Source organism: Sulfitobacter sp. DSM 110093, assembly GCF_022788715.1.
Classification (GTDB): domain Bacteria; phylum Pseudomonadota; class Alphaproteobacteria; order Rhodobacterales; family Rhodobacteraceae; genus Sulfitobacter.
In genome coordinates this window covers 555001-609441 of sequence record NZ_CP085167.1, presented here as the reverse complement: position 1 = coordinate 609441, position 54441 = coordinate 555001, and the positions used below count along the sequence as shown (strand labels likewise).

The following is a 54441-nucleotide window of genomic DNA, read 5'->3' as shown; positions in this document are numbered from 1 at the left end:
GGTTTGACGGCGCTGCCCCGTGGGATGAATTCGAATGGGTCGGGCGCGATATGAAAATCGGTGGCGCACGGTTGCATGTGTCAAAACGCATCACTCGCTGCCTTGCCACCACCGTAAACACCGACACCGGCGCACGCGACGTGGACACACTCGCGGCACTTGACCAATTGGGTCACCGCGATTTCGGTGTTACCCTGACCGTCACCAAGGGCGGAGAGATCGCCGTGGGCGACGAACTGGAGCTGATTTGATGCAAGTGAACTACACCATCGCCGAGGAGCCGGACGCGCCGAGCGCAGAAAGAGGCCGCATGCTGTTCGCCGGTGAGACGACATTCGTTAAAGGTGTCGTGGCGATGAACGGGCTGCCACCCCCAGACCGGATGGAGGTCTGCTTTGCGGGTCGCTCGAACGTCGGCAAATCGACGTTGATCAATGCGCTGACGGGGATGAAGGCGCTTGCACGGGCTTCCAATACGCCGGGCCGCACGCAGGAGATCAACTTCTTCACGGCGGGCGAAGAGCATTACCTCGTCGACCTTCCGGGCTATGGCTATGCCAATGCCCCCCTGCCCGTGGTAGAGAAGTGGCAGCGCCTGCTGAAACAATACCTCTCGGGCCGCCAGACTTTGCGCCGCGCCTTCGTACTGATCGACGCGCGCCATGGTGTCAAAAAGGTCGACAATGAAATCATGTCCCTGCTCGACAGCTCTGCCGTGACCTTTCAGGTGGTGCTGACCAAAGCCGATAAGGTCAAAGAAGCCGAGCGTGAGAAGATCCTAACGCAGGTGAAAGACGCGCTGAGCAAACACCCCGCCGCCTACCCGGAGATTGTCGTGACATCCTCGGAAAAGGGCTGGGGCATCCCGACCTTGCGTGCCATCATCGCCACGCTGGTATAACACCTCCGCCGCTATCGGCTTCCCATGGGTCAACAGATGAGAACGCAAGACATGAACCGCGACTGGATCGCCACAGCCCGCACACTCAGCCAAGCCCTGCCTTATTTGCAACGCTATGCCGATGCCACCGTGGTCATCAAGCTAGGCGGTCATGCGATGGGCAGCGATGAGGCGATGGATGAATTCGCCCGTGATGTCGCACTGATGCGCCAAGTGGGTGTGAATCCGGTGATCGTTCATGGTGGCGGACCGATGATCAACGACATGTTGGCGCGGCTGAACATCAAATCCGAATTCGTGAACGGCAAGCGCGTTACAGATGCCGCGACCATGGAAGTGGTTGAAATGGTACTGTCAGGCCTCGTCAATGCGCGGATCGTGCAGGCCATTTCCGAACAGGGCGGCCGTGCTGTGGGCGTTTCTGGCAAAGACAGCGGGCTAATCGTTTGCGATCCCGAAGACCCGGCGCTTGGTCTGGTCGGTAACCCGACGCAAGTGAACCCGCGCATCCTGCGCGATTTCGCCGACAAGGGGATCATCCCCGTCATCGCACCGCTTGGCATGGGCCATGGCGGTGAGACCTATAATATCAACGGCGACACTGCCGCCGGGGCTATTGCCGGCGCATTGAAGGCTGATCGCCTGCTGCTGCTTACTGATGTGGCAGGCGTTAAGGATGGCTCGGGCGAGGTGGTCACCGACCTTACGGCAAGCCAGATCAATGAAATGATCGCTGATGGCACCATTGCAGGCGGAATGATCCCCAAAGTGCAGACCGCGCTTGATGCACTAGAAGGCGGCGTACGTGCGGCTGTGGTTCTCGATGGGCGCGCACCCAATGCCTGCTTGCTGGAACTCTTCACCGAACATGGCGCAGGCAGCATTATTCGCAAGGGGTAAAACCCTTGCCCCCTGCCCCTGCTTCACGCCTATGATGGGCCAAGCAGTGAAAGGAATGACATGCGCCGCCTGATCCTAATGCGACATGCGAAATCTGACTGGTCCCATGGCACCAGCGACCACGGCCGCCCGCTGAACAAGCGCGGGCGCGGGGCTGCTACGGCGTTAGGAGATTGGCTGCGGGCCGAAAGCTTGGTGCTTGACACCGTGCTCTGCTCCACCGCTGGCCGCACGCGGGAAACCTGCGCGCTGTTAAACCTGCCGCAAGACAGCGCCGTGGTACACCTGCGCCAACTCTACCTCGCTGACCCTGAGCAGATCATCGCAACGCTGCGTCAAAAGGCGGAGGGTGCGGCTGTCTTGCTCGTCGCTCACAACCCCGGCATCGCCGCTGCGGCTGCTGAGTTGCTGCAAGAGTTACCCGACGAGGATGCCTTTCACCGCTACCCATCGGGTGCGACGACCGTAATGGACTTCGACATTGACAGTTGGGCGGACCTCGCCCCCGGCACAGGTGCGCTCCATGCCTTCACCGTGCCCAAGCAACTGGCCTGAAACGTAAAACGCCCCGACCGTTAGGCCGGGACGTTTGGTTCGCTATAATGCCGTAGCGCGGCTTAGTGGCCCAAAATCTGGCTCAGGAACAACTGTGTGCGCGGGCTTTGTGGGTTGTTGAAGAAGGCTTCCGGCTCGTTCTGCTCAACGATCTGGCCCTCGTCCATAAAGATCACCCGGTTCGCCACCTGACGGGCAAAGCCCATCTCGTGGGTCACGCAGAGCATGGTCATGCCCTCTTCGGCAAGCTCGATCATTGTGTCGAGCACTTCCTTGATCATCTCAGGGTCAAGTGCCGATGTCGGCTCATCGAACAGCATGATACGCGGGCGCATGCACAGCGAACGGGCAATCGCCACACGCTGCTGCTGACCGCCTGAAAGCTGGCCGGGGTACTTGTTGGCTTGATCGGGGATCTTCACCTTTTCAAGGAAATGCATCGCCGTTTCTTCGGCTTCTTTCTTCGGGGTTTTACGCACCCAGATCGGCGCCAGCGTGCAATTCTCAAGGATTGTCAGATGCGGAAAGAGGTTGAAGTGCTGAAAGCACATGCCGACCTCTGAGCGGATCTTGTCGATGTTCTTGAGGTCAGAACTCAGCAACGTGCCGTCGACTTCGATGCTGCCCTTCTGATGCTCTTCTAGCGCGTTGATACAACGGATCAGCGTCGATTTACCCGAACCTGACGGCCCGCAAATGACGATACGCTCACCGCGGTGCACCGTCAGGTCGATGTCGCGCAGCACGTGAAACGCGCCATACCATTTGTTCATGTTGTCGATACGGATCGCGACTTCGTCGGATACTTTCATTTGTGCGGTCTCAGCCATGCGAGAACCCTCCCTTAACGATGGTCAGTCGCAAGACGGCGTTCCAGCCACTGCGAATATTGTGAAATGCCGTAGCAAACGATGAAGAACAGCAACGAGGCGAACATGAAGAGTTCCCAGTAAACGCCGTTCCAATCGGTCGAAGCGAGGATCGGTCCGCGGATCATGCCGATGATATCAAACAACGAGATGACCGAGACCAGCGTGGTATCCTTGAACAGGCCCACGGCAATGTTGACGATGCCCGGAATGGAGATCTTCATCGCCTGCGGCAGGATGATCAGACGCATCGCCTGCGCATAGTCGAGGCCAAGGCTGTCAGCAGCCTCATACTGGCCCTTCGGCAGTGCGGCGAGCCCCCCCCGGATCACCTCGGCGATATAGGCCGAAGAGAACATGGTGATCATAATGACCACGCGGATGAAGAGATCGACCCCCGAACCCGGCGGGAAGAAATAGGCCAGCATCACGTTCGCCACGAAGAGCAAGGTAATCAGCGGCACGCCCCGCACGAATTCGATAAAGACCACGCAGATGCCTTTAACGATCGGCAAGTGGGACTGACGTCCCAGAGCCAGCGCGATGCCAATGGGCAGCGAGAGGGACACACAGGTGATACCCAGCATCATATTGAGCATGAAGCCACCGAGGTCACGGCTTGGGATCGCCTCAAGCAGGGGCGACGCGGGGCGTAATACATCCCCGATGAAGCCGCCGATGTACCAAACGACCACAGCAGCAGCGAGCCCTCCAGCCAGGGCCAAAGCGAAGCTTTTGTGCACCAGACGGCTATAGACGACATAGCCCGCAATCACGCCCAACAGGGCAAAGATCGGCCCCCAGATCGGGCCACCCCAGATCAGCCAGAAGGCAAGGAATGGATAAAGACCCGTAAAGAGCAGCATCTTGCGCGGCAGGTCGATGAACAGGACAGGCGCAGCAGCAAGGAACAGCAGCACCAGCGCAAGGGTCGGACGCCAGTATTGATCGCTGGGGTATTTGAACCCAAAGAGCAACTGGTGCCAACGCTCGCTGAGCACCGAAAAACAGGCCCCTGAAGCACCGTCAAGTATCTCACGGCACTCCGACAGGCTGCTGGCAGACCAGACCCCGTTCAGCAACCACGGTAGAGAGCCCGCAAGCAGCAGATACAGGAAGTAAAGCGCCACAAGGGTCAGAATCGCATTGGCCCATGTCGGGAAAAGGTTGTCTTTCACCCATTTCAGCGGCCCGCCGACTTTGTCAGGCGGAGCGGCTGGCGGCAGGGAAGACTCGCGCACGAAGGCGATGGATTCAGCATGTGTATCTGACATGGCTTAACGCTCCTTCAGCTTCGTTGCGTTGTTATAAACATTCATCACCATGGAGATGCCCAGCGAAATCACGAGGTAGAACAGCATGAGCAGAACGACGCATTCAATCGCCCGCCCGGTCTGGTTCAGGGTGATCCCGCCCAGCGTCGCGGTGATGTCGGCATAGCCCACAAGGATTGCCAGCGACGAGTTCTTGGTGATGTTGAGATAGTTGGAGATCAGCGGCGGAATAATCACGCGCAGCGCCTGCGGCAGCACGACGAGGTTCATCACTCGCCCCGGACGCAGGCCCAAAGCGGCTGCGGCCTCTGACTGGCCGCGGCTTACCGCTTGAATGCCTGCGCGGACGTTCTCGGCGATGAAAGCCCCAGTATAGATCGACAAAGCGAACCACAGCGCGATCAGCGGCGCACCGATCTGGATTCCCCCCCGGAAGTTAAAGCCCGCGAGTGCCGGAAAATCCAAGCCAATGGGCATACCCATGATGAAGAACACAACAATTGCGGGCACAAACAGGATCGCGACCGATGGCCAGAGCATCGGCAACAGACGGCCCGTGTCATAAAGCAGTTTGGTCGCGTAGCGCCGATAGGCGAAGACGCCGATGATCGACGCCACAAATGTCGCCACCACGATCATGGACCCCGGTCCCCAGACCGGTCCCGGAATATAGACACCCCGGTTGGTAAAAGCGAAAGAGCCAAGCATCATGGTTGAAGCCGGATCATCGCCGCGGAAGGCCGAAGGCGCGGGCATCGCGGCGGTCATGATGGTGTAGATGATCAGGATCCAGATCAGCACAGGGATATTGCGGAAAATCTCAACGTAGCCTGCCATCAACTTGCGGATGAGCCAGTTGTTCGACAGGCGCAGAACCCCCGCGATAACGCCAAAGATGGTCGCGGTGACACAGGCAAGGAAGGACACCAGCAGCGTGTTGATGATACCCACCCAAGCGGCCTGAAGGTTGGACGACTGGCTGGTATAGGGAATCAGCGTTTGGTTGATGTCATAACCGGCTGGATTGCCGAGAAACTGGAAGGAAATGTTCAGACCAGCGGCGCGCAGGTTGGCAGCAAGGTTAGAGCCTAGGTACCAGATCGCCGTGACCAGCAGCGCCAGCGCAATCACCTGGAAGGTGATCGACCGATAGCGGGTGTCGCTCAACAGCATAGATGGCCGGAACGACGCCTTGGGAGGGTCGGAGAATGTCGTCATGTATGTATCCCTGTGTTCCGGCTTGTTTTTTATTGGTGCATTTAGCGCACCTTGGCCGAATCATTTTTGGTCGTTGATCGTTTTAGCCGATCGTGGGTTTTTATTGTCTTCTTAGCGCGTTGTTGTTCGCTTTGGAGTAGCTTGCGTTAGTTAGGCCCAAGTTACCCGGATCCGAGGCACAAGGGGCGCAGGAATTCCCGCGCCCCTTGGCAACTAATTTAGCGTACTGGCGGTGCGTAAAGCAGGCCACCGTCTGTCCACTGAGCGTTCAGCCCACGTGCCAGACCGATGGGTGTCTCTTCGCCGATGTTCTTGGCAAAGATTTCACCGTAGTTGCCTTCGGCCATGATGGCGCGCTTGGCCCATTCATTGTCGAGGCCGATCATCTCACCCAGCGTACCCTCGGTGCCCAAAAGGCGAGCAATCTCAGGGTTGTTGGTGTTGCCGGTCATCTCTTCGATGTTGGCAGAGGTGATGCCCAGCTCTTCGGCTGCGATCAGCGCGTTCAGCACCCAGCGGGTAATGTCGCCCCACTCGTTGTCACCGTGACGGACCAGCGGGCCGAGCGGCTCTTTCGAGATGATTTCGGGCAGCAGAACGTGGTCGCCAGGGGTTTCAAAGGTCGCACGTGTGGCGGCCAGACCGGAGGCGTCAGTTGTGTAGGTGTCGCAGGCACCGGCAAGGTACTGCTGCTGGCCTTCGGCGTTGGTTTCAACAGGCACGGGCTCGTAGCTGATGTTGTTCTTGCGGAAGAAGTCCGCGAGGTTCAGCTCGGTTGTGGTGCCGGTTTGGATGCAGACGGTCGCGCCGTCCAGATCCTTGGCCGAGGAAACGCCAAGCGCTTTCGGAACCATGAAGCCCTGACCGTCGTAGTAGTTCACGCCGATGAAATCGAATTTCAGGTCGGTGTCACGGCTGAAGGTCCATGTGGTGTTCCGTGCGAGGAAGTCGATCTCGCCCGAAGCCAGCGCGGTGAAGCGGGTCTTGCCGGTTGTCGGCACGAATTCCACGGCGTTCTTGTCGCTCAGTACGGCGGCGGCAACGGCACGGCACACGGCCACGTCGAAACCTTCCCATTCGCCGTTGGCGTTAGGCGCGGCAAAGCCTGCAAGGCCTGTGGTCACGCCACAGTTCAGCTTGCCACGGGCTTTGACGTCATCGAGCGTGGCGGCGCCAGCAGCACCGGCCGCAAGGCCAGCAACGGTCAGCGCGCCAAAAATTACGGTTTTTTTCATTTTTACCTCTTCCTGATAGTCCGCCACGTTCACTGGCGGTTAATCCGACGCCAAGTGACGCCGAAAGCGATCATGTGCAGGGTCTCCCCTGCTCAATGGAAAGCAGTGTGGGCGGATTCAGGTTTGAAGGTCAAGGGCGCGATGGGCAAATTTAGAACGCGATTTGCCCATCCGCACGCAAAGCTTTTAGCAAGTTAAGCAGCCTTGGAAAGCACAATCATTGCACATGCATGCAAAAATGCCTGCCGCTTAATTTCGGCCTCTTGCTCGGCCACGTCATCGCGGCCCCATTGCTCAGCCTGCCAAACCTCATCCAAGCGCGAAAGCGCCCATATTTCCTGGGGGTCAAAAGCCTGTTCATAGGCGGCAAAGCCCAGCACCAGTGATCCGGTCAAGCTTACGAGATCATGAAATGCTGCCAGTTCAAAAGCGTCCAACGCAGCCGTCCGGCGGTGCATTTCAGCCAAAGCGTCAGGCGATTGCGGCTGATGCATAATGCCCTGCCGCGTCTCTAACTTGACGCCAAGGAACGCAGCTGCCCAATTAAGCATCGGATCCCATTCAGCCGCCTGCCGTGCCACCAATTCTGCAGGATTGTCGGCGCGGTAGCACAGAAGATCACTGTCGCCATAAGCGGCCAGCATCTCCACGACCTCCTGCTTTTGCACCGCGACCTTATCAATCGCCGCATTGGCGGTCTTGGTCACCGGCATGGTGCGCGGGTCAATCTGTTTCTCTTGCGCTTGCCATTCGGCGGCCACGGCTTCTGCCATGGCACGGGTCGGCAAGGTCAACGGGCGTTTGGCCGGTGTTTTCACCCGGCGGCCATCCAGTTCGACGGTAAAGCCGCCATCGACCTCGACCACGGCAGCATCTTTCCAAAAACGTTTGGCTTTCCAGTCACTCATGCGGGAATGCTCCAGATCTGTTCCAGCAAGGCCCGCAGCGCCGCGAAGTCCTCGACAAGATGCGCGGCAGCGGCCAGCCGTTCCGGGCCGTGATAGCCCCATTTCACGCCGATCCCAGTCACCCCGGCAGCGGCGGCCATATCCATATCAAAAGAAGTGTCGCCGATCATTACCGTCGCCTCTGGCCCGACCCCAGCATCGGCCATCGCCTGATGGATCATCGAAGGATGCGGTTTTGAAGGATGAAAATCCGCAACTTGCTGGGTGATGAACAGCCCTTCCAGCCCATGACCCGCGATCAGCTTGTCCAACCCGCGCTTTGATTTGCCCGTGGCAACACCCAAAAGCACCTCTGGTTCAGCGTGAAGGCAGCGCAGTGTTTCTGCCGCGCCGGGATAGAGCGGCGAAGATTGCGCCACACCGGCCTCTGCCCGAAGGGTCATATAAGACGTCTTATAGGCCCCAACCATCACAAGGTGATCCCCAGCAGAGCGCGTAGGGGCAAGTGTCGGCAGCGCCACATCAAGTGACAAACCAACGATCGATAGGATTTCATCGCGCGATGGAACAGGCGCGTCCACGGCTGCAAACGCCGCCGTCATCGCGGCAATGATATCAGCCTGACTGTCGACGAGCGTGCCGTCGACGTCAAAGATCACTAAGCGCAGCGGCTTGCTCATTGCAGCGACTCAAACGGGTCTTCATCAGCCAAGTCTTCGGTCCAGCCGAAGGTGTCCCAGCTATGCGCCATATGATCCGGCAGCTCAGCCGTGATCGTGACCGATTTGCGGGTATGAGGATGCTCAAACCGCATCATCCGCGCGTGCAGGTGCAGTTTCTTGGAGATGATCCCACCCAGTTGTGCGCCCCAACCATCGCCAAGGTTCTCTTGACCAGAGCCGCCGTATTTCCCGTCACCGACGATCGGATGCCCGATCTCGGCCATATGCGCGCGTAACTGGTGGGTACGACCCGTGACCGGCTCCATCGCCACCCAAGACGCCCGCGAACCAACGCGGAACAGTGTGGCGTAGAGCGTGTGCGCGCGTTTCGCACCCGGCGTCGCATCCATATCGCGCGGATGCACGGCGATCATCTTCTCGCCCTCCCCGCTGCGGCCATGACCGCCTGCTTTGACGAGCCCATATTTGATCTCGCCCAGATAGGGCGTCGGCACACCGGCCACGATGGCCCAGTAAATCTTGCGGGTCTCACGGTGGCGCATCGCCGCCGTCAGCGCCTTGGCCGCCAGACGCGTCCGCGCCAGCAACAGCACGCCGGAGGTGTCCCGGTCAAGCCGGTGCACCAGACGCGGCTTTTCCTCGGCGTCAAAGATCAACGCCTCAGACAGCGCATCGACATGGCGGTCCGCTTGGCCAGAGCCGCCCTGCACCGCCAAGCCAGGCGGCTTGTTCAGCGCAATCACATGATCGTCGCGGTAGATCACGCAGTTGCGGATCATCTTGGCGTCGGCATCAGTGATCCGCGTCCGCTTGGGCGGCGGCGGCGGCGCGCTGTCGGGCAGCGGCGGCACGCGCACCTCTTGACCCGCTTCCAGCCGCGTGTTGGCCTTGACCCGCCCCCCATCGACACGGATTTCGCCCTTGCGGCACATCTTTTCGATGAGCCCTTGGTTGATCTGCGGAAACATCCGCTTGAACCAACGGTCCAGCCGCTGGTCGCCATCGCCCACGGCGACGGTAATGGTTTGTACGCGGCTCATGCCAACACCTCTCGGGCCAACCAGAGGCCCAGCAAACAGGCGGCCAGCGACAAGATCACCGAGGCCCCCACATATGAAAATGCGACCCCTGCACGGCCCGCTTCAAGCAGCCGCAGGGTATCGAGTGAAAACGCCGAAAAGGTCGTGAAACCGCCCAGCAGCCCAGTCATCAAGAAGGGCAGCAGCAGCGACGTCTTGTCGGCCAGCACCCAGACCACGCCAATCGCCAGCGAGCCAGTGACATTGACGGCCAAGGTGCCCAGCGGAAAGCCCACCGCGACCCCGACAAGGAACCGCAAGCTGGCGCCCAAAGCGCCGCCGAGGGCCACCATGATCAGTGTTTTCATCATCGACACCCCATCGCGCGGGCACGGCCCGGAGTCAAGTTTTCCGCTTAGCCCTAAGCCCTGCAAAGTAATCCTGCCGCTTTTTCAACTCACGTTCAAAGCCGCGTTCGACCGGTTCGTACAGGCTGGGCCGCGCCATCGTATCGGGAAAGTAGTTCTGCCCCGAAAATCCGTCTTCGGCATCATGGTCATAGGCATAGCCGCTGCCGTAGCCCTGTTCCTTCATCAGCTTGGTCGGCGCGTTGAGGATATGTTTGGGCGGCGGCTCTGACCCGGTGCTCCGCGCCAGTTTGCGCGCGCCTTTATAGGCCTTGTAAACAGCGTTCGATTTTGGCGCGAGGCAGATGTAGGTCAACGCTTGCGCGATGGCCAACTCCCCCTCAGGACTGCCGAGCCTCTCGTATGTCTCCCAAGCCTGAAGGCAAAAGGCCTGCGCCTGTGGATCGGCAAGGCCCACGTCCTCGACCGCCATCCGGGTAATACGGCGCATCAGATAACGGGGGTCTTCGCCTCCCTCGAGCATCCGCCCCAGCCAATAAAGCGCCGCATCGGGGTCTGACCCACGCATGGACTTGTGCAGCGCCGATATCAGGTTGTAGTGCGAATCGCCTGACTTGTCGTACTGTGCCGCGCGGCGCATCAAGCGTTTGGAGAGCCCGGTCTTATCGAGCAATTCATCGCCCTTCCACGCAGTCACCTGTTCGATCAGGTTCAGCAAAGCGCGCCCGTCCCCATCGGCCATTTCCAATAGCGCCTCGCGGGCGTCAGGTTGTAACGGCAACGGCTTGCCTAACTCGTGCTCTGCCCGTTGCGCCAATCGTTCAAGATCGTCATGCGGCAGGCGCTCTAACACCAGCACTTGCGCCCGAGAAAGCACCGCGGCGTTTAGTTCAAAGCTGGGGTTTTCCGTTGTCGCACCAACCAAAAGGATCGTTCCATCCTCCATATGCGGCAGAAACCCGTCTTGCTGCGCTTTGTTGAAGCGGTGGATTTCATCGACAAATAGCAGCGTCCCCTGCCCCTGTCGCCGCCGCAGCTTGGCCGCGTCAAAAACCTTGCGCAGTTCCGGCACGCCAGAGAAAATTGCGCTGATTTGTACGAAATGTAGATCTGTTTCATCCGCCAAAAGACGCGCGATGGTCGTCTTTCCCACCCCCGGAGGACCCCAAAAGACCAGCGACGACAATGCACCCGACGCAAGCATTACCGTCAGCGGCGCATCGGGGCCAAGCACTTGTTCCTGCCCGATAACCTCCGCCAATGCGCGCGGGCGCAAGCGGTCTGCCAATGGCCGGTGGCCGCTGTCTGCTGCCGCTACGTCGCTGTCGCCGAATAAATCCGCCATACTACCCCCTAGGCCGCTGCGCCGATCACGGCGGCTGTGTCATGATGCGGGCGCAGATGGCCAACCGTGTCTGATGCAGCCAGCGGTATCAAGAACGCCAAAAAGTATTTCATACTCCCTGATATGCGCAGCCGCCTTCACTGGTGCAACTGCCTTTCCCCGCGCTCAAAAGAAAAAGCCCCGCCAGATGGCAGGGCTTTCCAATCCGCAATCTGCGAAATCTTATTCTGCGGCGTCTTCTTCAGCCAGACGCGCTTTGTCTGCGGCGCCTTTGGCGTCGCGGTCGCGGTCGACGAATTCGATGATCGCCATCGGCGCCATGTCACCATAGCGGAAGCCAGCTTTCAGAACGCGAACGTAACCACCTTGGCGGTCTTTGTAGCGCGGGCCGAGGATGTCGAACAGTTTCGCGACATACTGGTCTTCTTTCAGCTTGCTTGCGGCCTGACGGCGTGCGTGCAGGTCGCCGCGTTTGGCCAACGTGATCATCTTTTCGATGATCGGCTTCAGTTCCTTGGCTTTCGGCAAGGTTGTTTTGATTTGCTCATGCTCGATGAGCGAGCCTGCCATGTTCGAGAACAGCGCCTTGCGGTGTTCATGTGTACGGTTCAGGCGGCGGTATCCACGTGCGTGACGCATTGTCTTACTCCAATCGTGATGCCCTCTACGGGCGGTTTTGCTTTGTCTGGCCCGCGATGCGTGTCACGGGCTCTCCTTGGGGCTTGTACCCGGTCGTAACGGTGCCCGATTTCTTTTGAAGAAATCGGCCCGGAAACTTTAAAAGTTTCCGGGTCCGTGTCTCTTAGAACGAATCCTCGAACTTCTTGGCGAGGTCTTCGATGTTTTCTGGCGGCCAGTCTTCGACATCCATGCCAAGGTGCAGGCCCATGCCCGACAGCACTTCCTTGATCTCGTTCAAGGACTTGCGGCCAAAGTTCGGCGTCCGCAGCATTTCGGCTTCGGTCTTCTGGATCAGATCGCCGATGTAGACGATGTTGTCGTTCTTCAAGCAGTTTGCCGAACGCACCGACAGTTCTAACTCGTCGACCTTCTTGAGCAACAGCGGGTTGAACTCAAGACCATCGTCGTCGTCCTGACGGGACGCCGATTCCGGCTCGTCGAAGTTGACGAAGATGCCCAGCTGGTCCTGCAGAATGCGCGCGGCGAAGGCCACGGCGTCATCCGGCGTGATGGAACCGTCTGTTTCGACTTTCATGGTCAACTTATCATAGTCCAGCACCTGGCCCTCACGGGTGGGCTGCACGTCATAGGAGACCTTCTTGACCGGCGAATAGATCGCGTCGATCGGGATCAGACCGATGGGCGCATCTTCCGGCTTGTTCTTGTCGGCAGAGACATAGCCCTTGCCGGTGTTGACGGTCAGTTCCATGTAGACATCTGCACCATCGTCGAGGTGGCAGATCACATGCTCGCGGTTCAGAATCTCGATACCAGCGGATTCGGAGATGTCACCGGCAGTGACAACGCCCGGACCTTTGGCAGAGATCGACAGGCGCTTGGGCCCTTCGACTTCCATGCGCAGGCTAACGCCTTTAAGGTTCAGGATGATGTCGGTTACGTCTTCGCGCACACCGGCCACGGAGGAAAACTCGTGCAGCACGTTGTCGATCTGCACGGATGTGATTGCCGCACCCTGCAGCGAAGACATCAGCACGCGGCGCAGCGCGTTGCCGAGCGTCAGGCCAAAGCCCCGCTCCAGCGGTTCTGCCATAACAGTTGCCTGACGGGCTGGGTCATTGCCCGGCTTGACGTCCAGCTGTTGCGGCTTGATCAATTCAGCCCAATTTTTGTGGATCATGCGTCCCTCCATCCTTGTTTGTGCCTCATGTCCAAATGACACAAACGCTCGAGGTTTCTGAAAAGCGGTATGGGGCCGCACGTAAGGCGCGACCCCATGTCAAACAGTCCCGGCTTAAACGCGGCGGCGTTTGGGCGGGCGGCAACCGTTGTGGGCCATCGGGGTTACATCACGGATCGAAGTGATGTTGAAACCGGCAGCAGCCAGAGCGCGCAGTGCGGATTCACGGCCGGAACCGGGGCCTTGCACTTCGACTTCCAGCGTCTTGACGCCGTGATCCTGAGCTTTGCGGCCAGCATCTTCTGCGGCCATCTGAGCTGCGTAAGGTGTCGATTTACGCGACCCTTTAAAGCCCATGGTGCCAGCGGAGGACCAGGAGATTGCGTTGCCTTGAACATCCGAGATCAGGATCTTGGTGTTGTTAAAGCTTGAGTTCACATGCGCCACACCTGCGGCGATGTTCTTGGAGACCTTACGCTTGGTCTTTGTCTTATCGCGTGCCATTGATCAGACCCTCCCTTATTTCTTCTTGCCAGCAATGGCCTTTGCGGGGCCTTTGCGGGTGCGAGCATTGGTGTGGGTACGCTGACCACGGACGGGCAGGTTACGACGGTGGCGCAGGCCACGGTAGCAACCAAGGTCCATCAGGCGCTTGATGTTCATCTGCGTGTCACGACGCAGGTCGCCTTCGACGGTGTAGTTGGCGTCGATGTGCTCACGCACGGCCAGAACTTCGGCGTCGGACAGTTCGTTAACGCGACGGGTCGCGTCAATGCCAACGGCTTCGCAAATGGCTTTGGCGGAGGAAGTGCCAATACCGGTGATATAGGTGAGGGCGATTGGAACCCGCTTTGCAGTCGGGATGTTTACGCCGGCAATACGTGCCACGTTAGCTATTCCTTTTCGTTGCGGGTCCGTCGTTCCAGACCCTTTTTTCACAACACAAGCCCGAGGCTATAAGGCCATCGGGCTGAGGCTGATCAGGTGATCTTGCGGGGTTGGGCTGAACCCTTGCCGCAATTTGATTCTCTCGCGAGATAGGGGTGACTATGAGGTTTTGCGCAGGGCGTCAAGCCACTGCGCAAAACTGTGCTGCCGATGCGTCATCTAGGGAAAGAGAGCGTCGCCGCCTGCCCTTCCCTGCGACCCGATCAAGCGTCGAGGATTGCTGCGATCTCGGCGCGAACTTCGTCGATCTTACCCAAACCATTAACGCTCTGAAGCATGTCTTTGGCATAGTAATAGCCGAGCAACGGAGAGGTCTGTTTGTAATAGGCCATCAGACGGGTCTTGAGGCTTTCCTCATTGTCGTCCGCCCGGCGTTTGAACTCGGTGCCGCCGCAGTTGCTGCATTTGCCATCTTCCGGGATCGGCTTGGTCAGGTCGTTGTAAACCTCACCGCAGCTTGCGCAGGTGGAGCGGGCGGTGATGCGGGCGACCAGCGCCTCATCGTCGACCTTCATCTCAATCACGGCATCAAGGTTTTGACCTTCATCCGCCATCAATTCAGCCAATGCGTCGGCTTGGGCGAGCGTGCGCGGAAACCCGTCAAAGATGAAACCGCCATGCTCGGCCTTGTCGGTCAGCTTTTCACGGATCAGGCCAATGACGATCTCATCGGTGACCAGCGCGCCACGGTCCATAACGTCCGCGACGATCTTGCCCATCTCTGTACCGCTGTCTTTCGCTTCACGCAGCATGTCGCCGGTGGAGAGTTGGACCATATTGCGGGTCTCGACGAGATGACGTGCTTGGGTGCCTTTGCCTGCGCCCGGAGGCCCGAGTAGAATAATGTTCATCGACGTACGGGGCTCCGTTTCTTGCGTGTACCTTTGCCTTTGCCTGCACCTTTGCCGCGCAATTGCGAGCGTTCAAGCAAACCTTCGTATTGATGCGCGAGCAGATGGCTCTGCACCTGTTGGATAGTGTCCATGGTCACCGACACGACGATCAGCACCGATGTACCGCCGAAGTAGAAGGGAATAGCGAACTGACCGCGCAGAATTTCCGGCAGAACACAGACCGCAGCGAGGTAGAACGAACCCAACACCAGAATGCGGTTCACGACATACTCAAGATACTCAGCGGTGCGCTTGCCCGGACGGATGCCCGGCACGAAACCGTTCTGGTTCTTGAGGTTGTCAGCGACGTCATCGGGTTTGAAGCTGACGTTGAACGTATAGAAATAAGCGAAGAATACGATCATACCCACGAAGAACAGCAGATAAAGCGGCTGGCCGGGGCCGAAGTTCGCCAAGAGCCAAGACATCACAGGGCTGGTGGAGTTGCCCGAGAATGTGCTGACCGTCACTGGCAGAAGCAGCAGTGAGGAGGCAAAGATTGCCGGGATCACGCCTGCGGGGTTCACTTTGATCGGCAGGTGCGACGTGCCGCCATCATACATCTTCATGCCGACTTGGCGACGGGGGTACTGGATATGGATCTTGCGCAACGCGCGCTCCATGAAGACCACGAACATGATCGTCGCAATCACCATGACCAGCACGCCCACGATCACCGCTGGGCTGATCGCGCCAGAGCGGCCCGAAGCAAAGAACTGGGCAATGGCGGCGGGAACTTCGGCGATGATGCCGACGAAGATGATCAGTGAAATACCGTTGCCGATGCCGCGTGCGGTGATCTGCTCACCCAGCCACATTAGGAACATTGTACCGCCCACAAGGGTAATCATACAGGCCGCGATAAAGCCAAAGCCCATCTGCCCGTCAGCAACAATGTCACCCGCCTGAAGGCTGACCGCGAGGCCATAGGACTGCAAAGTCGCCAGCGCCACGGTGCCGTAGCGTGTGTACTGGTTGATCTTCTTACGGCCCTGCTCGCCCTCTTTCTTCAACTGCTCAAGCGCCGGAACCATGGAGGTCAGCAGCTGAACGATGATCGAGGCCGAAATATAAGGCATGATGCCCAAAGCAAAGATACCCATCCGGCCTAGCGCGCCGCCGGTGAACATCGACACCATGCCGCCGATGCCTTGGCCCGCGCTTTCCATGAAGTCACGCAGCGCCCCACCATCGATGCCGGGCACCGGGATAAAGGTGCCAAGGCGGTAAACGATAAGCAGCCCGAGCGTGAACAGGATCCGGTTGCGCAGGTCAGTTGCCTTGCCCAATGCGGCCCAGCTCGTGTTCGCGGCCATGTTTTCGACGGCAGATACCATGAGGGGTCTCTTCTTTTGTTGCAAAAACGCCGCCCGGGCCGTTTTCCGGCGGGCGGCGTTCGGGAAAACTTGAGGATATGTAAGCGGCTGGCGCGCCGCTCACAAGCCTTAAGGCCGCATTACTCGGATGCTTCGACCGCCTTGGGGGCAGTCACAGTCACCTTGCCGCCCGCCTTCTCGACCGCCTCGATGGCAGACTTAGAAGCGCCGGCAACGTTCAGGTCGATCTTGGAGGTGATGTCACCTTTGGCCAGAACGCGGATACCGTCCAGCTCACGACGGACCAGACCGGACGCAACCAGAGCAGCACCGTCGATGGTGTTGCCAGCGTCGATCTTCTTGGCGTCGATGAATTTCTGGATCAGGCCTAGGTTCACAACAGCGAAAGACTTGCGGTTGGGCTTGTTAAAGCCACGCTTGGGCAGACGCTGATAGATCGGCATCTGGCCGCCTTCAAAGCCCTTGATCGCCACGCCGGAACGGGACTTTTGACCTTTGATACCACGGCCACCCATTTTACCCTTGCCGGAGCCAGGGCCACGGCCAACGCGCATACGTTTCTTGGTTGCGCCTTCGTTGTCGGAAAGTTCGTGCAGTTTCATGTCGCTTCTCCTTTTGCCGGAAATGGCCCCCAGCGACGGGAGCGGCCAAACGCGGCGTTTCGATTCCATTGCAACCCAACACGGGCCACCGGGGGCGTATAGGGGATGCCGGAAGGCGTGACAAGGGGTTGGCGGAACGCATGAGCTCTTACGAGGCAACACAGGCCATCGCCTGCCCGTGAGGTGGCGACTTCAACAGTGATCCATGACACTTTAGCTTGCAGCAATAGTGTGACTGCGCAGAAGAGCGCCAAACCTCACTCGCCAGCCCGCCCGGCGCCTAAGGCTTGATCCCGGGCCGGTGGCACAATCAGCCCAAAAAACAAAACGCCCCGCAGTTTCCTGCGAGGCGTTTTTGTAAAGCGGTTGCCCACTCTACCGCTGAACCTAAAGTTCAGCCTTTCTCTTCGACGATCTCGACCATGTGCGAGACCTTGTTGATCATGCCGCGGACGGAAGGTGTATCTTCCAGTTCACGGGTGCGGCCCATTTTGTTCAGACCCAGGCCAACCAGAGTTGCCTTTTGCTTAGCGGGGCGGCGGATCGGCGAACCGACCTGCTTGATTACGAGTGTCTTGGCCATGCTTATGCCTCCTCAGCCACTTGTGCGGAGGACTCAACGTTGTCATCACGCTTGGGCAGAATGTCAGCCACTTTCTTGCCGCGACGCTGCGCGACGGAACGGGGCGATTGCTCTTTTCTCAGACCGTCCAAAGTGGCGCGGATCATGTTGTATGGGTTCTGCGAACCGACCGACTTGGACACAACGTCCTTTACGCCCAGCATCTCGAATACGGCACGCATCGGACCACCGGCGATGATACCGGTACCTTCAGGTGCTGTACGCATGATGACTTTGCCGGCGCCGTGGCGGCCGTGCATGTCATGGTGCAGCGTACGACCTTCGCGCAGTTGCACGCGGATCATCTGACGCTTGGCTTGCTCAGTTGCCTTGCGGATGGCCTCGGGTACTTCTTTCGCTTTACCCTTACCAAAGCCGACGCGGCCTTTCTGATCGCCCACGACTACAAGTGCGGCAAAGCCAAAACGCTTACCACCCTTAACGGTCTTGGACACGCGGTTGATCGCGACCAGACGGTCAGCGAATTCCGGGGTCTCGTCGCGCTGGTTGCGGCGGTTGCCCCCACGGTTGTCATCTCTTGCCATCTGGCATCTTCCTTTTTCTGTGGCCCATTGGCCCCTTTGGTCAATCCTGGTGGGCCAGCGGCCCCCGGATCATCGAGAGGGCCAGCGTGGCCCTCTTCGTAGGAAAGCTGCACACGCGGCGCAGCCTCCATATGAAAGCAGGTGCGTGGTCGCCCACGCACCGCACAATCAGATCTTCAGACCGCCTTCGCGGGCCGCTTCGGCCAAGGCTTTCACTTTGCCGTGGAACAAGAAACCGCCACGGTCGAAGTATGCTTCTTCCACGCCAGCTTTCTTGGCACGCTCGGCGATCAATGCGCCGACCTTGGTTGCCGCTTCGACATTGTTTTTGCCAACGACGCCCAGATCCTTCTCCATGGTGGAGGCGGATGCAAGTGTAACGCCGTTCACATCGTCGATCAGCTGAGCCGAGATGTTCTTGGACGAACGGTGTACCGACAGGCGCATGCGCCCGGCGTTCACTTTGCGGAGTTTGTTCCGAACGCGCATGCGGCGTTTCAGGAACAGCTGTCTTTTGGTGTTTGCCATCTTTCCGTTCCTTACTTCTTCTTGCCTTCTTTGCGGAACACGAACTCACCCTTATAGCGGATGCCTTTGCCCTTATAGGGCTCGGGCTTGCGCCAAGCGCGGATGTTCGCAGCGACCTGACCAACAAGCTGTTCGTCAATGCCTTCCACAACGATTTCGGTCTGCTTCGGTGCTGTTACGGTGACGCCCTCGGGCGCAACATAGTCGACATCGTGGCTGAGGCCGAGGTTCAGGCGCAGCGTGTTGCCGTTGATGGCAGCACGATAACCAACACCTTGGATCTCAAGCTCCTTTTTGAAGCCCGTGGTGACACCGGTTACCAGGTTTTCGATCATAGTCCGGGACATGCCCCACTGCTGACGTGCGCGCTTGGACTTGCCGCGCGGTGTCACAGTGATTGCGCTGTCTTCGACCGTCAGCGTTACGTCGTCAGTCGCGCGGAAGCTGCGGGTCCCCTTAGGGCCCTTCACTTCAATCGTCTGACCGCTGACCTCTGCCGAGACGCCCGAAGGCATGGCGACAGGTTTCTTACCAATTCGAGACATTGTCTTCTCCTTAGAATACGGTGCAGAGCACTTCGCCGCCAACATTGGCAGAGCGTGCTGATGCGTCCGACATCACACCTTTGGAGGTGGAGACAATCGACACACCGAGGCCCTGACGGACAACAGGAATGTCATTGACGGCCATGTAGACGCGACGACCGGGTTTGGAAACCCGCTTCAATTCACGAATAACAGGTTCGCCTTCGTAGTACTTGAGGCTGATCTCGATGGCGGGGTGGCCATCGGCGCCCGTGACTTTTTCGTAGCCGCGGATGTAGCCTTCGTCGGCCAGCACGTCCAACACCCATGCACGCAGCTTGGAAGCTGGTGTGGATACGGTTGATTTGCCGCGCAGCGAAGAGTTACGGATGCGTGTCAGCATATCTGCGATAGGATCGTTCATCTGATGCGCTCCTTACCAGCTCGACTTGACCATGCCGGGGATCTGGCCCGAAGAGCCAAGGTCCCGCAGCGCGATCCGCGAAATTTTCAGTTTACGATAGTAGGCGTGCGGGCGGCCCGTCAGCTGGCAACGGTTGTGCAGACGCACAGCAGAGCTGTTGCGCGGCAGTTTCGCCAGTTTCAGGGAAGCGCGGAAACGCTCTTCCATCGGTTTGCTTTCGTCGCTCACGATCTCTTTCAGAGCCGCGCGCTTCTCAGCGTACTTTTTGACCAGTGCTTCGCGCTTCTTCTCGCGCTCAATCATGGATTTCTTAGCCATTTCTAATCCTTCCCGCGCTTATGAATTGAAGGGCATGTTGAAAGCTTTCAACAGCGCCTTGGCTTCAGCGTCGGTTTTCGCCGTGGTGGCGATCACGATGTCCATACCCCAAGTCTCGTCAACTTTGTCGAAGTCGATTTCGGGGAACACGATATGCTCTTTCATGCCCATGGCGTAGTTGCCACGGCCATCAAAGCTTTTGCCTGGCACGCCGCGGAAGTCGCGGATACGGGGCATTGCGATCGTAATCAGACGGTCAAGGAATTCGTACATGCGGTCACCGCGCAGGGTTACTTTCGCACCCAGCGGCATTTCCTCACGAACGCGGAAACCAGCGATGGATTTCTTGGCTACGGTTGTCAAAGCCTTCTGGCCTGCAATCGCGGTCAAGTCTTCCTGAGCCGACTTGGCTTTCTTGCTGTCACGTACGGCTTCGGCACCACAGCCGATGTTCAGAACGATTTTGTCCAGCTTGGGGATCATCATGTCGTTCTTGTAGCCGAATTCCTCTTTCAGGGCGGCGCGGATCTTCTCGCGGTATTCGGCCTGAAGGCGGGGTGTGTAGGTTGCGGTATCAAGCATCGATCACGTCCCCCGTGGTCTTGGCAAAGCGCACTTTTTTGTCGCCTTCGATTTTGAAACCCACGCGCGTGGGTTTGCCGTTGGCATCCACCAGTGCGAGGTTGCTCAGGTCGATCGGCATCGCCTTGGGGATGCGGCCGCCCTGAGATGTCTGTGTCTGGCGCGTGGCGCGGATGGCGATTTTCACGCCGTCAACGATGGCCTTGTTCGACTTGGGGTCAACGGACGAGATGGTGCCCGTTTTGCCTTTGTCCTTGCCGGACAGCACGATGACCTTGTCACCTTTGCGAAGTTTAGCAGCCATGATTACAGCACCTCCGGAGCGAGCGAGATGATTTTCATGAAGTTCTTCGCACGCAGCTCACGAACAACCGGCCCGAAGATACGGGTGCCGACAGGCTCGTTGTTGTTATTCAGGATAACAGCAGCGTTGCGGTCGAAACGGATGGCGGTGCCATCGTCGCGACGAACTTCTTTGGCGGTGCGAACGACAACGGCCTTACGGACGTCGCCTTTTTTCACACGACCGCGAGGGATGGCTTCCTTGACCGACACGACAATGATGTCGCCGACGGATGCGTATTTACGCTTGGAACCACCCAAGACCTTGATGCACTGAACACGGCGCGCGCCGCTGTTGTCAGCAACATCCAGGTTGGTCTGCATCTGGATCATTTGGTTTCTCCCGACCTTCTGGGGGGCGATGCGGCCCTCATCCCAGGGTTTCGTTTAAGGGGCTTAGGCTTCGGTCTTGTCCGAAGTCAGAACTTCCCAACGTTTGGTTTTCGACTTTGGTGCACACTCGATGATGCGAACGCTGTCGCCCACTTTGTATGTGTTGTTCTCATCGTGAGCCCGGTACTTCTTGGACTTACGGATGGTCTTTTTCAGAACCGGATGCGTAAAGCGACGCTCTACGGAAACGGAAACTGTTTGTGCGTTGGCGTCCGATGTCACGGTGCCTGTAAGGATACGCTTGGGCATGTTTCAGGCTCCTATTATTCGGCTGCCGCAGCAGCGGCTTTCTGGTTCAGCACGGTGTGGACACGAGCCACGTCACGCTTCACGGTCTTCAAACGTGCGGGGTTTTCCAGCTGGCCGGTGGCCTGCTGAAAACGCAAGTTGAAGGATTCTTTTTTCAGGTTCACAAGCTCGTCGCGGAGCTGGTCCGGCGTCTTGTCGTGCAGTTCGCTGGCTTTCACGGCCTCTTCCTTTCAACATCACCAGTAGGCCCCTGTGGGGTGACCATGATTCTGGTGGAGTTCATGATGAAAGGTGCCAATACGCGTTGAGGTCGCACATGGCAACCCCCGATGGCCCGGCGCCTGTGAATTAGGCGGGAAAGACGCTGGCGATAGGAACATGTTCCGCATAAGAAGGACCTATGTCAAACATCAAATCGCTTTTCGCCACCCGCCTCTATCACGCCGCCCTGTCGGCGCATGGCAAACCCATCGACACTGATGAGCTGGCCGCCTCTTGTTTCTCCATCGCTGAGGACGACGAGGCCGGACAGGATTGGTGCGAAGAAAACGGCTATGCGGGTTACACCTCTTATGCCTCATTGGACGACCTGCCCTACCGCTTCCCGATCTTCAAAGATCTGGTCGCCGTGCTGGACAAACATGTGGCGGCCTTCGCCAAAGACCTAGAGTTCGATCTGGGTGATCGTAAACTTGTGCTCGACTCGCTGTGGCTGAACATCCTGCCCGAAGGCGGCATCCACACCTCGCATATCCACCCGCATTCGGTAATCTCGGGCACGACCTACGTCACCATGCCCGAAGGCGCCAGTGCGATCCGCTTTGAGGACCCGCGCTTACCGATGATGATGGCCGCCCCCGGTCGGGTGAAGGACGCGCGCGAGGAGCTGCGCCCCTTCATCTATGTCGCGCCCCAAGCTGGCGATGTGCTGCTGTGGGAAAGCTGGCTGCGTCATGAGGTGCCGATGAATATGATCGAAGAAGATCGGGTGTCGGTGAGCTTCAACTACAACTGGGCCTAGGGATGTCAAAACACTACGATGGGCGGCCCCTGTCTGCGTTAACGATTGACCCAGACACCCGCCCGCCGAAGCCTCAGCTAGGCAAGGTAACCGACAGTCAGCGGCAAGCGGGGCGGCATCTGGCGGCCATTCACAGACATTACTTAAAAGATCTCGCGCGGATCGCGCAGGTCATGGCCCGGATCGAAGGCGGAGAGACACCACCCGCCGATCTGGCCCATATCGTGCTCCATACAGAGATGGCCAAGAATTTTGCCGCTGCCGGAACGCTTTGCGGGCAGCAATGCTGGGCGTTGACGATGCATCACAACATCGAAGAGCAGAGCATCTTTCCGCAATTGCAGGCCCGTGGGTCTGTCGCCGTGCGCACCATCGTAGATCGGCTACGGGCAGAGCATGAGGTGGTACATGCGCTTCTAGAGCGGCTCGGCAAGGCCGCGGAAAGCTTGACCGCAGCACCAAGCGCGACGGACTTTGCCGAAACCCGCGCTATCTTTGACCGACTGGTTTCTGTCGTGCAATCGCACTTCCATTTCGAAGAAACCGCGCTGGCCGAGGCTTTGGGCGTCTATCAGGTGGATATCTGACGACACACCCTCACTTTGCACTACTTCTTGGCCGCCTTCGCCGCCTCTTCCTGCGCCTTTACCGCAGCTTTCTCTTCTTTCGTCAGCTTGTTGCCCCACTGATTGTTGCTGAGCCCCAAGTCGCTAGGCATCGGCTTGGTCTTTCCCTTTTTGACCTCCCCACCCTTGTCGAGGAACGCACGGATCAGGTCTTCGTCGGTATTGGGCTTTGGGACGTGCTTCATGTGGCTGGCCTTTCCTGTCGCGATGGGTTGCGTAAAGGCTACCGATTATTAGCCGGGATGGCCAGTACGGGCCGCGGCGCCTTGCCCAACGCGGATATTTGCCAGACACTCAACCTTAAGTATTATCCAACGCAGTTATTTCGCATATGTTTACCCCGTTCATTCTACTTTTTGCTTCACTAGTCCTGACCGCAGCGGCCGCATCCACGCCCGGTTATCAGGATGTCAGCCTCATCGGCGCGCTCTGCATCATTGCCAGCGCAATCCTTTCGCTGTGGTCATTGCTGACGCCCGACCGCAGATTTAGGGGCCCGCCTAAAAAATGGGTCGTAATCGACGGCTCAAACGTCATGTATTGGAAGACGGGCGAACCGAATATCAGAGCGGTCCGTGATGTCGTTGATGAACTGCGGGCCCGCGGATACTTCCCTCGGGTCGTGTTTGACGCCAACGTAGGCTATCTGCTCATCGGTCGGTATCAACATAATAAGGCCCTGAGCAGCCAACTCGACCTGCCGGTGAACCGCGTATCGGTCGTACCCAAGGGCACCCCAGCAGATCCCTATATTTTGCGGTCCGCCAGAGGCTACGGCGGGCAAGTGGTCAGCCGCGATCAGTTCCGCGATTGGGCAGAGGCTCACCCCGAAATCGCTGAGCCGGGGCATCTGATCAAAGGCGGCTACCGAAACGGGAAGCTCTGGCTTGATCTCGAGACCGAAGCTGTCGCCTGACAAAGCAAAACCCCCGCCGATCGCTCGACGGGGGTTCATTTCTCTTACCCACCCCTTGCGGGGCGAAGGGCTTACCAGTCCTCGCGGACGACAACCCGGGTCTTGATCGGCAGCTTCATGGCTGCCAGACGCAGGGCTTCGCGCGCCACGTCTTCACCGACACCGTCGATTTCGAACATGATGCGGCCCGGCTTGACCTTGGCTGCCCAGAAGTCGACGGAACCTTTACCTTTACCCATACGAACTTCGACGGGCTTGGAGGTGACCGGTACGTCCGGGAAGATACGGATCCAGACACGGCCTTGACGCTTCATGTGACGCGTCATGGCGCGGCGTGCCGCTTCGATTTGACGGGCTGTAACCCGCTCCGGCTGCAGTGCCTTCAGGCCGTAGGTGCCAAAGTTCAGGTCAGACCCGCCCTTTGCCAGACCCTTGATCGAGCCCTTAAACTGCTTACGGAATTTAGTACGCTTTGGTTGAAGCATTTCTCATTCCCCCTTAGCGACGACCGCCGGCACCGCGAGGTGCTGGGCCGTCTTGGAGTTCCTGTGCCTTACGGTCACGCGCGGCGGGATCGTGTTCCATGATCTCGCCTTTGAAGATCCATGTCTTGATCCCGATGATGCCGTAAGCGGTGGCCGCTTCGACATGTGCGTAATCGATATCGGCACGCAATGTGTGCAGCGGCACGCGACCCTCACGGTACCATTCGGTACGCGCGATTTCAGCACCACCAAGACGACCCGCGAGGTTCACGCGGATGCCCAGTGCGCCCATGCGCATGGCGTTCTGCACGGCACGTTTCATGGCGCGGCGGAAAGAAACCCGGCGCTCCAGCTGCTGTGCAATGCTCTCACCAACCAGATGTGCGTCCAACTCGGGCTTGCGGATCTCAACGATGTTGAGGTGCAGTTCCGATTTGGTCATCTTGGCGATCTTCTGGCGCAGCGTCTCGATGTCCGCGCCTTTCTTGCCAATGATGACACCAGGGCGTGCTGTGTGGATCGTGACGCGGCACTTTTTGTGCGGACGCTCGATGATCACACGAGCAACACCAGCTTGGTGGCACTCTTTCTTGATGAAGTCGCGGATTGCGAGGTCTTCGAGCAGAAGATCACCGTAATCCTTGGTGTCGGCGTACCAGCGGCTGTCCCAGGTGCGGTTCACCTGAAGACGCATACCGATCGGATTTACTTTGTTACCCATCAGGCTTGCTCCTCAACTTGACGCACTTTGATCGTGATCTCGGCAAACGGCTTGATGATCTTGCCGAACCGGCCACGGGCACGCGGACGACCGCGCTTCATAGTCAGGTTCTTACCGACATAGGCCTCGGCCACGATGAGCTCATCGACGTCCAGGTTGTGGTTGTTCTCGGCGTTGGCGATCGCGGACTGAAGGCATTTCTTCACGTCCTGCGCGACCCGCTTCTTGGAGAAGGTGAGGTCGGTCAACGCTTTATCCACGGACTTGCCACGGATCAGAGCTGCAACCAGGTTCAGTTTCTGCGGGCTGGTGCGAAGCATGCGCAGTTTTGCCATTGCTTCGTTATCTGCCACGCGGCGGGGATTCTTATCCTTGCTCATGGCTTATTTCCGCTTCGCTTTTTTGTCGGCGGCATGACCGTAGTAGGTCCGAGTCGGGGAGTACTCACCGAACTTCTGACCGATCATGTCTTCGCTGACGTTAACAGGGATGTGCTTATGACCGTTGTACACGCCAAACGTCAGACCCACGAACTGGGGCAGGATCGTGCTGCGGCGCGACCAGATCTTGATCACTTCGTTACGGCCGCCCTCGCGGGAAGCCTCTGCCTTTTTGAGGACATAAGAGTCAACAAAAGGACCTTTCCATACTGAACGAGCCATTGATTAACGCCCCTTCTTCTTGGCGTGACGCGAGCGGATGATAAGCTTGCTGGACGCTTTGTTCTTGTTGCGGGTCTTGGCACCCTTCGTCGGCTTGCCCCAAGGGGTAACCGGGTGACGACCACCAGAGGTCCGGCCTTCACCACCACCGTGCGGGTGATCGATCGGGTTCATCACCACACCACGTACAGAAGGACGGATGCCCTTGTGACGCATGCGGCCCGCTTTACCGTAGTTCTGGTTCGAGTTGTCGGGGTTGGACACGGCACCAACGGTGGCCATGCATTCCTGACGCACGAGACGCAGCTCGCCGCTGCTCAGACGGATCTGAGCGTAGCCACCGTCACGACCCACGAACTGGGCGTAGGTGCCGGCGGCACGTGCGATCTGACCGCCCTTGCCGGGCTTCATCTCGATGTTGTGGACGATCGTACCGATTGGCATGCCCGAGAAAGGCATCGCGTTACCGGGTTTGATGTCCACTTTGGCGCCGGCGATGATCTTGTCGCCGATGGCCAGACGCTGGGGGGCCAGGATGTAGGCCTGCTCGCCGTCTTCGTACTGGATCAGTGCGATGAAGGCGGTCCGGTTGGGGTCATATTCGATCCGCGCGACAACAGCGGACATGTCCAGCTTGTTGCGCTTGAAATCGACGATACGGTAGAGGCGCTTTGCACCACCACCTGTACGACGCATTGTGATTCGTCCGGTGTTGTTCCGACCGCCAGATTTGGTCAAACCCTCAGTAAGGGCTTTGACCGGGCGGCCTTTCCACAGCTCCGAACGGTCGATCAGTACCAGTCCACGCTGGCCTGGCGTCGTCGGTTTGTACGACTTGAGTGCCATGTTCTCTGTCTTCCGTTTGCTTGGCACGCTTTCATCAAGATAAAAGCGCGTTGGTTGTAGGGCCCCGAAGGTCCCCTGTAGGAGTGGTGGATGGGCTTAAATCTCTTGCGAGGCAGGCATCCCAACCACCGGGATCGTTCAAATAGCCAAACCCCGGACGAATCCGGGGCTTGAGCCGATGTGGCGACCTAGCAGGTTCAGATCTGCCCGTCCAGTGGGCATAGTAAGATTCCGCCCCTCGCGCCGACACAAACGAAAAGAAGGCGCCTGGGCGCCTTCTTCCATATGTTCAGACTTTCCGCAAAGCGGGATTAATCAAGGCCAACGCTTTCGGCCAGACGCATACCCGGATCAAGGATTTCAACTTCGGATTCGTTAAATTCCGGCATGCTTTCCAGACGCTCTTCGGTAACGCCGGGAACAATCACTTCGTCTTCACGCAGGATCAGCTGCTCTACTGGGATGGCGACTTCGTTTTCGCCCATACCAAGGAAGCCACCAACACCGATGATCGCGACAACGGTATCACCACGCACACCGATAAAGTCGATCTCGCCAACGTCTTCACCTTCTTCGGTGGCAACGCTGCGGCCTGTCAGCTCTTCAGCGGTCAGGTTAAAGATCGGCAGACGCTGCACGTTCTCTTGGTAACGTGTGCGATCTTCCTCAGCCATGTTGCCCTGCTCATCAGCGTTGAAGTCTTCCATCAACACGCGGGCTTGCTCTTGCTCAACATCAACCTCGGCAGCCTCTGAGCCTTCGACATTGACCTCAGGCGCTTCGGCGTCTTCAACCACGACATTGGCGTCTTCGCTCTGCTCCACATTCACGTTGGCTTCTTCCTGCTCAACGTTCACTTCGGCATCCTGCGATTCAGCAACATCTACATCGGCTTCGGCTTGTTCAACGGTGACCCGTGGCTCGGCTTCTTCGATGGTGATCTTGGGCTCGGGCCGCACGAATTTCACGACGGGCTCTGGTTGCTCAAGATCGACGACAGGCTCACCCGTGTTCACATCAACCTGCGGCTTGGGAACCTGCACGGTCACGACCGGCTCAGGAATGCGCACGGTGACCTGTGGCTGGGCCTGCTCGACAGTGATGATAGGTGCCTGCTGCTGAACGCGAACTGTTGGCTCAGGCACAGCTACGGTGACTTCGGGCTGGGCCTGCTCGACGGTAACAACAGGCGCATCCTGCGACACGTTTACGTCAGGCTCAGGTACCTGCACGTCAACTTCGGCGTCTTCCTGCTCAACAACCACTTGGCCACCGGCGACATTGGCAGTCGCGGCGGCATCGCCCTCAACTTCAGCTTCCATTTCAGCTTCGGCTTCGGCGTTCCGCTCAATGGTTTCTTCAACCTTTTCGGTCGCATCCTGTGCCAGCACTGGAGCAGCAGCAAAAAGGGCAACAGCAGATACGCCCGCCATGAGTGTCTTGGTATAGATCATAATATCTCTCCCGTTTAGTCATTTTAGTCTGCGAGGCGCTCAGCACCTCTTCTTCCACGGGGAGACAACTGGCGGATTTCTGCTGTGTTCCAACAAAATCGAGAGCATTTTTTCGGAACTTTTCGACGGTCGCCGCATGATTGAAGCAGCTCGTCCCGCGCTCGCGTTGTGGTTTTATGAGCTGGCATAAAAGCAAAAACCCCCGCCGAAGCGGGGGCTTATGTCTATGCCTAGGTCGGTTAGGCGTCAGGCTGCGGTGCGGGCCTGAGCGAATGACAACAAGCGCTTGGTCTTCTCATCCCACAGATGCAAACGTGCATTGTCAAGGCTCTCGCGGATCGTCATCCGGTTCCCCTCTGCTAGCGCCGCGTGATCACGCAATACCTCAGGCAGACGGTAGAACGGGATACGGCTGTAGAGGTGGTGAACGTGATGAATGCCAATGTTAGCGCTCAACCACTGCAGCGGGCGCGGCAGGATATAATGCGACGAGCCGTGGAACGCAGCATCATGCAAATCCCATGTCTCGTTTTCCTCCCAATGAGTCGTCTCAAACTGGTGCTGGACGTAGAACAGCCACATGCCTGCCGTCGCCGCCAACAGTGTGCTGGGCACAAAAATCAGCAAGATCGGCATGATCCCACCAAAATAAAAGATCACCGCCAGCGCCCCGAGGATCGACAGGTTCGTGCCCATCGCGCTCATCCAATAGCGCGCCTTGGCCATCAACCCCAGCGGGATGCGGTTCTGCACGAAAAACAGATAGCTTGGCCCAAGACCAAACAGCACCACCGGGTTCCGATAAAGCCGATAGTGAAACCGCCCAAACACCCCAAGCGCGCGATATTCCGCAACGGTCAGAGTATGGATGTCCCCAATTCCTCGGCGCCCAAGGTTCCCAGCAGAGGAGTGGTGGATCGAATGCGTACGGCGCCAAACGTCATAGGGCGTGAGCGTCAAAACCCCTAATACCCGGCCAACCCAATCGCTGGTGCGTCGGCTGCTAAAGAACGCAGCATGACCACAATCGTGCTGGATCGCAAAGAGCCGCAGCAAAAAGCCCGCATTGACCAGCGAGATCGCCAGTGTCAGCCAGCCGCTGATCGACAACGCCCACCACGCCAGCGCCCAAAGTAGGACAAAGGGCCCAAGCGTGATCGCCAGTTCGAAACTGCTGCGCCAAGTGCTCGGCTCGCGGTAACGGGCCAACACACGCACCCAGTCGCGCGCGTTAGACACGTCCGCAGACGCGCCAGGGGAAGATTTTTCGTGAGACATAGAACTGCTTTTTATCGTTGCTCTATGCCTTGTAGAGGAAAGCGCGCAGCAAGCAACTTATCCGTTGACTATTAACGTCGGGTTTCGACGTCTGTGGCCGAAATTAGCCGGTAGGGCGACGCTTTGGCACACCCCGGCAATTGAACATGCCGCCCTCCCCTCCTAGGCTGCCGCATGAATTCGGCCAACCCACCTTTTCAAAACGACGCCGTAGCAGAAGTTTTCGCGTGTTTGCCCGCCGTGGCACGCGCGAGCCTGCTGGAAATACGGCAGCTTATTTTCGAAGTTGCAGAGACCGAAGGCGTCGGCCCTATCGAAGAAACTCTCAAATGGGGGCAACCAGCCTATCTTACTTCCCAAAGCAAATCGGGAACGTCCGTCCGGTTAGGTGCGCCGAAATTCGGCGGATATGCGCTCTATGTTCATTGCCAGACCACAGTCATTTCAGACGCGCGTACGGCGTTCGGGGATGCGTTCACCTATGAAGGGAACCGCGCAGTCCTGTTTGATGCACAGAGCTGCATCTCAAACACACCACTCGCGCTTTTGATTGCCAGCGCACTCACTTACCACCGCCGCAACAAAAAAGGCCCCCGCTAAGCGGAGGCCCTTTCCAGATCATTTACCGAAAGCTTACAGCCCGGTGGATACGTCGATTGTGTTGCCCTCTTCGAGCGTCACATAAGCCTTTTTCACGTCTTTACGGCGGCCCATCTGGCCCCGGAAACGCTTGACCTTGCCTTTGGTGATGGACGTGTTCACGGCCTTCACCTTGACGTTAAAGAGCGCCTCAACGGCCTCTTTGATCATTGGCTTGTTGCTCTCGATCGCCACTTCGAAAACGACAGCGTTCTGTTCGGACGCCATTGTTGCTTTCTCGGTGATGATCGGCTTGCGGATCACATCGTAATGTTCATGCTTGGCGCTCATTTCAGGCGTGCCTCCAATGCTTCGATCCCCGCTTTGGTGATCACCAGAGTGTCACGCTTGAGGATGTCATAGACGTTTGCGCCCATCGACGGCAGGATATCCAAACCTTCGATGTTGCGTGCAGCCTGTGCGAAGTTCTCGTTGACAGAAGCGCCATCGATGACCAGCGCGCGCTTCCAACCCAGGTTCGAAACCTGTTTGGCCAGAGCGGCTGTTTTGCCTTCAGATGTGGCTTCGTCGATGATGACCAAAGAACCGGCTTTTGCTTTGGCGGACAGCGCGTGGCGCAGACCCAGCTTGCGGAACTTCTTGGTCAGCTCGTGGCCGTGGCTACGCGGGGTCGGACCCTTGTAGATACCACCCTTACGGAAGATCGGCGCGTTACGGTCACCGTGGCGTGCGCCGCCGGTGCCTTTTTGGCGATAGATCTTCTTGGTCGAGTAGCTGGTCTCGGACCGTGTCTTGACCTTGTGCGTACCCTGCTGCGCGTTGTTACGCTGCCAGCGCACGACGCGGTGCAGGATGTCGGCACGCGGCTCAAGGCCGAACAGTGCTTCGTCCAGGTCTACGGACCCGGCCGTGCCACCGTCGAGTTTGATGACATCGAGTTTCATGCGTCACCTTCTTTCTTGTCAGCGTCGGCATCGGAATTGTCGGCATCCGAACCTTCAGCTGCGATTTCAGCTTCTGCGGCTTTCAGCGCTTCGGCTTCCTGTGCGGCTTGCTCTTCGGCCAAACGCTTGGCTTCGGCTTCTGCCTCTGCTGCGGCTGCGGCTGCTGCCTCTTCGGCGGCTTTCGCGGCTTCGTCAGCGGCGGATTTCAGAGCGGCGGGCAGAATCGCGTCTTCGGGGAACGGCTTTTTGACCGCATCCTTGACGGTGACCCAGCCACCTTTGGAGCCAGGAACGGCGCCTTTAACCATGATCAGGCCACGCGCGCTGTCTGTCTTAACGACTTCGAGGTTTTGCGTGGTAACACGGGCAGCGCCCATGTGACCGGCCATTTTCTTACCTTTGAAAACCTTGCCGGGATCCTGACACTGGCCTGTGGAGCCGTGCGAACGGTGGCTGATGGAAACACCGTGTGTCGCCCGCAGACCGCCGAAGTTGTGACGCTTCATCGCACCGGCAAAACCTTTACCGATCGAAGTGCCTGCAACGTCAACGTACTGACCCGCGAAGTAATGGTCCGCGATGATTTCCTCACCGACTTCCAACATCGCGTCCGCGTCAACGCGGAACTCAGCAACCTTGCGCTTGGGTTCCACTTTCGCTGCTGCGAAGTGGCCACGCATGGCTTGGCTTGTACGTTTGGCTTTCGCCGAACCGGCACCCAGCTGAACGGCGGTATAGCCGTCGCGGTCTGTGGTACGCTGTGCGACAACCTGAAGCTTGTCCAACTGAAGAACGGTCACAGGAATCTGCTTGCCGTCTTCCATGAACAGCCGGGTCATGCCGACTTTTTTTGCAATAACGCCTGAGCGCAACATATGATTACCCTCCCGGCTTACGATTGCAGCTTGATCTCGACGTCCACGCCAGCGGCGAGGTCGAGCTTCATCAGCGCGTCCACGGTCTGGGGGGTCGGATCAATGATATCCAGCAGACGCTTGTGCGTGCGGATTTCGAACTGGTCACGGGATTTCTTGTCAACGTGGGGACCACGAAGAACGGTGAATTTCTCGATTTTGTTCGGCAGCGGAATGGGTCCACGGACCGAAGCGCCTGTGCGCTTGGCGGTGCTGACGATTTCCTGTGTAGAAGAATCGAGCACCCGATAGTCAAACGCCTTCAGGCGAATGCGGATGTTCTGGCTTTGAGCGGCCATATGCATATCCCTTGTTTTGGGATTTCAACGGATTGGAGGAAGCAGGCTCATCCGGCCCCCTCATCGCGCCTTAGTATCAAATCAAACGGGGCGCGTCTGACGCACCCCGGTGATTGGCGTCCTATAGGGGGAATCGATGGCAGTGGCAAGCAGGTTCTAAAAACCCCCGTGTTTTTAGAACCTGTGCGCAAAGTCATGCCGCTTGCGGCGTGACAGCGCACACCGCCAGAGTTCAATCACGACCCAAAAGCTACCTTGGTTCTCAATCTTATGGAAGCTTCACAAAGCCCCCTCCCCCCAGAACGCAAAAGGCCGCAGCGAATGCTGCGGCCTTTCGGAAATCTTACAAGTCAGGCCCGAAGGCCCAGCCCATAATTACTCAGTGATCTTCGACACAACGCCGGCGCCAACTGTACGGCCACCTTCACGGATCGCGAAGCGCAGACCGTTTTCCATGGCGATCGGTGCGATCAGCTCAACGCCGAAGGACACGTTGTCACCGGGCATGACCATCTCGGTGCCTTCTGCCAGCTGAACGGTGCCAGTCACGTCAGTTGTACGGAAGTAGAACTGTGGACGGTAGTTCGCGAAGAACGGCGTGTGACGGCCACCTTCCTCTTTAGTGAGGATGTAAGCTTCGGCTTCGAACTTGGTGTGCGGGTTCACGGAACCGGGCTTGCAGAGAACCTGACCGCGCTCAACGCCATCACGCTCAACGCCACGCAGCAGCGCGCCGATGTTGTCGCCAGCTTCACCACGGTCCAGCAGCTTGCGGAACATTTCCACGCCGGTGCAGGTGGTTTTCTTGGTGTCGCGGATGCCGACGATTTCGATTTCGTCGCCAACGTTGATCACGCCACGCTCAACACGGCCAGTCACAACGGTACCACGACCAGAGATCGAGAACACGTCTTCGACGGGCATCAGGAACGGCTGGTCAACAGCACGCTCTGGTGTCGGGATGTAGTTGTCGACTTCTTCCATCAGCTTGCGGATAGCGTTCTCGCCGATGTTTTCGTCGCGGCCTTCCATCGCCGCCAGAGCGGAACCGGGCACGACGGGGATGTCGTCGCCGGGGTAGTCGTAGGAAGACAGCAGCTCGCGGATCTCCATCTCAACCAGCTCGAGCAGCTCTTCGTCGTCGACCTGGTCAACTTTGTTCATGAAGACGACCATGGCGGGGATGCCAACCTGACGGCCGAGCAGGATGTGCTCACGCGTCTGGGGCATCGGGCCGTCGGCCGCGTTCACAACCAAGATCGCGCCGTCCATCTGAGCGGCACCAGTGATCATGTTTTTCACATAGTCAGCGTGGCCGGGGCAGTCGACGTGGGCGTAGTGACGTGCTTCGGTCTCATACTCAACGTGCGCGGTCGAGATGGTGATGCCGCGGGCCTTTTCTTCGGGCGCGCCGTCGATCTGGTCGTACGCTTGGAAGTCACCGAAGTATTTGGTGATCGCCGCGGTCAGCGTGGTTTTACCGTGGTCAACGTGGCCGATTGTGCCGATGTTGACGTGTGGCTTGTTACGTTCAAACTTTGCCTTTGCCATGGTGTTGGCTCCTTTAGATGTTGGGTGGTGGGCTTAAAAACCCACCCTACAGATTGGGTAGGGCGGGGTTCACCCCGCCATCCCGGTTATGCAAATTTGGCCTGAATCTCGTCAGAGATGTTCTGCGGCACAGGCTCGTAGTGGTCGAACTGCATGGTGAAGTTCGCACGACCCGACGACATCGAACGCAGTGTGTTGATGTAGCCGAACATGTTCGCCAGCGGCACGAAGGCGTCGATCGCGATGGCATTGCCGCGCGTATCTTGACCCTGCACCTGACCACGACGGGACGTCAGGTCACCAATGATGCCACCGGTGTACTCTTCTGGTGTCACAACTTCGACCTTCATGATCGGTTCCAGCAGTTTCGCGCCAGCTTTCTTCATGCCTTCGCGCATACCCATACGGGCGGCGATTTCAAAGGCCAGAACGCTGGAGTCAACGTCGTGGAACTTACCGTCGATCAGAGCCACCTTGAAGTCGATGACCGGGAAGCCCGCCAGTGGACCGGAGTCCAGAACCGACTTGATCCCTTTTTCCACGCCCGGGATGTATTCCTTGGGAATGGCACCACCGACGATACGGCTCTCAAAGGAGTAACCTTCGCCCGGCTCGGTCGGCATCAAGATCATCTTAACTTCACCGAACTGACCCGAACCACCCGACTGCTTCTTGTGGGTGTAGGTGATTTCGGCTTCGCGGCTGATGGTCTCGCGGTAAGCCACCTGTGGCGCACCGATGTTCGCTTCAACTTTGAATTCGCGCTTCAGACGGTCCACCAGAATGTCGAGGTGAAGTTCGCCCATGCCCTTCATGATGGTCTGACCGGATTCCAGATCGGTTTCGACGCGGAAAGAGGGGTCTTCGGCGGCCAAACGGGCCAGACCTGCAGACATCTTTTCCTGGTCGGCCTTGGTCTTTGGCTCAACCGCGATCTCGATAACCGGATCGGGGAAGGTCATGGTTTCCAGAACCACCGGATCGTTGGCAGCACAAAGCGTGTCACCTGTGGTGGTGTCTTTCAGACCGGCAAGCGCGATGATGTCGCCCGCAAAGGCTTCTTCGATCTCTTCGCGGTTGATCGAGTGCATCATCATCATACGACCTACGCGCTCTTTCTTACCTTTGGTCGAGTTCAAGAGGGTATCGCCCTTCTTGAGCACGCCCGAATAAACGCGGGTGAATGTCAGCGAGCCAACAAAGGGGTCGTTCATGATTTTGAACGCAAGGCCAGAGAACGCCATTTCATCATCCGCACGGCGCGGGATGTTACGGGTTTCTGTCTCATCGCCCGGCTTGAAGCCCATGTAGTCGACAACGTCCAGCGGGCTGGGCAGATAGTCGATCACGGCGTTCAAGAGCGGCTGAACACCTTTGTTCTTGAAAGCGGAACCACAGAGAACGGGGATGAACTTGATCGCCAGCGTGCCCTTGCGGATCAGGTCGCGCAGGGTGTCGACGTCAGGCTCGGCGCCATCCATCAGGTAGTTTTCCATCGCCTCATCGTCCATCTCGACCGCGGTCTCGATGAGCTTGGCACGCCATTCGTCGGCGGACTCTTTCAGGCTGTCACGGATCTCGCGCTGTTCCCAGCCGGCACCCAGATCTTCGCCGGACCAGACCCATTCCTTCATTGTGACGAGGTCAACGAGACCTTCAAGCTCGTTCTCAGCGCCAATTGGGATCTGGATCGGAGCAGGTGTGGCACCTGTGCGGTCTTTGATCATCTTCACGCAGTTGAAGAAGTCAGCGCCGATTTTGTCCATCTTGTTGACGAACACAATGCGCGGAACTTTGTAGCGGTCAGCCTGACGCCACACGGTTTCGGTCTGCGGCTCAACACCAGCGTTCGCGTCAAGCACGGCAACCGCGCCGTCGAGAACGGCCAGCGAACGCTCAACTTCGATGGTGAAGTCAACGTGGCCGGGGGTGTCGATGATGTTCATCCGGAACTTGGTGTCGGACGTCGCATCGGCTGTGGGCTCTTCCTGGCGCTGCCAGAACGTGGTGGTCGCGGCGGATGTAATGGTGATCCCGCGTTCCTGCTCTTGCTCCATCCAGTCCATCGTTGCGGCGCCGTCATGCACCTCACCGATGTTGTGGCTTTTGCCGGTGTAGAACAGGATGCGTTCGGAACAGGTGGTTTTGCCGGCATCGATGTGAGCCATGATGCCGAAGTTGCGGTAGCGTTGGAGCGGATAGTCGCGTGCCATGGGGCTGCTTCCTCGAAAATATCAGTACGAACAGATCGCGCCCGAAACCGGGCGCGACGTTGAAATTACCAGCGGTAGTGGCTGAACGCTTTGTTGGCGTCGGCCATCTTGTGCGTATCTTCGCGCTTTTTAACGGCAGTACCACGGGACTGGACAGCGTCCATAAGCTCGCCTGCAAGACGCTCTTCCATGGTGTTTTCGTTACGGGCGCGCGCGGCTTTGATCAACCAGCGGATCGCCAGCGCCTGACGGCGCTCGGGGCGCACTTCGACTGGCACCTGATAAGTGGCACCACCAACGCGGCGCGAACGAACTTCGACGGACGGCTGGATGTTTTCAAGTGCTTCGTGGAACACCTCGATCGGGGCGCGCTTGATCTTGTCTTCGACGCGGGTCATCGCGTTGTAGACGATGCGCTCGGCGACAGATTTCTTACCGTCGATCATCAGGTTGTTCATGAATTTGGTGAGAACCAGATCGCCGTATTTGGCGTCTGGCAGGACTTCGCGTTTTTCAGCGGCGTGGCGGCGTGACATGTCAGTGTCTTCCTCTTGGCGGGTGGTGGGGCCAAGCCCCACCCAACATCGAATGGATTGGTGGGGGCATGCCCCACCACTGCGAGATTACTTCGGACGCTTCGCGCCGTACTTGGAGCGACGCTGCTTCCGGTCCTTGACACCTTGGGTATCGAGAACACCGCGCAGGATGTGGTAACGCACACCCGGAAGGTCTTTTACACGACCGCCGCGGATCAGAACCACGGAGTGTTCCTGAAGGTTGTGGCTCTCACCCGGGATGTAGGAGATGACTTCGAAACCATTGGTCAGGCGCACTTTGGCAACCTTACGCATGGCCGAGTTCGGCTTTTTGGGTGTTGTTGTGTAAACCCGTGTGCAGACGCCGCGCTTTTGCGGGCACTCCTGCAGGTGCATGGATTTCGAACGTTTGACTTTCGGCTGCCGCGGCTTGCGGATCAGCTGTTGGATCGTTGGCATTCCGGATATATCCCCGTATCGCTCAGATTTTGTACACGGGGGATCCCCCATGCGGCTAATTTCGGTTACTTCATGCGTCCACAAAGCAAAATGACCGCAACGTTCCCGTACCGAGGAAAACGACGCGGTGGGTTAACAGAGGATCGGGCCAGTAGTAGGCCGGATCGTGACCACTTCAGTAATGATGTCGGATTGGCAGAGCGGCCTCCGCCTCCGAGATAGCGGGCGTATAGAAGGTTGCGCGGGGGCTGTCAACAGCCCGGCCCTCGGAGGGCTGTCCAGAGCGGGCCGGGGCGGCCCCGGTTCCGAGCAACCCGCCGGTTCTGGCTCCGCCCCCTTGCCAGCAACAAAGCTCTGCCGTCATATTCATCAGAGACTTATCCTTGAGGGACAATATCATGCAAGCCATCGGCCTGTGCCGTTTTTCTTACCCTGCCCTTGGCGGATTTCAGGTCGGGCACGAGACCATCGAGGACCGGATCGCATACCTTTACGCGGAAACCCGGCTTGAAGAGCGCTTTCGATTGCTAGAGACGGTCGCCCTGCCCTGCCTCAAGGCGCAAACGGACCCAGATTTTTCAATGGTCTTCCTAATCGGAGACCAATTTCCCGCCCGGCATATCCAACGGCTCGAATCGCTTCTAACTGATCTTCCTCAGGCCATAATTCACCGCGAGCCCCCCCGACAGCATCGCGAAGTGATGAAAGAGGTGCTGAATGCCGCGCGGATAAACCCCAAGGAACCCTGCCTGCAATTTCGCTATGACGATGACGATGCGGTTTCAGTGGATTTCATCGCCCGCCTGCGCGGCACAGTCAACGACAGCGCGGGCCTGCTCCGCGGGCAACGTTCAGTCGCCTTTGATTGGCCCAAGGGCTATATCGCCGAATTTGGGCCAAACGGCATTCGCGCGGTAGAGGTTTTTCGCCCACTGAACGTTGCGGCATTGGCGATCTATGTCAAAGGCGGCAGCCCCCTGACCATAATGAACTTCGCGCATATGAAGCTGCCCCGGTTCATGCCCTACGTCAGCCTGCCTGACCCCGCGATGTTTGTGCGCAGCCACAACGGGTCAAACGATTCGCGGCAGGGGCTTGCGCATAAGGTACATGTCTCCCCACTCGATGCTGAGGGCGAAGCGCTCTTTCGGGAACGCTTTGCCATTGATGCGGATCAGATACGCCGGACTTTTGCCGCCTGAATTTTCAACTTTCGCTCGCGGTAGAGGGTAAAGACCCCGGTGGCGACAACGATGCCCGCGCCGATCAGGGTAAGCGTGCCCGGCCAATCGCCGAAAATAAACCACCCCAGCAACAGTGCCCAAAGCAACCCGGTGTAGCGAAACGGCGCGATGAACGCGACATCGCCGGTACGCATGACTTGGATCGAAAAGAAGTAACCGCCCAAGACAAACACCCCAGAGCCGCCGATCAGCAACGCCAGCGAAGGCGTCACTGGTGCCCAAGGTGCGCTGAGCGATGCTAGCCCCGCCGCCGTCATCACTGACAAGGCCGTGACCAGCGTCACAGTCATCGATGGCACCGACGCCGACAGCGCCCGCGTTGAGAGGTCGCGTACCGTTACGCAAAGCACGGCGATCAATACGTAGATAGACCAGATGTTAAAGCCCTCTGCCCCCGGTTTGACGATTAACAACACCCCGCAAAAACCGATGCCGATGGCGACCAACCGCCGCCAACCCACCGCCTGCCGCAACACCAAAGCTGCGGCCAGTGTGACCGAAAGCGGTACCACCTGAAGGATCGCTGTGACATTGGCCAAAGGCATGTTGAACAGCGCCGTGAGAAAGAAGTAAGCCGCTGCAATCTCTGCAACAGAGCGCAAGGCGATCACCCGCCAGTCCCGTGCCTCTAGCCGAAAATCGATGCGCCCTAACTGCCTGCTGAGGGCAAGGATCAAAACCGAAGTCGTCGCACCTCGAAGAAACAGCAATTGGAACAGCGGCAGCGCACCGTCGGTCATTTTCAGCAGCGTGTCGTTAAACGTGAAACATGCCATCGAGGCGATCATCAGCAATGCGCCGATGGTATTGGGGGACATGAAGGCGCTCCGGGAAAATGGGTGCGGCTTATATCGGTGCCGCTGTCCAATGACTGGCAGCGGGCACTAGGGCTGTCAAGAACGGTGGCTTGCGCCCATCGTCTGCGCGTTGACCAGTACGACAGTTGACGGATCGGTCAGCAACTGCCCGGTCTTACTGGTTCGACGCCTGCGTCATCGGTTGTTGCTGACTGGCAAGCAGGTGCCGGACCGTGCTGCGAAGTTGTCCCGGGTCGACAGGTTTCTGCATCACGGTGGCTTCCAGATCGCGGAAGGCGTCATAGACCTCAAGGTCGCGGGTACGCCCGCTTAGGAAAATAATCGGCGTTCCCGCGATGGCCGGATTCTGGCCAAACCGATGTACCAGCTCCATCCCCCCCATATCAGGCATCGAGATATCGCTGATGATAAGATCGGGTTTCAGGTCATCGACCACCGCCAGCGCATCGCGGGCGTTTAGGCAAGAAACAAAGGTCAAAGAGCGATCGTCGGAAAAGATCATCTTTACCAATTCCAGAATGATCGGATCATCGTCGATATGTAAAATGCGGGATGCCATCTGAAGAACCTTGCGACGGTTGAGCTGCCCCCGTCGTATTTCGGCTATGTGGCGGATGTAAGGCTAGCGCGACAGAAACCAAGCAATCTGGCAGCCACTGTGCCTTAGGAGCCGCGGCGCAATTGAGGAAACAAGAAAGCCCCCGCAGCTTTCACTGCGGGGGCAACTAATTTTCAGGTTAAACCTGCGATCAATCGCGGCTTTCGTCGTCACCCGCTGGCGTGTTGAACACATCGCCACCAACGACGTCGTCCTGCGCAGAAGCGGTCGGAGCGGCCAGAGCGGCTGCCGCCTCGGCTTCTTCGCGGCGCGCTTCGATCACAACGTTGTCGCGGTCTGTCGCCACTTTGCGCATCTGCTGGGTCGCCCCACCAGTACCCGCCGGGATCAAACGGCCGACGATGACGTTCTCTTTCAGGCCAACCAGCTTGTCCCGCTTGCCCTGAACCGAAGCTTCGGTCAGCACGCGCGTTGTTTCCTGGAAGGACGCCGCAGAGATGAAGCTGCGGGTCTGCAGCGACGCCTTGGTGATGCCCAGCAGGATCGGTTCGCCCTTGGCAGGACGGCCACCCTTCTTCAGCGCCTTCTCATTGGCGGTGTCGAACTCCTGCTTGTCGACGTGTTCGCCCTTGAGCAGCGTGGTGTCGCCGCTTTCTTGGATTTCCCACTTCTGCAGCATCTGACGCACGATGACTTCGATGTGTTTGTCGTTAATCTTCACACCCTGCAGGCGGTAAACGTCCTGCACTTCGTCAATCATGTATTCGGCCAAGGCTTCGACGCCCATGATCGCCAGAATGTCGTGCGGCGCGGGGTTGCCATCCATGATGTAGTCACCCTTCTGCACGAAGTCGCCTTCGGCAACGGGGATGTGTTTCCCCTTGGGCACCATGTATTCAACCTTCACGTCCGGATCATCCGAGCTTTCGATCGCGATGCGGCGTTTGTTTTTGTAGTCCTTGCCGAAGCGCACATAGCCGTCGATTTCCGCGATGATGGCGTGGTCTTTGGGGCGACGTGCCTCAAAGAGTTCGGCCACACGGGGCAGACCACCGGTAATGTCCTTGGTCTTGGCACCTTCACGCGGGATACGCGCGATGATGTCACCCGCTTGGATTTCGGTCTGATCCTCAACGGACAGAACGGCATCCACGGACATTGGATAGGTCACCGGGTTGCCCGCATCGTTGCGGACCGGCTCGCCATCGTCACCAACCAGAATGATCTCGGGCTTAAGCTCGTTGCCTTTGGGGGCCGCGCGCCAGTCGATCACGATCTTCTGGGTCATGCCTGTCGCGTCATCGGTGTCATCTTTGACAGCGATGCCCGACACCAGGTCGACGTATTTGGTCATACCCGGTTTTTCAGCAATGATCGGCAGCGTGTAGGGATCCCATTCAAACAGCTTGTCGCCGCGCGCAATGGTATCGCCATCCTTAACGAAGAGCTTAGTACCGTAGCCCACTTTGTGGCTGGACCGCTCATCACCGCTTTCGTCGACGATCGACAGCTTCATGTTCCGGCCCATGACGAGGATCTCGCCCGAGCTGTTTTCCAACGTCTGAGCGTTTTCGAACACAATTTTGCCGGACTGGCTGGCCTCTTGGAAGGACTGCTGGCCACCCTGAGCAACACCGCCGATGTGGAACGTCCGCATCGTCAGCTGTGTACCCGGTTCACCAATCGACTGGGCCGCGATGATGCCGACGGCCTCACCTTGGTTCACCAGCGTACCGCGTGCAAGGTCACGACCATAGCACATGGCACAGACGCCTTCTTCGGCCTCACATGTCAGCGGGCTACGGATACGGGCAACCTGAACGGCCGCCGCATCAATCGCATCGGCCATCCGCTCGTCGATCAGACCACCGGCAGGCACGATCACTTCATCGGTGCCCGGTGCCAGAATGTCATCTGCTGCAACACGGCCCAGCAGACGCTCGGCCAGCGAGGAAACGACTTCGCCATCGTTCACAGCCGCTTCGGCAGTGATCGCGGTTTCGGTGCCACAGTCGTGCATACGCACGATACAGTCCTGCGCCACGTCCACCAAACGGCGTGTCAGGTAACCGGAGTTCGCTGTTTTCAGAGCGGTATCCGACAAACCTTTCCGTGCACCGTGGGTCGAGTTGAAGTACTCGAGAACGGTCAAACCTTCTTTAAAGTTCGAGATGATCGGCGTCTCGATGATGTCGCCGTTCGGCTTCGCCATCAGACCGCGCATCCCGCCCAGCTGCTTCATCTGAGTAACCGAACCACGCGCACCGGAGTGGGCCATCATGTAAACCGAGTTCGGCTCCTTTTCGGACCCATTCTCGTGATACGTGGTGGCCGAGATGGAGCCCATCATCGCGTCGGTGACCTTGTCGTTACACTTCGACCATGCATCGACGACTTTGTTGTACTTTTCGCCCTGAGTGATCAGGCCGTCCATATACTGCTGTTCAAAGTCCTTCACCTGCTCGCGGGTCTCTTCAACCAGCGGCCATTTGGTGTCGGGGATCAGCATGTCGTCTTTGCCGAAGGAAATACCCGCTTTGAAAGCTTCGCGGAAACCCATGGTCATGATCTGGTCACAGAAGATAACCGACTCCTTCTGACCGCAATAACGGTAGACGGTGTCGATGACCTGCTGCACTTCTTTCTTCCGCAGCAGACGGTTGACCAAGTCAAACGGCGCTTTCGCGTTCAACGGCAGCAGCGCGCCGAGACGCACACGACCGGGGGTCGTGTCGAAGCGCATCATCACTTCGTTGCCTTCGGCGTCGATCTGTTTGATCCGGGCTTTGATTTTGGTGTGCAGGTGAACCGCACCGGCGTCGAGGGCGTGCTGTACCTCATCCACGGAACCAAACACCATGCCTTCGCCAACCATGCCTTCACGCTCAAGGGTCGTGTAGTAGAGACCCAAGATCATATCCTGCGACGGCACGATGATCGGTGCGCCGTTGGCGGGCGACAGAACGTTGTTCGTGGACATCATCAGAACACGCGCTTCCAACTGGGCTTCCAGTGAGAGCGGCACGTGAACGGCCATCTGGTCACCATCAAAGTCAGCGTTAAAGGCCGAGCAGACCAGCGGGTGAAGCTGAATCGCTTTGCCTTCAATCAGGACGGGTTCGAACGCCTGAATGCCAAGACGGTGAAGCGTCGGCGCGCGGTTAAGCATGACGGGGTGTTCACGGATCACCTCATCCAGAATGTCCCAAACCTCGGGACGCTCTTTTTCAACCAGCTTTTTCGCCTGCTTCACGGTGGAGGACAGACCTTTGGCCTCAAGCCGCGAGTAGATGAACGGCTTGAACAGTTCGAGCGCCATCTTCTTGGGCAGACCACATTGGTGCAGCTTCAGCTCGGGGCCGGTCACAATGACCGAACGGCCCGAGAAGTCGACGCGCTTACCCAAAAGGTTCTGACGGAAGCGACCCTGCTTGCCTTTCAGCATGTCCGAGAGCGACTTCAGCGGGCGCTTGTTGGCACCGGTGATGACGCGGCCACGGCGGCCGTTGTCGAACAGAGCGTCGACCGATTCCTGCAACATCCGCTTTTCGTTACGAACGATGATGTCAGGCGCACGCAGCTCAATGAGACGCTTCAAACGGTTGTTCCGGTTGATCACGCGGCGGTACAGGTCGTTCAGGTCGGACGTCGCGAAACGGCCCCCATCCAGCGGCACCAGCGGGCGCAGTTCTGGTGGGATCACCGGGATCACGGTCATGACCATCCACTCAGGCCGGTTGCCCGACTCAAGGAACGACTCAACCACTTTCAGACGCTTGATAATCTTCTTGGGCTTCAGCTCGCCTGTCGCCTCTTTCAGATCGGCGCGCAGGGTCTCGGCTTCGGCTTCCAGATCAATGGCGGCCAGCATTTCACGGATCGCTTCAGCACCGATGTTGGCGGTGAAAGCGTCCATGCCATAGGCGTCTTGGGCGTCCATGTACTCTTCTTCGGTCATCATCTGACCGTATTGAAGATCGGTAAGGCCCGGCTCGATCACAACGTAGTTCTCAAAGTAGAGAACCCGCTCCAGATCACGCAGGGTCATGTCCAGCATCAGGCCGATGCGCGAGGGCAGCGACTTGAGGAACCAGATATGCGCGACGGGCGACGCCAGTTCGATGTGGCCCATGCGCTCACGGCGGACCTTTTGCAGCGTCACTTCGACACCACATTTCTCGCAGACAACGCCGCGATACTTCATCCGCTTATATTTGCCGCAAAGGCATTCGTAGTCTTTGATCGGGCCAAAGATACGCGCGCAGAAGAGGCCGTCACGCTCGGGCTTGAACGTCCGGTAGTTGATGGTTTCCGGTTTTTTGATCTCACCGAAGGACCAGCTGAGGATCCGCTCTGGCGAGGCCAAAGAGACCTTGATTTCGTCAAACGCTTTTTGTGGCGTCAGCGGGTTGAAAGGGTTGTTTGTCAGTTCCTGGTTCATTTTCAGATCCTTGAAAGGGGTGCGTTGGGAGGGAGGGGTGCCGTTTTCTTTGAAAGAAAACGGCGCAGAATTTTCAAAAAATCCCGTTTACCGCCTCACTCATCCTCCTCCGCATCCAGGAGTTCCATATTCAGGCCGAGGCCGCGCACTTCCTTGACGAGAACGTTAAAGCTCTCTGGAATGCCCGCTTCGAAGTTATCCTCGCCCTTAACGATGCTTTCATAGACCTTGGTCCGGCCCGCGACGTCGTCCGACTTGACGGTCAGCATTTCCTGCAATGTGTAGGCGGCGCCGTAAGCTTCGAGAGCCCAGACTTCCATCTCACCAAAGCGCTGGCCACCGAACTGTGCCTTACCACCCAGCGGCTGCTGCGTGACAAGCGAGTACGGCCCTGTCGAACGTGCGTGGATTTTGTCGTCCACCAGGTGGTGCAGCTTGAGCAGGTACTTGACGCCGACGGTCACGGGGCGGGCAAACTGCTCACCTGTACGACCATCAAACAGCACCGACTGACCAGAGGTGTCGAACCCGGCCCGCTTGAGGCTGTCGTTCACGTCCGCCTCCTTGGCACCGTCAAAGACCGGCGTGGCGATTGGCACACCGCGGCGGACGTTGCCCGCAGCTTCGAGCAGCGTGTCTTCGTCCATGCCGCTGATGCCTTCTTCGTAGACATCATCGCCATAGGCCAAGCTCAGCGCTTCGCGAACGGGTGTCAGGTCGCCCGAACGGCGGTACTCTTGCAGCGCCTCGTCGACATTCAGGCCCAGACCACGTGCGGCCCAACCCATATGTGTCTCAAGGATCTGACCGACGTTCATCCGCGATGGAACACCCAGAGGGTTAAGACAGAAGTCGACCGGGGTACCATCGGCGAGGAACGGCATGTCCTCCATCGGCACCACTTTCGAGATCACACCTTTGTTCCCGTGACGACCGGCCATCTTGTCGCCCGGCTGCAGCTTACGCTTCACCGCGACGAAGACTTTAACCATCTTCATCACACCCGGGGGCAGATCGTCACCACGACGTACTTTCTCGACCTTGTCCTCGAAACGTGCATCCAAGGTCCGTTTCTGGATCTCATACTGCTCGTTCAGGGCTTCGACGATCTTCGCGTCATCCTCGTCCTCAAGGGCCAGCTGCCACCACTGACCACGGGTCAGGGTTTCCAGCAGTTCCTCGGTGATCTGGCTGTTCGCTTTCACGCCTTTGGGGCCTTTGACAGCGATTTTGCCGAGGATCATGTCCTTGAGACGCGCATAGATGTTGCGGTCGAGGATCGCCAGCTCGTCGTCCCGGTCACGGGCCAGACGTTCGACTTCCTCACGCTCGATCTGCAGCGCACGCTCGTCTTTCTCGACGCCGTGACGGTTGAAGACACGCACTTCGACAACGGTGCCGAAATCGCCCGGCTTCACACGCAACGAGGTGTCACGCACGTCAGAGGCTTTCTCACCGAAAATGGCGCGCAGAAGTTTTTCTTCCGGCGTCATCGGGCTCTCGCCCTTGGGTGTGATCTTGCCCACAAGGATGTCGCCCGGCTCTACGTCCGCACCGATATAAACGATACCGGCTTCGTCGAGGTTGCGCAGAGCTTCCTCGCCGACGTTGGGGATGTCGCGGGTGATCTCTTCTGGCCCAAGCTTCGTGTCACGCGCGGCGACTTCGAATTCTTCGATGTGGATCGAAGTGAAGACGTCGTCACGGGAAATCCGCTCGGAGATCAGGATGGAGTCTTCGTAGTTGTAGCCATTCCACGGCATGAAGGCGACGACGACGTTCTTGCCGAGCGCCAGTTCCCCCATATCGGTGGATGGACCATCCGCGATGACCTGTCCCTTAGTGACCTTCTCTCCGACTTTCACCAGCGGACGCTGGTTGATGCAGGTGTTCTGGTTCGAGCGCTGGAATTTACGCATGCGGTAGATGTCCACACCCGCGTCGCCCAGCTCAAGGTCTTCAGTGGCCCGGATCACGATACGGGAGGCATCGACTTGGTCGATAATACCCGCGCGACGTGCCGTGTAGGCCGCCCCGGAATCGCGCGCCACGACTTCTTCGATGCCGGTGCCGACGAGCGGCGCCTCAGCTTGCAGAAGCGGAACCGCCTGACGTTGCATGTTCGAGCCCATGAGAGCGCGGTTGGCGTCGTCGTTTTCGAGGAACGGGATCAGCGATGCAGCGACCGAGACCAACTGCTTGGGCGAAACGTCAATCAGGTCCACGTTTTCCGTCGGCGCCAACGTGTAGTCGCCGGACTGACGGGTCGAGACCAGTTCGTTCACGAACTTCATGTTCTCGTCGAGGTTGGCGTTCGCCTGAGCCACGGTGTGGCGCATTTCCTCGGTCGCGGACATGTAATGCACTTCGTCGGTGACGGTGCTGTCTTTGACAACGCGGTAAGGCGTTTCGATGAAGCCGTATTTGTTCACGCGGGCAAAAGTGGCCAGCGAGTTGATCAGACCAATATTCGGCCCTTCCGGCGTTTCAATCGGGCACATCCGACCATAGTGGGTTGGGTGAACGTCGCGCACTTCAAAGCCCGCACGCTCACGTGTCAAACCGCCCGGCCCAAGCGCCGAGAGGCGACGTTTGTGCGTCACTTCGGAGAGCGGGTTGGTTTGGTCCATGAACTGCGACAGCTGCGAGGAGCCAAAGAATTCACGCACCGCAGCCGCGGCTGGCTTGGCGTTGATCAGGTCTTGCGGCATCACGGTGTCGATCTCGACGGAGGACATCCGCTCTTTGATCGCGCGCTCCATGCGCAGCAGGCCAACGCGGTACTGGTTTTCCATCAGTTCGCCGACGGAGCGCACACGACGGTTGCCGAGGTGGTCAATGTCGTCGATGTCGCCACGGCCATCGCGCAGGTCAACCAGTGCTTTGATACAAGCAACGATATCGTCACGGTCCAGCGTGCGCTGTGTATCCGGCTTTTCAAGCGCAAGACGCATGTTCATTTTCACGCGGCCAACAGCCGAGAGGTCATAGCGTTCGCTATCAAAGAACAACGTGTCGAAGAGCGCAGACGCGGCCTCAACGGTGGGCGGCTCGCCCGGACGCATGACGCGGTAGATGTCCATGAGCGCGGTGTCGCGGTTCATGTTCTTGTCCATCGCCATGGTGTTGCGCATGTAGGGGCCGACGTTGACGTTGTCGATGTCCAGCAGCGGAATCTCGGTGATGCCCGCGTCGATCAGCTCTTTCGCGGTGCCGCCGATCAGGGTGCCGTCCTTGTCGTATTCCAGCGTCAACTCGTCACCGGCTTCGACGTAGATCGCACCGGTTTCTTCGTTGATGATGTCACGCGCAACGAACTTGCCAACGATGTGATCGAAAGGCAGCAACAGGTCTTTGACCTTGCCTTCGTCGAGCAGCTTTTTAACCGCGCGAGGCGTGACCTTTTTGGTCGCTTCGAACAGGATTTCACCTGTCGCAGCATCTACCAGATCATAGGTCGGACGGGTACCACGAACGCGGTCGGGGAAGAAGGGTGCAACCCAGCCCTTGTTCTTTTCAAGCGTGTAGGTGACCGTCTTGTAGTAGGCGTTCATGATCGCCTCTTGGTCCAGCCCGAGGGCATAGAGCAAGGTCGTCACGGGCAGTTTGCGGCGGCGGTCGATGCGCGCATAGACGTTGTCTTTGGCGTCGAATTCGAAGTCCAGCCAGGAACCGCGGTAGGGGATGATGCGGCAAGCGAAGAGGAGCTTACCCGAAGAGTGGGTTTTGCCCTTGTCGTGGTCAAAGAACACGCCCGGGGAGCGGTGCATCTGGGATACGATCACACGCTCGGTGCCGTTGACGACAAAAGTGCCGTTCGGCGTCATCAGAGGCATATCGCCCATGAACACGTCTTGTTCTTTGATGTCTTTGACCGACTTCGCGCCGGTATCTTCGTCCACATCAAACACGATGAGGCGCAGCGTCACCTTGAGCGGCGCGCTGTAGGTCATGTCACGCTGCTGACATTCCTCAACATCGTACTTCGGTTTTTCAAGCTCGTACTTGACGTATTCAAGCACGGAGGTCTCATTGAAATCTTTGATCGGGAAAACCGACTGGAAAACGCCTGTGATACCTTCACCATCGGTGGGGGTCTCGGCGTCGCCGGAATTCAAAAACAGATCGTAAGAGGATTTCTGAACCTCAATGAGGTTCGGCATCTCCAGCACTTCGCGGATTTTGCCGTAATATTTACGCAGACGTTTCTGGCCAAGGAAGGATTGTGCCATGTGTCGTGTCACCTTTCGTGTCTCTTGCCGAGCGCATCAACCACCGGGGCCGTGGTGCGCGCCCATAAGAGCGGAAAATCCGGGTCAATTCTTGGAATGCGTCCCACTGCATCCCTTCCGACCATGGACCTCTCCAGAGAAATACTCCGCTACGCGGAACATTCGTCAAAACAGGTCAGGCTGGACAGGAAAACTCCCGTCCAGCCCTTGTTCATGCGTGGTGCGCGAAAACACGCACCTCTGGCTTAGGCCAGCTCGACTTCGGCGCCAGCTGCTTCCAGCTTGCCTTTGATGTCTTCGGCTTCGGCTTTGTCGACGCCTTCTTTGATCTTGCCACCGGCTTCGACCAGGTCTTTGGCTTCTTTCAGGCCGAGACCTGTGATGCCGCGGACTTCCTTGATCACGTTGATCTTGGATGCGCCGGCGTTCTTCAGAACGACGTCGAATTCGGTCTTTTCTTCTTCGGCAGCGCCGCCATCAGCAGGACCAGCCATCATCACTGCGCCGCCAGCGGCGGGCTCGATGCCGTACTCGTCTTTCAGGATGGTTTTCAGTTCTTGTGCTTCAAGCAGAGTCAGACCAACGATGTCTTCTGCCAGTTTTTTCAGATCAGCCATGTTTAGCTCTTTCCGTTACGATATGTGTGTTCCAACGCGCGTGTTCAACCCGAGCGCCGGCTTGACGATATGCCTTACGCAGCCGCCTTGTCCTCGATCGTGGACAAGATGGATGCGATGTTGCTTGCAGGTGCGCCAATGGCCCCGGCGATGTTCGAAGCAGGTGCGCCGAGCATGCCCGCGATGGTGGAGATAAGCTCCTCCCGCGAAGGCATTTTCGACACGGCTTCGACACCAGCGGCGTCCAACGCGTTCTCACCCATGGAACCACCGAGGATCACCAGCTTTGGGTTTTCCTTGGAGAATTCCTGAGCAACCTTGGCCGCAGCCACAGGATCCTCAGAATAGGTCAGAACGGTCATACCCGTCAGAAGGTCAGCGATGCTTTCGCATGGCTTGCCCTCAAGGGCGATCTTGGCGAGCCTGTTTTTGGCAACACGCACGGCCCCACCGGCAGCGCGTGCGCGCGCCCGAAGGTCCTGCATTTCGGCAACTGTCAAACCGACGTAGTGGCTAACCACAACGACGCCAGAGCTTTCAAAGATCTGGCCGAGTTCGTCGACCAGCTGTTCTTTTTGTGCTCTATCCACAGTTTCACTCCAAATTTGGGGGTTGCCCCCCGGCTCAGTTCAGGATGCGATCTTCTGCATCCCATTCGGGTCCAATGTCAGGGTCCCGGCCAAAACCACCCGAGGGCAGAATTTTTCCGGTTTCCCATCTCAGGAAGGAATTATTCAAGCCATGGCCCAAACCCTCCGTCTCGGACAGACGCGCGGACCGATCTTCTGGTCCTTGCGTATCTGACGGCCGAAGCCGCCAAATCTCGGGTCGTAAGGTGGGAGGCTGGCCCCCACCCCACTGGATCACTCGGCGGTTGCGTTCTCGACAGCGACCGACACGCCCGGGCCCATTGTGGAGCTCAGGTTGATCTTTTTCATATATGTGCCTTTGGCACCGGCGGGCTTGGCTTTGGACACCGCGCCAACGAAGGCACGGATGTTTTCGGCCAGCTTGGCTTCGTCGAAGGACAGTTTGCCAACGCCTGCGTGGACGACACCGCCCTTTTCGGCTTTGAACTGAACTTCACCGCCCTTGGCCGCTTTCACGGCGTCGGCGACGTCCATGGTCACGGTGCCAACCTTGGGGTTCGGCATCAGGTTACGGGGGCCAAGCACTTTACCCAGACGGCCAACGATCGGCATCATGTCGGGTGTCGCGATGCAACGATCAAAGTCGATCTTGCCGGACTGCACGGTTTCCATCAGGTCTTCTGCACCAACGATATCTGCGCCAGCCTTTTCGGCTTCTTCAGCTTTCGCGCCACGGGCGAAGACAGCAACGCGCATGGTTTTGCCGGTGCCGTTGGGCAGGCCGACAACACCGCGGACCATCTGGTCTGCGTGGCGTGGGTCAACACCGAGGTTCATTGCGATCTCGATGGTTTCGTCGAACTTCGCGTTTGCGTTTGCTTTGATGAGGCTTACCGCTTCTTCAACGGTGATCTCTTCTTTGCCAGCAAAGGCTTCACGGGCGGCGCGGGTGCGTTTTCCAAGTTTTGCCATCTTACTTCACCTCGATGCCCATGGACCGGGCAGAGCCCAGAATGATTTTCATCGCCGCTTCCACGTCGTTCGCGGACAGGTCGGCGGCTTTTGCTTCTGCGATCTCGCGCAGCTGCTTGGTGGTCACGGTGCCGACGGTTTCACGCGACGGCGTTTTTGCGCCAGAGTTCACCTTGGCAGCTTTTTTCAGGTAGTAGGACGCCGGGGGCGTCTTGATGTCCATGGTGAAGGACTTGTCCTGATAGTAGCTGATCACGGTCGGGCAAGGCGCGCCCGGCTCCATGTCTGCGGTCTTGGCGTTGAACGCCTTGCAGAATTCCATGATGTTAATGCCGCGCTGACCGAGAGCCGGACCAACGGGCGGGGACGGGTTTGCTTGACCCGCTTTAACTTGTAACTTCATCGTACCGACGAGTTTCTTGGCCATCTGACCATTCTCCTTTCAACACCCTTGGGGCGCGCCCCGCAGGATCTTCGTTGCGTGGTCCGAGCCTAGGCGCCGCGGCGCCCGACCCTCCCACAGTGACCGACACCCTTGGGGCACCGGGGTGGCGGGGCAACCCCCGCCGCGCACTCAGACCTGTTTGTTGACCTGAGTGAATTCCAGTTCGACCGGGGTCTCCCGACCAAAGATCGAGACCGACACCTTTAGGCGCTGATTCTCGTCATCGACCTCTTCGATCATGCCGTCGAAGTCCTCGAACGGACCGTCGGCAACCTTGACCTTTTCGCCGACCTCAAAGTGGATCAGCGTGCGTGGGGCTTCTTCGCCTTCCTGCACACGACCCAAGATCGCTTGCACTTCGGCATCGCGCATCGGCATCGGGCGGCCTTGCGGCCCCAAGAAGCCGGTGACGCGGTTGATCGAGTTGATCAGGTGATAGCCCGCGTCGGACATTTCCATATGCACCAGCACATAGCCGGGCATGAAGCGACGCTCGGTTGTCACCTTCTTGCCGCGCCGGACCTCAATCACCTCTTCGGTGGGCACCAGCACTTCGTCAATCTGGTCTTCAAGTTCCTGCTCAGCCACGGATGCGCGGATCTGCTCGGCGATCTTCTTTTCGAAGTTCGACAGGACACTGACCGAATACCACCGTTTTGCCATCTGAACTCTGGTCCCTGTCTTGCCATGCGGGCTGCCCCGGCATGTAAATTCGTCAATCACACGGAGCCTCGGCCCCGCAACATCTGAACAAAAAATCGGCGCGCAACTCGAATCGCCGCACGCCCCTTTTCAGGTCAGGTCTGCGCAATAGCTCGCGCAGACGCAGGTTTCAAGGGTGTAAAGATAAATTCACCCGAGCGGGCGATGCTTAGCCGAACATCCCAAGGATCTGCTGCAAGCCGCCGCGGATCAGAATGTCGACAATCGCAAAGAAAACAGCCGTCAGCGCGGCAAGGATAAAGACCATCACAGTGGTCAGCATCACTTCGCGCTTGGTCGGCCAAACAACCTTGGCAACTTCGGTACGAACCTGCTGGATGAACTGAAGCGGATTGGTGGTGGCCATGACATCTTTCCTTGTTGCCCGATTGGGCGGATGTAACGGGTCCGCCCCCCAGTTTCAAGACACCATCGCGCACCGCTCAAGCTTCGGAGTTGCGCAGACTGTCAAACCGGCGATCGAGGGCTTCGTCATGGCGGGCGTCAGCCGCGGCGATCTCCCCAAAGTCCGGCAGATAGAGCCCATCGACCGTGCCTTCGGGGAAGCGGTCAAGCACTGCATCCCATTTCATCGCAAAGGCATCCAGCCGCGCGCGTATACGGGCCGCCCGTTCGGGCCGGCGCCCAGTATACCAACGCCCAAGCGCCATCGCACGCTGCCAAAACCCGTCATAACCAAGGGCGAGGAAGACACCCAACGTAACGAATACCGTCAGGAGGATGAGGCCAAGCATTAGCAAAGGACGCAGAACAACCAGCAAAGCGAGCGCCCCAAGGATGATAACCCACGGCGACGGGCGCGACTTGGAAAGCTTCAATGCGACGCGCTTACCTGATTTTTTCTTGGTGGTCTTAGGTTCTGACAAATCAGGAAAGGCCCTTCGCCGGGCAGAACGCGGCTTAACCGCCGGCTTCTGTGACATTGCAGTAGGAGCAACTTTTCTATCCGTTGCCGACCTCTCAACTTCAGCCTCCTGATCACCCTTAACCAAGTTGCGGATTGCCGACATCGATGCCGCATCTAAATCCGGCATTTCCTGTGGCTCTGAATTGTCAATCTGGGTCTTCATTTCAGTCTCTCTACGCAGTTGCGAAAGAGTTACTGAAAATTTGCGCCGTAGATTGGACCGAAAGTTGACGGATGTTGGGCATCGACGGCAACTATACCGCCTCACAAAGCAAAACCGCCGCTGCTCTATGAGCTGCGGCGGTTTTGTTTAATTTTGATCATCGTTGAGAGATACTGATTTGAGGACCTTATTAGGTTTGGCGATGACCTACTCTCCCACGTCTTAAGACGCAGTACCATCGGCGCTACGGCACTTAACGGCTGGGTTCGGGATGGGACCAGGTGTTTTGCTCGCGCTATGATCACCAAACCAAATAAAGTCCTCAAGCGCTCTGCTTTTAAGAGGGACGGCGGGAGGTAGGGTATCTGTGGGATACCTGTTCCTGCGCTGTCACCACTGAAGTGCTGAGCGTTGTTTGTTCCAAGTCATGTACAACTGATTGTATGTGTATGCTTTTGATTGATAAGTTGAAGTCTTGCTTCTACTGGATCAAATCAAGCCTATCGAGCAATTAGTACCAGTCAACTGAACGTGTTACCACGCTTACATCTCTGGCCTATCGACGAGGTGGTCTACCTCGGCTCTCAGGGATACCTTGTTTTGAGGGGGGCTTCCCGCTTAGATGCCTTCAGCGGTTATCCTGTCCGATCATAGCTACCCAGCACTGCTATTGGCATAACAACTGGTCCACCAGTGGATCGTTCACCCCGGTCCTCTCGTACTAGGGGCAACTCCTCTCAAGTATCCTACACCCACGGAAGATAGGGACCGAACTGTCTCACGACGTTCTAAACCCAGCTCACGTACCTCTTTAAACGGCGAACAGCCGTACCCTTGGGACCTGCTCCAGCCCCAGGATGAGATGAGCCGACATCGAGGTGCCAAACACTGCCGTCGATATGGACTCTTGGGCAGTATCAGCCTGTTATCCCCGGCGTACCTTTTATCCGTTGAGCGATGGCCCTCCCACTTGGGACCACCGGATCACTATGGCCGTCTTTCGACTCTGCTCGACTTGTCAGTCTCGCAGTCAGGCTGGCTTCTGCCATTGCACTCAACGAGCGATTTCCGACCGCTCTGAGCCAACCTTCGCGCGCCTCCGTTACGATTTAGGAGGCGACCGCCCCAGTCAAACTACCCGCCACACAGGGTCCCGGAACCGGATAACGGTCCGCGGTTAGACATCAAGCAGAACAAGGGTGGTATCTCAAGGGAGGCTCCACCGAGACTGGCGTCTCGGTTTCAAAGCCCACCACCTATCCTGCACATGTTCGGCCTAATGCCAGTGTGAAGCTGTAGTAAAGGTGCACGGGGTCTTTCCGTCTAACCGCGGGTAACCGGCATCTTGACCGGTAATTCAATTTCGCTGAGTCTATGTTGGAGACAGCGGGGAAGTCGTTACGCCATTCGTGCAGGTCGGAACTTACCCGACAAGGAATTTCGCTACCTTAGGACCGTTATAGTTACGGCCGCCGTTTACCTGGGCTTCAATTCAGAGCTCTCACCCCTCCTTTTAACCTTCAGGCACCGGGCAGGCGTCAGACCCTATACGTCGTCTTACGACTTCGCAGAGCCCTGTGTTTTTAATAAACAGTCGCCACCCCCTGGTTTGTGCCCCCAGCCTCTAGTTGCCTAGAAACCGGGCCTCCTTCTCGCGAACTTACGGAGGTATTTTGCCGAGTTCCTTCAACATAGTTCTCTCAAGCGCCTTGGTATTCTCTACCTGTCCACCTGTGTCGGTTTAGGGTACGATCTAGCGATGGAGCTATTTCCAGGGACCTCTAAGCAGCCCATTCAATCCGAT

At 58.0% G+C, this 54441-nt stretch carries 63 protein-coding genes and 2 rRNA genes (2 of these 65 cut by a window edge); 9 read left to right on the top strand and 56 right to left on the bottom strand.

The genetic code is table 11. The features are described from left to right. The 4 genes in view from DSM110093_RS02965 to DSM110093_RS02950 are tightly spaced (at most 60 nt apart) and all read left to right on the top strand, a layout consistent with a single transcriptional unit that may run on beyond the window. On the top strand, positions 1–251 hold the 3' portion of the coding sequence (locus DSM110093_RS02965; protein WP_243267658.1) for an MOSC domain-containing protein. Its footprint begins 487 nt before the window's first position; the window shows 251 of its 738 coding nt (coding positions 488–738); its start codon lies off the left edge, out of view; the stop codon is at positions 249–251. Next, on the top strand, positions 251–901 hold the full coding sequence (gene yihA / locus DSM110093_RS02960; protein WP_243266614.1) for a ribosome biogenesis GTP-binding protein YihA/YsxC: 651 nt from the start codon (positions 251–253) through the stop codon (positions 899–901). The genes DSM110093_RS02965 and yihA overlap by 1 nt, the downstream gene beginning before the upstream one ends. 36 nt (positions 902–937) lie before the next feature. Further along, positions 938–1801: an acetylglutamate kinase gene (gene argB / locus DSM110093_RS02955; RefSeq protein WP_243266613.1), complete on the top strand. Its 864-nt coding sequence runs from the start codon at positions 938–940 to the stop codon at positions 1799–1801. A 60-nt stretch (positions 1802–1861) separates the two neighbouring features. Further along, a complete protein-coding gene (locus tag DSM110093_RS02950) occupies positions 1862–2356 on the top strand; it encodes a histidine phosphatase family protein (protein ID WP_243266612.1) in 495 nt (164 codons plus the stop codon). A 62-nt stretch (positions 2357–2418) separates the two neighbouring features. Here the strand turns inward: DSM110093_RS02950 and DSM110093_RS02945 are convergent, their stop codons facing one another. From DSM110093_RS02945 to rpmC, 27 genes are all read right to left on the bottom strand, one after another. Next, on the bottom strand, positions 2419–3186 hold the full coding sequence (locus DSM110093_RS02945) for an amino acid ABC transporter ATP-binding protein (RefSeq protein WP_093927127.1): 768 nt from the start codon (positions 3184–3186) through the stop codon (positions 2419–2421). A gap of 14 nt (positions 3187–3200) precedes the next feature. Beyond that, entirely contained in the window at positions 3201–4499 is a 1299-nt protein-coding gene (locus DSM110093_RS02940; protein WP_243266611.1) for an amino acid ABC transporter permease, read from the bottom strand. Positions 4500–4502: 3 nt separating this feature from the next. Then, entirely contained in the window at positions 4503–5717 is a 1215-nt protein-coding gene (locus DSM110093_RS02935) for an ABC transporter permease subunit (protein ID WP_243266610.1), read from the bottom strand. 218 nt (positions 5718–5935) lie between these two features. Beyond that, positions 5936–6952 (bottom strand): amino acid ABC transporter substrate-binding protein, encoded by a 1017-nt coding sequence (locus tag DSM110093_RS02930; RefSeq protein ID WP_243266609.1) that lies wholly within the window; start codon positions 6950–6952, stop codon positions 5936–5938. A gap of 194 nt (positions 6953–7146) precedes the next feature. Beyond that, positions 7147–7860, bottom strand: a complete 714-nt coding sequence (locus DSM110093_RS02925) for an ATP12 family protein (protein WP_243266608.1) — start codon at positions 7858–7860, stop codon at positions 7147–7149. After that, complete coding sequence (locus tag DSM110093_RS02920) at positions 7857–8540, bottom strand: HAD-IA family hydrolase (RefSeq protein WP_243266607.1); 684 nt, start codon at positions 8538–8540, stop codon at positions 7857–7859. Before DSM110093_RS02920 ends, DSM110093_RS02925 begins: the two co-directional genes overlap by 4 nt. Further along, the gene (locus tag DSM110093_RS02915) at positions 8537–9583 is read right to left on the bottom strand and encodes an RluA family pseudouridine synthase (protein ID WP_243266606.1); all 1047 of its coding nucleotides are present in this window, start codon (positions 9581–9583) and stop codon (positions 8537–8539) included. The genes DSM110093_RS02920 and DSM110093_RS02915 overlap by 4 nt, the downstream gene beginning before the upstream one ends. Then, positions 9580–9933 carry a CrcB family protein gene (locus DSM110093_RS02910; RefSeq protein WP_139226270.1) on the bottom strand — a complete coding sequence of 118 codons (354 nt, stop codon included), beginning with the start codon at positions 9931–9933 and terminating at the stop codon, positions 9580–9582. The genes DSM110093_RS02915 and DSM110093_RS02910 overlap by 4 nt, the downstream gene beginning before the upstream one ends. A 31-nt stretch (positions 9934–9964) precedes the next feature. Then, entirely contained in the window at positions 9965–11275 is a 1311-nt protein-coding gene (locus DSM110093_RS02905; RefSeq protein ID WP_243266605.1) for a replication-associated recombination protein A, read from the bottom strand. A 222-nt stretch (positions 11276–11497) separates the two neighbouring features. Further along, the gene (gene rplQ / locus DSM110093_RS02900) at positions 11498–11914 is read right to left on the bottom strand and encodes a 50S ribosomal protein L17 (RefSeq protein ID WP_007118863.1); all 417 of its coding nucleotides are present in this window, start codon (positions 11912–11914) and stop codon (positions 11498–11500) included. Positions 11915–12077: 163 nt separating this feature from the next. Next, positions 12078–13094, bottom strand: a complete 1017-nt coding sequence (locus DSM110093_RS02895) for a DNA-directed RNA polymerase subunit alpha (RefSeq protein ID WP_007118862.1) — start codon at positions 13092–13094, stop codon at positions 12078–12080. 114 nt (positions 13095–13208) lie between these two features. Then, complete coding sequence (rpsK, locus tag DSM110093_RS02890; protein ID WP_067622222.1) at positions 13209–13598, bottom strand: 30S ribosomal protein S11; 390 nt, start codon at positions 13596–13598, stop codon at positions 13209–13211. A gap of 15 nt (positions 13599–13613) precedes the next feature. After that, complete coding sequence (gene rpsM / locus DSM110093_RS02885; RefSeq protein WP_007118860.1) at positions 13614–13982, bottom strand: 30S ribosomal protein S13; 369 nt, start codon at positions 13980–13982, stop codon at positions 13614–13616. 263 nt (positions 13983–14245) lie between these two features. After that, a complete protein-coding gene (locus DSM110093_RS02880; RefSeq protein WP_243266604.1) occupies positions 14246–14893 on the bottom strand; it encodes an adenylate kinase in 648 nt (215 codons plus the stop codon). Next, positions 14890–16272: a preprotein translocase subunit SecY gene (secY, locus tag DSM110093_RS02875; RefSeq protein ID WP_243266603.1), complete on the bottom strand. Its 1383-nt coding sequence runs from the start codon at positions 16270–16272 to the stop codon at positions 14890–14892. The genes DSM110093_RS02880 and secY overlap by 4 nt, the downstream gene beginning before the upstream one ends. A gap of 119 nt (positions 16273–16391) precedes the next feature. Continuing rightward, positions 16392–16874, bottom strand: coding sequence for a 50S ribosomal protein L15 (gene rplO, locus DSM110093_RS02870; RefSeq protein WP_243262224.1), 483 nt, complete (start codon positions 16872–16874; stop codon positions 16392–16394). Positions 16875–17268: 394 nt separating this feature from the next. After that, positions 17269–17457, bottom strand: coding sequence for a 50S ribosomal protein L30 (rpmD, locus tag DSM110093_RS02865; RefSeq protein WP_007118856.1), 189 nt, complete (start codon positions 17455–17457; stop codon positions 17269–17271). A 2-nt stretch (positions 17458–17459) separates the two neighbouring features. Beyond that, positions 17460–18041 (bottom strand): 30S ribosomal protein S5, encoded by a 582-nt coding sequence (gene rpsE / locus DSM110093_RS02860; protein ID WP_093737988.1) that lies wholly within the window; start codon positions 18039–18041, stop codon positions 17460–17462. Between the two features lie 168 nt (positions 18042–18209). Next, a complete protein-coding gene (gene rplR / locus DSM110093_RS02855; RefSeq protein ID WP_093927140.1) occupies positions 18210–18569 on the bottom strand; it encodes a 50S ribosomal protein L18 in 360 nt (119 codons plus the stop codon). A gap of 11 nt (positions 18570–18580) precedes the next feature. After that, positions 18581–19114 carry a 50S ribosomal protein L6 gene (gene rplF, locus DSM110093_RS02850; RefSeq protein ID WP_243266602.1) on the bottom strand — a complete coding sequence of 178 codons (534 nt, stop codon included), beginning with the start codon at positions 19112–19114 and terminating at the stop codon, positions 18581–18583. A gap of 10 nt (positions 19115–19124) precedes the next feature. Next, positions 19125–19517, bottom strand: coding sequence for a 30S ribosomal protein S8 (gene rpsH, locus DSM110093_RS02845; protein WP_067622243.1), 393 nt, complete (start codon positions 19515–19517; stop codon positions 19125–19127). A gap of 12 nt (positions 19518–19529) precedes the next feature. Further along, on the bottom strand, positions 19530–19835 hold the full coding sequence (rpsN, locus tag DSM110093_RS02840) for a 30S ribosomal protein S14 (RefSeq protein WP_007118851.1): 306 nt from the start codon (positions 19833–19835) through the stop codon (positions 19530–19532). Positions 19836–19853: 18 nt separating this feature from the next. Beyond that, on the bottom strand, positions 19854–20417 hold the full coding sequence (gene rplE / locus DSM110093_RS02835) for a 50S ribosomal protein L5 (protein WP_243266601.1): 564 nt from the start codon (positions 20415–20417) through the stop codon (positions 19854–19856). Then, positions 20410–20721 (bottom strand): 50S ribosomal protein L24, encoded by a 312-nt coding sequence (gene rplX / locus DSM110093_RS02830; protein WP_243266600.1) that lies wholly within the window; start codon positions 20719–20721, stop codon positions 20410–20412. Before rplX ends, rplE begins: the two co-directional genes overlap by 8 nt. A 2-nt stretch (positions 20722–20723) precedes the next feature. Continuing rightward, a complete protein-coding gene (gene rplN, locus DSM110093_RS02825; protein ID WP_007118848.1) occupies positions 20724–21092 on the bottom strand; it encodes a 50S ribosomal protein L14 in 369 nt (122 codons plus the stop codon). Between the two features lie 63 nt (positions 21093–21155). Continuing rightward, positions 21156–21401, bottom strand: a complete 246-nt coding sequence (gene rpsQ / locus DSM110093_RS02820; protein WP_093927143.1) for a 30S ribosomal protein S17 — start codon at positions 21399–21401, stop codon at positions 21156–21158. 14 nt (positions 21402–21415) lie between these two features. Next, positions 21416–21619, bottom strand: a complete 204-nt coding sequence (rpmC, locus tag DSM110093_RS02815; RefSeq protein ID WP_007118846.1) for a 50S ribosomal protein L29 — start codon at positions 21617–21619, stop codon at positions 21416–21418. Positions 21620–21801: 182 nt separating this feature from the next. Here rpmC and DSM110093_RS02810 point away from each other — a divergent pair, with 182 nt between their 5' ends. Together DSM110093_RS02810 and DSM110093_RS02805 are read left to right on the top strand one after the other, a co-directional pair. After that, positions 21802–22422: a TIGR02466 family protein gene (locus DSM110093_RS02810; protein ID WP_243266599.1), complete on the top strand. Its 621-nt coding sequence runs from the start codon at positions 21802–21804 to the stop codon at positions 22420–22422. A 2-nt stretch (positions 22423–22424) separates the two neighbouring features. Beyond that, on the top strand, positions 22425–23009 hold the full coding sequence (locus DSM110093_RS02805) for a hemerythrin domain-containing protein (protein ID WP_243266598.1): 585 nt from the start codon (positions 22425–22427) through the stop codon (positions 23007–23009). Positions 23010–23029: 20 nt separating this feature from the next. Here the strand turns inward: DSM110093_RS02805 and DSM110093_RS02800 are convergent, their stop codons facing one another. Then, positions 23030–23233: a hypothetical protein gene (locus DSM110093_RS02800; protein ID WP_093927146.1), complete on the bottom strand. Its 204-nt coding sequence runs from the start codon at positions 23231–23233 to the stop codon at positions 23030–23032. 350 nt (positions 23234–23583) lie between these two features. Here DSM110093_RS02800 and DSM110093_RS02795 point away from each other — a divergent pair, with 350 nt between their 5' ends. Next, entirely contained in the window at positions 23584–23964 is a 381-nt protein-coding gene (locus DSM110093_RS02795) for a hypothetical protein (protein WP_243266597.1), read from the top strand. A 71-nt stretch (positions 23965–24035) separates the two neighbouring features. Here the strand turns inward: DSM110093_RS02795 and rplP are convergent, their stop codons facing one another. The 7 genes from rplP to DSM110093_RS02760 form a co-directional block, all read right to left on the bottom strand. Then, entirely contained in the window at positions 24036–24449 is a 414-nt protein-coding gene (gene rplP / locus DSM110093_RS02790) for a 50S ribosomal protein L16 (RefSeq protein WP_007118841.1), read from the bottom strand. Between the two features lie 13 nt (positions 24450–24462). Continuing rightward, the gene (rpsC, locus tag DSM110093_RS02785; RefSeq protein ID WP_174859664.1) at positions 24463–25170 is read right to left on the bottom strand and encodes a 30S ribosomal protein S3; all 708 of its coding nucleotides are present in this window, start codon (positions 25168–25170) and stop codon (positions 24463–24465) included. Continuing rightward, positions 25170–25550 carry a 50S ribosomal protein L22 gene (rplV, locus tag DSM110093_RS02780; protein ID WP_067267968.1) on the bottom strand — a complete coding sequence of 127 codons (381 nt, stop codon included), beginning with the start codon at positions 25548–25550 and terminating at the stop codon, positions 25170–25172. Before rplV ends, rpsC begins: the two co-directional genes overlap by 1 nt. 3 nt (positions 25551–25553) lie before the next feature. Further along, a complete protein-coding gene (rpsS, locus tag DSM110093_RS02775) occupies positions 25554–25832 on the bottom strand; it encodes a 30S ribosomal protein S19 (RefSeq protein ID WP_007118838.1) in 279 nt (92 codons plus the stop codon). 3 nt (positions 25833–25835) lie between these two features. After that, positions 25836–26678 carry a 50S ribosomal protein L2 gene (gene rplB / locus DSM110093_RS02770; RefSeq protein WP_067625855.1) on the bottom strand — a complete coding sequence of 281 codons (843 nt, stop codon included), beginning with the start codon at positions 26676–26678 and terminating at the stop codon, positions 25836–25838. 311 nt (positions 26679–26989) lie between these two features. Beyond that, positions 26990–28132 (bottom strand): PRC-barrel domain-containing protein, encoded by a 1143-nt coding sequence (locus DSM110093_RS02765; protein ID WP_243266596.1) that lies wholly within the window; start codon positions 28130–28132, stop codon positions 26990–26992. A 246-nt stretch (positions 28133–28378) separates the two neighbouring features. Then, positions 28379–29410, bottom strand: coding sequence for a fatty acid desaturase (locus DSM110093_RS02760; protein WP_243266595.1), 1032 nt, complete (start codon positions 29408–29410; stop codon positions 28379–28381). Between the two features lie 174 nt (positions 29411–29584). Here DSM110093_RS02760 and DSM110093_RS02755 point away from each other — a divergent pair, with 174 nt between their 5' ends. After that, entirely contained in the window at positions 29585–30010 is a 426-nt protein-coding gene (locus tag DSM110093_RS02755; RefSeq protein ID WP_243266594.1) for a DUF1801 domain-containing protein, read from the top strand. Between the two features lie 33 nt (positions 30011–30043). Here DSM110093_RS02755 and DSM110093_RS02750 read toward each other — a convergent pair whose 3' ends face one another. The 8 genes from DSM110093_RS02750 to rpsL form a co-directional block, all read right to left on the bottom strand. Further along, on the bottom strand, positions 30044–30340 hold the full coding sequence (locus tag DSM110093_RS02750) for a 50S ribosomal protein L23 (RefSeq protein ID WP_007118833.1): 297 nt from the start codon (positions 30338–30340) through the stop codon (positions 30044–30046). Beyond that, positions 30337–30954, bottom strand: coding sequence for a 50S ribosomal protein L4 (gene rplD / locus DSM110093_RS02745; protein WP_243266593.1), 618 nt, complete (start codon positions 30952–30954; stop codon positions 30337–30339). Before rplD ends, DSM110093_RS02750 begins: the two co-directional genes overlap by 4 nt. Next, entirely contained in the window at positions 30951–31829 is an 879-nt protein-coding gene (gene rplC, locus DSM110093_RS02740; protein ID WP_243266592.1) for a 50S ribosomal protein L3, read from the bottom strand. The genes rplD and rplC overlap by 4 nt, the downstream gene beginning before the upstream one ends. 17 nt (positions 31830–31846) lie before the next feature. Beyond that, the gene (gene rpsJ / locus DSM110093_RS02735) at positions 31847–32167 is read right to left on the bottom strand and encodes a 30S ribosomal protein S10 (protein WP_007118830.1); all 321 of its coding nucleotides are present in this window, start codon (positions 32165–32167) and stop codon (positions 31847–31849) included. A 375-nt stretch (positions 32168–32542) separates the two neighbouring features. Continuing rightward, on the bottom strand, positions 32543–33718 hold the full coding sequence (tuf, locus tag DSM110093_RS02730) for an elongation factor Tu (RefSeq protein WP_067622157.1): 1176 nt from the start codon (positions 33716–33718) through the stop codon (positions 32543–32545). 86 nt (positions 33719–33804) lie between these two features. After that, entirely contained in the window at positions 33805–35931 is a 2127-nt protein-coding gene (gene fusA / locus DSM110093_RS02725) for an elongation factor G (protein ID WP_243266591.1), read from the bottom strand. Positions 35932–35996: 65 nt separating this feature from the next. After that, entirely contained in the window at positions 35997–36467 is a 471-nt protein-coding gene (rpsG, locus tag DSM110093_RS02720; RefSeq protein WP_007118827.1) for a 30S ribosomal protein S7, read from the bottom strand. 87 nt (positions 36468–36554) lie between these two features. Then, positions 36555–36926, bottom strand: a complete 372-nt coding sequence (rpsL, locus tag DSM110093_RS02715; protein ID WP_007118826.1) for a 30S ribosomal protein S12 — start codon at positions 36924–36926, stop codon at positions 36555–36557. Positions 36927–37324: 398 nt separating this feature from the next. Between rpsL and DSM110093_RS02710 the strand changes: the two genes are divergently transcribed. Continuing rightward, on the top strand, positions 37325–38128 hold the full coding sequence (locus DSM110093_RS02710; protein WP_243266590.1) for a putative rhamnosyl transferase: 804 nt from the start codon (positions 37325–37327) through the stop codon (positions 38126–38128). On the opposite strand, the gene DSM110093_RS02705 is transcribed toward DSM110093_RS02710, so the two are convergent. From DSM110093_RS02705 to DSM110093_RS02645, 13 genes are all read right to left on the bottom strand, one after another. After that, positions 38101–38988 (bottom strand): DMT family transporter, encoded by an 888-nt coding sequence (locus DSM110093_RS02705; protein WP_243266589.1) that lies wholly within the window; start codon positions 38986–38988, stop codon positions 38101–38103. The genes DSM110093_RS02710 and DSM110093_RS02705 overlap by 28 nt on opposite strands. Positions 38989–39142: 154 nt before the next feature. Next, the gene (locus tag DSM110093_RS02700; RefSeq protein ID WP_243266588.1) at positions 39143–39547 is read right to left on the bottom strand and encodes a response regulator; all 405 of its coding nucleotides are present in this window, start codon (positions 39545–39547) and stop codon (positions 39143–39145) included. Between the two features lie 190 nt (positions 39548–39737). Next, the gene (gene rpoC, locus DSM110093_RS02695; protein WP_243266587.1) at positions 39738–43988 is read right to left on the bottom strand and encodes a DNA-directed RNA polymerase subunit beta'; all 4251 of its coding nucleotides are present in this window, start codon (positions 43986–43988) and stop codon (positions 39738–39740) included. A 95-nt stretch (positions 43989–44083) separates the two neighbouring features. Continuing rightward, positions 44084–48220 (bottom strand): DNA-directed RNA polymerase subunit beta, encoded by a 4137-nt coding sequence (gene rpoB, locus DSM110093_RS02690; RefSeq protein WP_243266586.1) that lies wholly within the window; start codon positions 48218–48220, stop codon positions 44084–44086. A gap of 245 nt (positions 48221–48465) precedes the next feature. Continuing rightward, entirely contained in the window at positions 48466–48837 is a 372-nt protein-coding gene (gene rplL / locus DSM110093_RS02685; RefSeq protein WP_067622135.1) for a 50S ribosomal protein L7/L12, read from the bottom strand. A gap of 74 nt (positions 48838–48911) precedes the next feature. After that, positions 48912–49427, bottom strand: coding sequence for a 50S ribosomal protein L10 (gene rplJ, locus DSM110093_RS02680; RefSeq protein ID WP_007118819.1), 516 nt, complete (start codon positions 49425–49427; stop codon positions 48912–48914). 273 nt (positions 49428–49700) lie between these two features. Then, complete coding sequence (rplA, locus tag DSM110093_RS02675) at positions 49701–50399, bottom strand: 50S ribosomal protein L1 (RefSeq protein ID WP_067622131.1); 699 nt, start codon at positions 50397–50399, stop codon at positions 49701–49703. A gap of 1 nt (position 50400) precedes the next feature. Further along, complete coding sequence (gene rplK, locus DSM110093_RS02670; protein WP_067622128.1) at positions 50401–50826, bottom strand: 50S ribosomal protein L11; 426 nt, start codon at positions 50824–50826, stop codon at positions 50401–50403. Between the two features lie 147 nt (positions 50827–50973). Further along, positions 50974–51507: a transcription termination/antitermination protein NusG gene (gene nusG / locus DSM110093_RS02665; RefSeq protein ID WP_067264099.1), complete on the bottom strand. Its 534-nt coding sequence runs from the start codon at positions 51505–51507 to the stop codon at positions 50974–50976. A 208-nt stretch (positions 51508–51715) separates the two neighbouring features. Continuing rightward, positions 51716–51913: a preprotein translocase subunit SecE gene (gene secE / locus DSM110093_RS02660; protein WP_007118815.1), complete on the bottom strand. Its 198-nt coding sequence runs from the start codon at positions 51911–51913 to the stop codon at positions 51716–51718. A 76-nt stretch (positions 51914–51989) separates the two neighbouring features. Continuing rightward, on the bottom strand, positions 51990–52385 hold the full coding sequence (locus DSM110093_RS02655) for a hypothetical protein (RefSeq protein WP_243266585.1): 396 nt from the start codon (positions 52383–52385) through the stop codon (positions 51990–51992). Between the two features lie 446 nt (positions 52386–52831). Further along, a 5S ribosomal RNA gene (gene rrf, locus DSM110093_RS02650) occupies positions 52832–52946 on the bottom strand. A 181-nt stretch (positions 52947–53127) separates the two neighbouring features. Then, positions 53128–54441: ribosomal RNA gene (locus tag DSM110093_RS02645) — 23S ribosomal RNA — on the bottom strand; it runs 1520 nt beyond the window's last position.

Excerpts from the sequence above, each read along its gene's own strand:
- yihA (WP_243266614.1), top strand. The coding sequence starts at position 251 with ATGCAAGTGAACTACACCATCGCCGAGGAGCCGGACGCGCCGAGCGCA.
- argB (WP_243266613.1), top strand. The coding sequence starts at position 938 with ATGAGAACGCAAGACATGAACCGCGACTGGATCGCCACAGCCCGCACA.
- DSM110093_RS02950 (WP_243266612.1), top strand. The coding sequence starts at position 1,862 with ATGCGCCGCCTGATCCTAATGCGACATGCGAAATCTGACTGGTCCCAT.
- DSM110093_RS02945 (WP_093927127.1), bottom strand. The coding sequence starts at position 3,186 with ATGGCTGAGACCGCACAAATGAAAGTATCCGACGAAGTCGCGATCCGT.
- DSM110093_RS02940 (WP_243266611.1), bottom strand. The coding sequence starts at position 4,499 with ATGTCAGATACACATGCTGAATCCATCGCCTTCGTGCGCGAGTCTTCC.
- DSM110093_RS02935 (WP_243266610.1), bottom strand. The coding sequence starts at position 5,717 with ATGACGACATTCTCCGACCCTCCCAAGGCGTCGTTCCGGCCATCTATG.
- DSM110093_RS02930 (WP_243266609.1), bottom strand. The coding sequence starts at position 6,952 with ATGAAAAAAACCGTAATTTTTGGCGCGCTGACCGTTGCTGGCCTTGCG.
- DSM110093_RS02925 (WP_243266608.1), bottom strand. The coding sequence starts at position 7,860 with ATGAGTGACTGGAAAGCCAAACGTTTTTGGAAAGATGCTGCCGTGGTC.
- DSM110093_RS02920 (WP_243266607.1), bottom strand. The coding sequence starts at position 8,540 with ATGAGCAAGCCGCTGCGCTTAGTGATCTTTGACGTCGACGGCACGCTC.
- DSM110093_RS02915 (WP_243266606.1), bottom strand. The coding sequence starts at position 9,583 with ATGAGCCGCGTACAAACCATTACCGTCGCCGTGGGCGATGGCGACCAG.
- DSM110093_RS02910 (WP_139226270.1), bottom strand. The coding sequence starts at position 9,933 with ATGATGAAAACACTGATCATGGTGGCCCTCGGCGGCGCTTTGGGCGCC.
- DSM110093_RS02905 (WP_243266605.1), bottom strand. The coding sequence starts at position 11,275 with ATGGCGGATTTATTCGGCGACAGCGACGTAGCGGCAGCAGACAGCGGC.
- rplQ (WP_007118863.1), bottom strand. The coding sequence starts at position 11,914 with ATGCGTCACGCACGTGGATACCGCCGCCTGAACCGTACACATGAACAC.
- DSM110093_RS02895 (WP_007118862.1), bottom strand. The coding sequence starts at position 13,094 with ATGATCCACAAAAATTGGGCTGAATTGATCAAGCCGCAACAGCTGGAC.
- rpsK (WP_067622222.1), bottom strand. The coding sequence starts at position 13,598 with ATGGCACGCGATAAGACAAAGACCAAGCGTAAGGTCTCCAAGAACATC.
- DSM110093_RS02880 (WP_243266604.1), bottom strand. The coding sequence starts at position 14,893 with ATGAACATTATTCTACTCGGGCCTCCGGGCGCAGGCAAAGGCACCCAA.
- secY (WP_243266603.1), bottom strand. The coding sequence starts at position 16,272 with ATGGTATCTGCCGTCGAAAACATGGCCGCGAACACGAGCTGGGCCGCA.
- rplO (WP_243262224.1), bottom strand. The coding sequence starts at position 16,874 with ATGAAACTGCACGAACTTTCCGACAACGAAGGCGCAACCAAGAAACGT.
- rpmD (WP_007118856.1), bottom strand. The coding sequence starts at position 17,457 with ATGGCCAAGACACTCGTAATCAAGCAGGTCGGTTCGCCGATCCGCCGC.
- rpsE (WP_093737988.1), bottom strand. The coding sequence starts at position 18,041 with ATGGCAAGAGATGACAACCGTGGGGGCAACCGCCGCAACCAGCGCGAC.
- rplR (WP_093927140.1), bottom strand. The coding sequence starts at position 18,569 with ATGGCAAACACCAAAAGACAGCTGTTCCTGAAACGCCGCATGCGCGTT.
- rplF (WP_243266602.1), bottom strand. The coding sequence starts at position 19,114 with ATGTCTCGAATTGGTAAGAAACCTGTCGCCATGCCTTCGGGCGTCTCG.
- rpsH (WP_067622243.1), bottom strand. The coding sequence starts at position 19,517 with ATGAACGATCCTATCGCAGATATGCTGACACGCATCCGTAACTCTTCG.
- rpsN (WP_007118851.1), bottom strand. The coding sequence starts at position 19,835 with ATGGCTAAGAAATCCATGATTGAGCGCGAGAAGAAGCGCGAAGCACTG.
- rplE (WP_243266601.1), bottom strand. The coding sequence starts at position 20,417 with ATGCTTGATACCGCAACCTACACACCCCGCCTTCAGGCCGAATACCGC.
- rplX (WP_243266600.1), bottom strand. The coding sequence starts at position 20,721 with ATGGCTGCTAAACTTCGCAAAGGTGACAAGGTCATCGTGCTGTCCGGC.
- rplN (WP_007118848.1), bottom strand. The coding sequence starts at position 21,092 with ATGATCCAGATGCAGACCAACCTGGATGTTGCTGACAACAGCGGCGCG.
- rpsQ (WP_093927143.1), bottom strand. The coding sequence starts at position 21,401 with ATGCCCAAGCGTATCCTTACAGGCACCGTGACATCGGACGCCAACGCA.
- DSM110093_RS02810 (WP_243266599.1), top strand. The coding sequence starts at position 21,802 with ATGTCAAACATCAAATCGCTTTTCGCCACCCGCCTCTATCACGCCGCC.
- DSM110093_RS02805 (WP_243266598.1), top strand. The coding sequence starts at position 22,425 with ATGTCAAAACACTACGATGGGCGGCCCCTGTCTGCGTTAACGATTGAC.
- DSM110093_RS02800 (WP_093927146.1), bottom strand. The coding sequence starts at position 23,233 with ATGAAGCACGTCCCAAAGCCCAATACCGACGAAGACCTGATCCGTGCG.
- DSM110093_RS02795 (WP_243266597.1), top strand. The coding sequence starts at position 23,584 with ATGTATTGGAAGACGGGCGAACCGAATATCAGAGCGGTCCGTGATGTC.
- rplP (WP_007118841.1), bottom strand. The coding sequence starts at position 24,449 with ATGCTTCAACCAAAGCGTACTAAATTCCGTAAGCAGTTTAAGGGCTCG.
- rpsC (WP_174859664.1), bottom strand. The coding sequence starts at position 25,170 with ATGGGTAACAAAGTAAATCCGATCGGTATGCGTCTTCAGGTGAACCGC.
- rplV (WP_067267968.1), bottom strand. The coding sequence starts at position 25,550 with ATGAGCAAGGATAAGAATCCCCGCCGCGTGGCAGATAACGAAGCAATG.
- rpsS (WP_007118838.1), bottom strand. The coding sequence starts at position 25,832 with ATGGCTCGTTCAGTATGGAAAGGTCCTTTTGTTGACTCTTATGTCCTC.
- rplB (WP_067625855.1), bottom strand. The coding sequence starts at position 26,678 with ATGGCACTCAAGTCGTACAAACCGACGACGCCAGGCCAGCGTGGACTG.
- DSM110093_RS02765 (WP_243266596.1), bottom strand. The coding sequence starts at position 28,132 with ATGATCTATACCAAGACACTCATGGCGGGCGTATCTGCTGTTGCCCTT.
- DSM110093_RS02760 (WP_243266595.1), bottom strand. The coding sequence starts at position 29,410 with ATGTCTCACGAAAAATCTTCCCCTGGCGCGTCTGCGGACGTGTCTAAC.
- DSM110093_RS02755 (WP_243266594.1), top strand. The coding sequence starts at position 29,585 with ATGAATTCGGCCAACCCACCTTTTCAAAACGACGCCGTAGCAGAAGTT.
- DSM110093_RS02750 (WP_007118833.1), bottom strand. The coding sequence starts at position 30,340 with ATGAGCGCCAAGCATGAACATTACGATGTGATCCGCAAGCCGATCATC.
- rplD (WP_243266593.1), bottom strand. The coding sequence starts at position 30,954 with ATGAAACTCGATGTCATCAAACTCGACGGTGGCACGGCCGGGTCCGTA.
- rplC (WP_243266592.1), bottom strand. The coding sequence starts at position 31,829 with ATGTTGCGCTCAGGCGTTATTGCAAAAAAAGTCGGCATGACCCGGCTG.
- rpsJ (WP_007118830.1), bottom strand. The coding sequence starts at position 32,167 with ATGGCCGCTCAAAGCCAGAACATCCGCATTCGCCTGAAGGCGTTTGAC.
- tuf (WP_067622157.1), bottom strand. The coding sequence starts at position 33,718 with ATGGCAAAGGCAAAGTTTGAACGTAACAAGCCACACGTCAACATCGGC.
- fusA (WP_243266591.1), bottom strand. The coding sequence starts at position 35,931 with ATGGCACGCGACTATCCGCTCCAACGCTACCGCAACTTCGGCATCATG.
- rpsG (WP_007118827.1), bottom strand. The coding sequence starts at position 36,467 with ATGTCACGCCGCCACGCCGCTGAAAAACGCGAAGTCCTGCCAGACGCC.
- rpsL (WP_007118826.1), bottom strand. The coding sequence starts at position 36,926 with ATGCCAACGATCCAACAGCTGATCCGCAAGCCGCGGCAGCCGAAAGTC.
- DSM110093_RS02710 (WP_243266590.1), top strand. The coding sequence starts at position 37,325 with ATGCAAGCCATCGGCCTGTGCCGTTTTTCTTACCCTGCCCTTGGCGGA.
- DSM110093_RS02705 (WP_243266589.1), bottom strand. The coding sequence starts at position 38,988 with ATGTCCCCCAATACCATCGGCGCATTGCTGATGATCGCCTCGATGGCA.
- DSM110093_RS02700 (WP_243266588.1), bottom strand. The coding sequence starts at position 39,547 with ATGGCATCCCGCATTTTACATATCGACGATGATCCGATCATTCTGGAA.
- rpoC (WP_243266587.1), bottom strand. The coding sequence starts at position 43,988 with ATGAACCAGGAACTGACAAACAACCCTTTCAACCCGCTGACGCCACAA.
- rpoB (WP_243266586.1), bottom strand. The coding sequence starts at position 48,220 with ATGGCACAATCCTTCCTTGGCCAGAAACGTCTGCGTAAATATTACGGC.
- rplL (WP_067622135.1), bottom strand. The coding sequence starts at position 48,837 with ATGGCTGATCTGAAAAAACTGGCAGAAGACATCGTTGGTCTGACTCTG.
- rplA (WP_067622131.1), bottom strand. The coding sequence starts at position 50,399 with ATGGCAAAACTTGGAAAACGCACCCGCGCCGCCCGTGAAGCCTTTGCT.
- rplK (WP_067622128.1), bottom strand. The coding sequence starts at position 50,826 with ATGGCCAAGAAACTCGTCGGTACGATGAAGTTACAAGTTAAAGCGGGT.
- nusG (WP_067264099.1), bottom strand. The coding sequence starts at position 51,507 with ATGGCAAAACGGTGGTATTCGGTCAGTGTCCTGTCGAACTTCGAAAAG.
- secE (WP_007118815.1), bottom strand. The coding sequence starts at position 51,913 with ATGGCCACCACCAATCCGCTTCAGTTCATCCAGCAGGTTCGTACCGAA.